This is a genomic window from Agrobacterium sp. LR_9 (assembly GCF_041954855.1).
Lineage (GTDB): Bacteria > Pseudomonadota > Alphaproteobacteria > Rhizobiales > Rhizobiaceae > Agrobacterium > Agrobacterium leguminum.
Window position 1 is genome coordinate 1 of sequence record NZ_JAVAYA010000004.1, and the last position, 55,135, is coordinate 55,135.

59 protein-coding genes (1 of these 59 cut by a window edge) are annotated in these 55,135 nt (G+C 61.2%); 18 read left to right on the top strand and 41 right to left on the bottom strand.

Going from position 1 to position 55,135, the window contains the following annotated elements:
- Nucleotides 1-140: 140 nt before the first annotated feature.
- The 4 genes from RAC79_RS06305 to RAC79_RS06320 all read right to left on the bottom strand — a co-directional run bounded on the left by RAC79_RS06305 (nt 141) and on the right by RAC79_RS06320 (nt 3,378).
- A complete protein-coding gene (locus RAC79_RS06305) occupies nt 141-449 on the bottom strand; it encodes a Dabb family protein (RefSeq protein ID WP_003522330.1) in 309 nt (102 codons plus the stop codon).
- Between the two features lie 58 nt (nt 450-507).
- Nucleotides 508-1,146, bottom strand: a complete 639-nt coding sequence (locus RAC79_RS06310; protein ID WP_174038944.1) for a hypothetical protein — start codon at nt 1,144-1,146, stop codon at nt 508-510.
- Between the two features lie 448 nt (nt 1,147-1,594).
- Entirely contained in the window at nt 1,595-2,854 is a 1,260-nt protein-coding gene (locus tag RAC79_RS06315; RefSeq protein WP_174038943.1) for a DNA-packaging protein, read from the bottom strand.
- A complete protein-coding gene (locus RAC79_RS06320) occupies nt 2,851-3,378 on the bottom strand; it encodes a hypothetical protein (protein WP_174038942.1) in 528 nt (175 codons plus the stop codon). Before RAC79_RS06320 ends, RAC79_RS06315 begins: the two co-directional genes overlap by 4 nt.
- 434 nt (nt 3,379-3,812) lie before the next feature.
- On the opposite strand from RAC79_RS06320, the gene RAC79_RS06325 reads away from it, so the two are divergent.
- A complete protein-coding gene (locus RAC79_RS06325) occupies nt 3,813-5,453 on the top strand; it encodes an alpha/beta-hydrolase family protein (RefSeq protein WP_174039007.1) in 1,641 nt (546 codons plus the stop codon).
- 23 nt (nt 5,454-5,476) lie between these two features.
- Here RAC79_RS06325 and RAC79_RS06330 read toward each other — a convergent pair whose 3' ends face one another.
- Nucleotides 5,477-6,316, bottom strand: coding sequence for an SDR family oxidoreductase (locus tag RAC79_RS06330; RefSeq protein ID WP_174038941.1), 840 nt, complete (start codon nt 6,314-6,316; stop codon nt 5,477-5,479).
- 142 nt (nt 6,317-6,458) lie between these two features.
- Between RAC79_RS06330 and RAC79_RS06335 the strand changes: the two genes are divergently transcribed.
- Nucleotides 6,459-6,827 carry a helix-turn-helix domain-containing protein gene (locus tag RAC79_RS06335; RefSeq protein ID WP_065654197.1) on the top strand — a complete coding sequence of 123 codons (369 nt, stop codon included), beginning with the start codon at nt 6,459-6,461 and terminating at the stop codon, nt 6,825-6,827.
- Between the two features lie 232 nt (nt 6,828-7,059).
- Here the strand turns inward: RAC79_RS06335 and RAC79_RS06340 are convergent, their stop codons facing one another.
- On the bottom strand, nt 7,060-7,491 hold the full coding sequence (locus tag RAC79_RS06340; RefSeq protein ID WP_003522324.1) for an Lrp/AsnC family transcriptional regulator: 432 nt from the start codon (nt 7,489-7,491) through the stop codon (nt 7,060-7,062).
- Nucleotides 7,492-7,634: 143 nt separating this feature from the next.
- Between RAC79_RS06340 and RAC79_RS06345 the strand changes: the two genes are divergently transcribed.
- Entirely contained in the window at nt 7,635-8,735 is a 1,101-nt protein-coding gene (locus RAC79_RS06345; protein ID WP_174038940.1) for a saccharopine dehydrogenase family protein, read from the top strand.
- Between the two features lie 173 nt (nt 8,736-8,908).
- Here the strand turns inward: RAC79_RS06345 and RAC79_RS06350 are convergent, their stop codons facing one another.
- The gene (locus tag RAC79_RS06350; protein ID WP_174039006.1) at nt 8,909-10,369 is read right to left on the bottom strand and encodes a YdiU family protein; all 1,461 of its coding nucleotides are present in this window, start codon (nt 10,367-10,369) and stop codon (nt 8,909-8,911) included.
- A gap of 168 nt (nt 10,370-10,537) precedes the next feature.
- Here RAC79_RS06350 and RAC79_RS06355 point away from each other — a divergent pair, with 168 nt between their 5' ends.
- Both RAC79_RS06355 and RAC79_RS06360 read left to right on the top strand, forming a co-directional pair.
- Nucleotides 10,538-12,253, top strand: coding sequence for a glycoside hydrolase family 32 protein (locus RAC79_RS06355; protein WP_174038939.1), 1,716 nt, complete (start codon nt 10,538-10,540; stop codon nt 12,251-12,253).
- Nucleotides 12,254-12,321: 68 nt separating this feature from the next.
- Nucleotides 12,322-12,495 carry a hypothetical protein gene (locus RAC79_RS06360; protein ID WP_078051557.1) on the top strand — a complete coding sequence of 58 codons (174 nt, stop codon included), beginning with the start codon at nt 12,322-12,324 and terminating at the stop codon, nt 12,493-12,495.
- Between the two features lie 76 nt (nt 12,496-12,571).
- On the opposite strand, the gene RAC79_RS06365 is transcribed toward RAC79_RS06360, so the two are convergent.
- Nucleotides 12,572-13,960, bottom strand: a complete 1,389-nt coding sequence (locus RAC79_RS06365) for an MFS transporter (RefSeq protein WP_174039005.1) — start codon at nt 13,958-13,960, stop codon at nt 12,572-12,574.
- A gap of 191 nt (nt 13,961-14,151) precedes the next feature.
- Between RAC79_RS06365 and RAC79_RS06370 the strand changes: the two genes are divergently transcribed.
- A complete protein-coding gene (locus RAC79_RS06370) occupies nt 14,152-14,400 on the top strand; it encodes a hypothetical protein (protein WP_078051558.1) in 249 nt (82 codons plus the stop codon).
- Here RAC79_RS06370 and RAC79_RS06375 read toward each other — a convergent pair.
- The 7 genes from RAC79_RS06375 to RAC79_RS06405 all read right to left on the bottom strand — a co-directional run bounded on the left by RAC79_RS06375 (nt 14,397) and on the right by RAC79_RS06405 (nt 20,176).
- Nucleotides 14,397-14,762, bottom strand: coding sequence for a type II toxin-antitoxin system RelE/ParE family toxin (locus tag RAC79_RS06375; RefSeq protein ID WP_174038938.1), 366 nt, complete (start codon nt 14,760-14,762; stop codon nt 14,397-14,399). The two genes, RAC79_RS06370 and RAC79_RS06375, sit on opposite strands and share 4 nt — an antisense overlap.
- The gene (locus RAC79_RS06380) at nt 14,752-15,021 is read right to left on the bottom strand and encodes a type II toxin-antitoxin system ParD family antitoxin (protein ID WP_174038937.1); all 270 of its coding nucleotides are present in this window, start codon (nt 15,019-15,021) and stop codon (nt 14,752-14,754) included. Before RAC79_RS06380 ends, RAC79_RS06375 begins: the two co-directional genes overlap by 11 nt.
- A gap of 76 nt (nt 15,022-15,097) precedes the next feature.
- A complete protein-coding gene (locus RAC79_RS06385; protein WP_080817386.1) occupies nt 15,098-15,298 on the bottom strand; it encodes a heavy-metal-associated domain-containing protein in 201 nt (66 codons plus the stop codon).
- A 53-nt stretch (nt 15,299-15,351) separates the two neighbouring features.
- Nucleotides 15,352-15,774, bottom strand: a complete 423-nt coding sequence (cueR, locus tag RAC79_RS06390; protein WP_078051560.1) for a Cu(I)-responsive transcriptional regulator — start codon at nt 15,772-15,774, stop codon at nt 15,352-15,354.
- On the bottom strand, nt 15,771-18,353 hold the full coding sequence (locus RAC79_RS06395; RefSeq protein WP_174038936.1) for a heavy metal translocating P-type ATPase: 2,583 nt from the start codon (nt 18,351-18,353) through the stop codon (nt 15,771-15,773). Before RAC79_RS06395 ends, cueR begins: the two co-directional genes overlap by 4 nt.
- A gap of 348 nt (nt 18,354-18,701) precedes the next feature.
- Entirely contained in the window at nt 18,702-19,526 is an 825-nt protein-coding gene (gene blaOXA / locus RAC79_RS06400) for a class D beta-lactamase (protein WP_020811374.1), read from the bottom strand.
- Nucleotides 19,527-19,696: 170 nt separating this feature from the next.
- On the bottom strand, nt 19,697-20,176 hold the full coding sequence (locus RAC79_RS06405) for a YcgN family cysteine cluster protein (RefSeq protein WP_065654208.1): 480 nt from the start codon (nt 20,174-20,176) through the stop codon (nt 19,697-19,699).
- A 267-nt stretch (nt 20,177-20,443) separates the two neighbouring features.
- On the opposite strand from RAC79_RS06405, the gene RAC79_RS06410 reads away from it, so the two are divergent.
- Entirely contained in the window at nt 20,444-22,636 is a 2,193-nt protein-coding gene (locus RAC79_RS06410) for a transglycosylase domain-containing protein (protein WP_065654209.1), read from the top strand.
- A gap of 240 nt (nt 22,637-22,876) precedes the next feature.
- Here RAC79_RS06410 and RAC79_RS06415 read toward each other — a convergent pair whose 3' ends face one another.
- Nucleotides 22,877-23,776: a LysR family transcriptional regulator ArgP gene (locus RAC79_RS06415; RefSeq protein WP_174038935.1), complete on the bottom strand. Its 900-nt coding sequence runs from the start codon at nt 23,774-23,776 to the stop codon at nt 22,877-22,879.
- Nucleotides 23,777-24,147: 371 nt separating this feature from the next.
- On the opposite strand from RAC79_RS06415, the gene RAC79_RS06420 reads away from it, so the two are divergent.
- Nucleotides 24,148-24,756: a LysE/ArgO family amino acid transporter gene (locus RAC79_RS06420; protein ID WP_059753851.1), complete on the top strand. Its 609-nt coding sequence runs from the start codon at nt 24,148-24,150 to the stop codon at nt 24,754-24,756.
- Here RAC79_RS06420 and RAC79_RS06425 read toward each other — a convergent pair.
- On the bottom strand, nt 24,753-26,141 hold the full coding sequence (locus RAC79_RS06425; RefSeq protein WP_174038934.1) for a M20 family metallopeptidase: 1,389 nt from the start codon (nt 26,139-26,141) through the stop codon (nt 24,753-24,755). The genes RAC79_RS06420 and RAC79_RS06425 overlap by 4 nt on opposite strands.
- Before the next feature lie 111 nt (nt 26,142-26,252).
- Between RAC79_RS06425 and RAC79_RS06430 the strand changes: the two genes are divergently transcribed.
- Both RAC79_RS06430 and RAC79_RS06435 read left to right on the top strand, forming a co-directional pair.
- Nucleotides 26,253-26,840, top strand: a complete 588-nt coding sequence (locus tag RAC79_RS06430; RefSeq protein WP_003522305.1) for a DUF1214 domain-containing protein — start codon at nt 26,253-26,255, stop codon at nt 26,838-26,840.
- On the top strand, nt 26,833-27,381 hold the full coding sequence (locus RAC79_RS06435) for a membrane protein (protein ID WP_035261158.1): 549 nt from the start codon (nt 26,833-26,835) through the stop codon (nt 27,379-27,381). Before RAC79_RS06430 ends, RAC79_RS06435 begins: the two co-directional genes overlap by 8 nt.
- Nucleotides 27,382-27,400: 19 nt before the next feature.
- Here RAC79_RS06435 and RAC79_RS06440 read toward each other — a convergent pair whose 3' ends face one another.
- Nucleotides 27,401-27,589: a hypothetical protein gene (locus tag RAC79_RS06440; RefSeq protein ID WP_035261156.1), complete on the bottom strand. Its 189-nt coding sequence runs from the start codon at nt 27,587-27,589 to the stop codon at nt 27,401-27,403.
- A gap of 561 nt (nt 27,590-28,150) precedes the next feature.
- Here RAC79_RS06440 and RAC79_RS06445 point away from each other — a divergent pair.
- Nucleotides 28,151-29,086: a DUF2336 domain-containing protein gene (locus RAC79_RS06445; RefSeq protein ID WP_236774803.1), complete on the top strand. Its 936-nt coding sequence runs from the start codon at nt 28,151-28,153 to the stop codon at nt 29,084-29,086.
- A 56-nt stretch (nt 29,087-29,142) separates the two neighbouring features.
- Here the strand turns inward: RAC79_RS06445 and RAC79_RS06450 are convergent, their stop codons facing one another.
- The 3 genes from RAC79_RS06450 to RAC79_RS06460 form a co-directional block, all read right to left on the bottom strand.
- Entirely contained in the window at nt 29,143-29,496 is a 354-nt protein-coding gene (locus RAC79_RS06450) for a DUF1491 family protein (RefSeq protein WP_174038933.1), read from the bottom strand.
- A gap of 256 nt (nt 29,497-29,752) precedes the next feature.
- Entirely contained in the window at nt 29,753-30,652 is a 900-nt protein-coding gene (locus RAC79_RS06455) for a peptidoglycan-binding protein (protein ID WP_174038932.1), read from the bottom strand.
- Nucleotides 30,624-32,156: a HAMP domain-containing sensor histidine kinase gene (locus RAC79_RS06460; protein ID WP_174038931.1), complete on the bottom strand. Its 1,533-nt coding sequence runs from the start codon at nt 32,154-32,156 to the stop codon at nt 30,624-30,626. The genes RAC79_RS06455 and RAC79_RS06460 overlap by 29 nt, the downstream gene beginning before the upstream one ends.
- Nucleotides 32,157-32,644: 488 nt before the next feature.
- Between RAC79_RS06460 and RAC79_RS06465 the strand changes: the two genes are divergently transcribed.
- A complete protein-coding gene (locus RAC79_RS06465) occupies nt 32,645-33,070 on the top strand; it encodes a DUF5330 domain-containing protein (RefSeq protein ID WP_003522299.1) in 426 nt (141 codons plus the stop codon).
- Between the two features lie 181 nt (nt 33,071-33,251).
- Nucleotides 33,252-33,668 (top strand): SufE family protein, encoded by a 417-nt coding sequence (locus RAC79_RS06470; RefSeq protein ID WP_080817400.1) that lies wholly within the window; start codon nt 33,252-33,254, stop codon nt 33,666-33,668.
- Between the two features lie 3 nt (nt 33,669-33,671).
- On the opposite strand, the gene RAC79_RS06475 is transcribed toward RAC79_RS06470, so the two are convergent.
- From RAC79_RS06475 to RAC79_RS06520, 10 genes are all read right to left on the bottom strand, one after another.
- Nucleotides 33,672-34,499 carry a DUF6456 domain-containing protein gene (locus RAC79_RS06475; protein ID WP_174038930.1) on the bottom strand — a complete coding sequence of 276 codons (828 nt, stop codon included), beginning with the start codon at nt 34,497-34,499 and terminating at the stop codon, nt 33,672-33,674.
- Nucleotides 34,492-34,914, bottom strand: a complete 423-nt coding sequence (locus tag RAC79_RS06480) for a helix-turn-helix domain-containing protein (RefSeq protein WP_142846494.1) — start codon at nt 34,912-34,914, stop codon at nt 34,492-34,494. Before RAC79_RS06480 ends, RAC79_RS06475 begins: the two co-directional genes overlap by 8 nt.
- A 391-nt stretch (nt 34,915-35,305) precedes the next feature.
- Entirely contained in the window at nt 35,306-35,734 is a 429-nt protein-coding gene (ros, locus tag RAC79_RS06485; protein ID WP_003509257.1) for a MucR family transcriptional regulator Ros, read from the bottom strand.
- Nucleotides 35,735-36,167: 433 nt separating this feature from the next.
- The gene (gene mnhG / locus RAC79_RS06490; protein WP_003522295.1) at nt 36,168-36,500 is read right to left on the bottom strand and encodes a monovalent cation/H(+) antiporter subunit G; all 333 of its coding nucleotides are present in this window, start codon (nt 36,498-36,500) and stop codon (nt 36,168-36,170) included.
- The gene (locus RAC79_RS06495; protein WP_125144653.1) at nt 36,497-36,883 is read right to left on the bottom strand and encodes a cation:proton antiporter; all 387 of its coding nucleotides are present in this window, start codon (nt 36,881-36,883) and stop codon (nt 36,497-36,499) included. Before RAC79_RS06495 ends, mnhG begins: the two co-directional genes overlap by 4 nt.
- Complete coding sequence (locus tag RAC79_RS06500; protein ID WP_080856101.1) at nt 36,880-37,359, bottom strand: Na+/H+ antiporter subunit E; 480 nt, start codon at nt 37,357-37,359, stop codon at nt 36,880-36,882. Before RAC79_RS06500 ends, RAC79_RS06495 begins: the two co-directional genes overlap by 4 nt.
- Nucleotides 37,356-38,933, bottom strand: coding sequence for a Na+/H+ antiporter subunit D (locus RAC79_RS06505; protein WP_065654221.1), 1,578 nt, complete (start codon nt 38,931-38,933; stop codon nt 37,356-37,358). The genes RAC79_RS06500 and RAC79_RS06505 overlap by 4 nt, the downstream gene beginning before the upstream one ends.
- 18 nt (nt 38,934-38,951) lie before the next feature.
- A complete protein-coding gene (locus tag RAC79_RS06510; protein WP_003512021.1) occupies nt 38,952-39,329 on the bottom strand; it encodes a Na+/H+ antiporter subunit C in 378 nt (125 codons plus the stop codon).
- Complete coding sequence (locus RAC79_RS06515) at nt 39,329-39,748, bottom strand: Na(+)/H(+) antiporter subunit B (protein WP_065654222.1); 420 nt, start codon at nt 39,746-39,748, stop codon at nt 39,329-39,331. The genes RAC79_RS06510 and RAC79_RS06515 overlap by 1 nt, the downstream gene beginning before the upstream one ends.
- Nucleotides 39,745-42,129 carry a putative monovalent cation/H+ antiporter subunit A gene (locus RAC79_RS06520; protein ID WP_174038929.1) on the bottom strand — a complete coding sequence of 795 codons (2,385 nt, stop codon included), beginning with the start codon at nt 42,127-42,129 and terminating at the stop codon, nt 39,745-39,747. Before RAC79_RS06520 ends, RAC79_RS06515 begins: the two co-directional genes overlap by 4 nt.
- A gap of 200 nt (nt 42,130-42,329) precedes the next feature.
- On the opposite strand from RAC79_RS06520, the gene msrB reads away from it, so the two are divergent.
- Complete coding sequence (gene msrB, locus RAC79_RS06525; protein ID WP_174038928.1) at nt 42,330-42,737, top strand: peptide-methionine (R)-S-oxide reductase MsrB; 408 nt, start codon at nt 42,330-42,332, stop codon at nt 42,735-42,737.
- Between the two features lie 211 nt (nt 42,738-42,948).
- Here the strand turns inward: msrB and RAC79_RS06530 are convergent, their stop codons facing one another.
- From RAC79_RS06530 to RAC79_RS06550, 5 genes are all read right to left on the bottom strand, one after another.
- A complete protein-coding gene (locus tag RAC79_RS06530; protein WP_174038927.1) occupies nt 42,949-43,446 on the bottom strand; it encodes a GNAT family N-acetyltransferase in 498 nt (165 codons plus the stop codon).
- Between the two features lie 117 nt (nt 43,447-43,563).
- Nucleotides 43,564-44,232: a hemolysin III family protein gene (locus RAC79_RS06535; protein WP_174038926.1), complete on the bottom strand. Its 669-nt coding sequence runs from the start codon at nt 44,230-44,232 to the stop codon at nt 43,564-43,566.
- A gap of 311 nt (nt 44,233-44,543) precedes the next feature.
- Complete coding sequence (locus RAC79_RS06540) at nt 44,544-44,864, bottom strand: TraR/DksA C4-type zinc finger protein (protein WP_035260908.1); 321 nt, start codon at nt 44,862-44,864, stop codon at nt 44,544-44,546.
- Between the two features lie 120 nt (nt 44,865-44,984).
- Nucleotides 44,985-45,395, bottom strand: coding sequence for a universal stress protein (locus RAC79_RS06545; RefSeq protein ID WP_003522284.1), 411 nt, complete (start codon nt 45,393-45,395; stop codon nt 44,985-44,987).
- 87 nt (nt 45,396-45,482) lie between these two features.
- The gene (locus RAC79_RS06550; RefSeq protein ID WP_223215700.1) at nt 45,483-45,692 is read right to left on the bottom strand and encodes a hypothetical protein; all 210 of its coding nucleotides are present in this window, start codon (nt 45,690-45,692) and stop codon (nt 45,483-45,485) included.
- Here RAC79_RS06550 and RAC79_RS06555 point away from each other — a divergent pair.
- Both RAC79_RS06555 and RAC79_RS06560 read left to right on the top strand, forming a co-directional pair.
- Nucleotides 45,675-46,535 carry a VOC family protein gene (locus RAC79_RS06555; RefSeq protein ID WP_174038925.1) on the top strand — a complete coding sequence of 287 codons (861 nt, stop codon included), beginning with the start codon at nt 45,675-45,677 and terminating at the stop codon, nt 46,533-46,535. The two genes, RAC79_RS06550 and RAC79_RS06555, sit on opposite strands and share 18 nt — an antisense overlap.
- Before the next feature lie 86 nt (nt 46,536-46,621).
- Nucleotides 46,622-47,797 (top strand): AI-2E family transporter, encoded by a 1,176-nt coding sequence (locus tag RAC79_RS06560; protein ID WP_065654226.1) that lies wholly within the window; start codon nt 46,622-46,624, stop codon nt 47,795-47,797.
- Between the two features lie 227 nt (nt 47,798-48,024).
- On the opposite strand, the gene RAC79_RS06565 is transcribed toward RAC79_RS06560, so the two are convergent.
- The 4 genes from RAC79_RS06565 to RAC79_RS06580 form a co-directional block, all read right to left on the bottom strand.
- Nucleotides 48,025-49,104, bottom strand: coding sequence for a bifunctional transcriptional activator/DNA repair enzyme AdaA (locus RAC79_RS06565; RefSeq protein ID WP_174038924.1), 1,080 nt, complete (start codon nt 49,102-49,104; stop codon nt 48,025-48,027).
- A 252-nt stretch (nt 49,105-49,356) separates the two neighbouring features.
- On the bottom strand, nt 49,357-50,082 hold the full coding sequence (locus tag RAC79_RS06570; RefSeq protein WP_174038923.1) for a polysaccharide deacetylase family protein: 726 nt from the start codon (nt 50,080-50,082) through the stop codon (nt 49,357-49,359).
- Nucleotides 50,083-50,133: 51 nt separating this feature from the next.
- Nucleotides 50,134-51,042, bottom strand: a complete 909-nt coding sequence (locus RAC79_RS06575) for a dihydrodipicolinate synthase family protein (RefSeq protein ID WP_174038922.1) — start codon at nt 51,040-51,042, stop codon at nt 50,134-50,136.
- 104 nt (nt 51,043-51,146) lie between these two features.
- The gene (locus RAC79_RS06580; RefSeq protein ID WP_174038921.1) at nt 51,147-51,548 is read right to left on the bottom strand and encodes a DUF930 domain-containing protein; all 402 of its coding nucleotides are present in this window, start codon (nt 51,546-51,548) and stop codon (nt 51,147-51,149) included.
- 224 nt (nt 51,549-51,772) lie between these two features.
- Between RAC79_RS06580 and RAC79_RS06585 the strand changes: the two genes are divergently transcribed.
- Entirely contained in the window at nt 51,773-53,872 is a 2,100-nt protein-coding gene (locus RAC79_RS06585; RefSeq protein ID WP_174038920.1) for a S9 family peptidase, read from the top strand.
- A gap of 279 nt (nt 53,873-54,151) precedes the next feature.
- On the opposite strand, the gene RAC79_RS06590 is transcribed toward RAC79_RS06585, so the two are convergent.
- Complete coding sequence (locus RAC79_RS06590) at nt 54,152-54,370, bottom strand: hypothetical protein (protein WP_162540018.1); 219 nt, start codon at nt 54,368-54,370, stop codon at nt 54,152-54,154.
- Between RAC79_RS06590 and RAC79_RS06595 the strand changes: the two genes are divergently transcribed.
- A protein-coding gene (locus tag RAC79_RS06595; protein WP_174038919.1) for an ABC transporter substrate-binding protein crosses the window boundary here: on the top strand, nt 54,369-55,135 show its 5' portion. 244 nt of this gene lie beyond the right edge of the window; the window shows 767 of its 1,011 coding nt (coding positions 1-767); its start codon is at nt 54,369-54,371; its stop codon lies off the right edge, out of view. The two genes, RAC79_RS06590 and RAC79_RS06595, sit on opposite strands and share 2 nt — an antisense overlap.

Here is a 55,135-nt window from a genome sequence, read left to right on the forward strand (position 1 = left end):
CCTGTCCCGAGCATCTGCAACGTCTCGATTTTATTGGACGTGATCAGATCCTTGGGACAAGCCCAAGGATGACGTCGCTCGTGAGACACCCTGTCCGCACAGCAGCAATATCTCGCGCCGACTTCGGTGAAACCGGACGTTTACCGGATCGGCGCTTTCACCGCCGTATCGCTGTCGAAATCGGCGGCAACGCGGGTTTCGCGCAGCGGCTTTACCGTGCGGGTCGAGAGGTCATAAGCGGGATCGGCCTTGTAAGCGGCGAGCGCCGCCTCGTTTTCGAACTCACCATAGACGATGAAATCGACCGAATTGCCCCATTGGTCCTTCTTCACGTTCTCGCCGATTTCCAGCTTCAGCGAATGCGGTATCGCGGTCAGGCCGGAAAGCCCCCTGCGCACGGCGTCGCGGTTTTCCTCGGGAACGGTGAAAAAGACGATATGGCGGATCACGGTGTCACCTGTCATGCAGAATTCGGAGGCAGCCTTTTCGGCACCGGGTAACGGGTTATCATCTGGCCCGCCCGGGTTCAATCCGCGCCGCGACAAGCGCGTGATGAAATGCGCGCCCGTAACCGCCCACCAGCCGCGCCCGGTCGCTGCCATTGATGATGGCGCGGGCGCCGTCCCAATCTTCGCACCTGTCGCTGAAGAAATCGGAGAGCCTGCGGCCGGTAAAACCGCCGCCCGCCATGCCGTGGATCAGGATCGCGGTGGCCACCTCCGCCTCCATGGCGCGCTCGGGCCGTTCGAGGAGATCGACGCCGGTCAGCGCCGACATGGCCTCGTAATTGCGCCGATGCGTCAGCTGCACGAAGCCGCGCCCCAGCCAGCTCTTACCCTCCGTGTCCGGCCGCCAATAGGGCTTGCGCACCATGGGCAGCCTGCCCGCCGCAAAGGCGCGGTCGAGCCTTGCCATCGCCTCGGCATCGCTCGCCGCCAATGTCTCGCGCACCGGCTGCATGGTCGCCGCCGTCTCGTGAAAGGCCGTCGCCAGCATATAGGCGAGCCAGCGCGGATCGCCGCCCGGCATCGAATTTTCAAATCCTGCCAGCATCGTTTTCGTGCCGGCAAGCTGGGCCGCGCGCAGGCGACCGCCGAAAATGGAAATCCGCGCCGACGCGAAGAATCGCGCCTCGTCATAGGCCATGATGGCTCCTGAAAATGATGGGCAATGCGACGCCCGGTTTTTCCACATGCAGGCCGCCGGAACTAAATCGATTTGAAAAAACCTTAATCGATTTTAATCCGCGCCCCGGGGTTTTGGGGTAAAAAATTCCTTGAATTTCGGAACCTTAGCGCGCTAACTCCATTCACCGCGCAATCCTGCAGCGTTAACCATTCAAGGAGGAATGCCACCATGACAGCGACAATCCCCCAGACCGTTTATGACCGTCTCGAAAACGAGTGGCGCCAGATGCGTGAAACCGGCTCCCAGCCGAAACCGGCGCAATCCCCGAAGAAATAATATCCGTCAGACGCCCGAAATGGGCGTTGACGGCGCCTCACTTTTCTTCTCCCCGGCGGGGAGAAGAAACCGCGGGCATCCGCTCGACGGGTAATTGGCTCTCCTTCGCTGGAGCCAATAATCGGCTACCTCACATCTCCCGCACTTTCGGTTCACTCACCACCATCGTCGTCAGCGCTGTGATCGCCCAGACGAGCGCATCCAGCCTGTCCGGCGAACGCCCGGAGGATAGGCCGTCTGGCCCGAAATCCGTCATCTGGTCCTCCAGCTTTTCAAACCGCGCGGCGTGGCGCACCCTGCCCTGTTCGTAGAGTGCCGCAACCGGCTCAGCGCGGGTGAACTTGCCGCGGCTCGCCCGCACCAGTGTCAGCGGCAGGTTGGCGTCGATGCTCTGCAGCATGGCGCGCACCATCTCGCCGCCCTGATTGACCTCCGCCACCACCCGGTCCGCCTCGTGGCGACGAAAGGCGGCGACCACGGCGCGGGCCCAGCCGGCCGGCGTTTCGCCTTCCACCGAACAATCCGCCAGCACGTTAAGACGCCCGGACATGCCAAGCCCCGCCACGACGATGCCGCAGCAGGAATGTTCACCGACGCCGACGGGCGGGTCTACCGCCACCACGATCCGCGTGAGCGGCTCATGAGCCTCTTCTATGATCGCTTCCAGATCGGCGCGTTTCCACAGCGCGCCCTCCCGCTCGTCGATCAATTCACCGCCGATTTCCTGACGCCCCAGCCGCGTGCCGCCGTAACGGTCCTGCATGGCTTTGAGAAAACCGGGCGAAAGATTGCGCGCATTCATGGCCGTCGGCATCCGCGCCACCTGTGTCGCGGGATCGGCGAGAAGCGCCTTCAGCAAAGGAATGGGCCGTGGCGTGGTGGTCACCAGTTGCCGGGGCGCTTCACCCAGACGCAGGCCGAATTGCAGCATGTCCCAGGTTTCCTGCGGATATTTCCATTTGCCCAGCTCATCCGCCCAGGCCATGTGGAATTGCGGGCCACGCAGGCTTTCGGGGTCTTCCGAGGAAAACACCTGCGCCATCGCGCCGTTCGGCCAGAGGAGCCGCCGGCGCGATACCTCGAAGGCGGGGCGATGGCGGCGGGCGATGCGGCAGATGCCGGAGATGCCGTCTATCATCACCTCACGGGCGTCACCCAGCGTTTCGGCCACGAGCGCGATGCGCAAATCCGACTGCTTGCCGGCGGAGGCGACACGATGCACCCATTCCGCCCCGGCGCGGGTCTTGCCGGAACCTCGCCCGCCGATCAGAAGCCATGTCCGCCAGTCGCCCTCCGGCGGCTGCTGCGGCAGGTTGCCGATGAAACGCCAGTCACGCAGGAGGTTGAAGACCTGCGCCGGCAGATGGGGTCCGGTTGGCATATCCGTCATGTGTCGGTTTCTGCGGAGGGGCTGCGGGCGGGATCGACCTCCATCTTCGCGCGGCATTTCTGTTCAGCCAGTTCGTCGATGCGGTTGAGGAAATGCGCCACCGCCGCTTCGTAGTCCCCGGCCTCGGTTTCGTCTTCGCTGAAAAGAGCTTCCCTCTCTTCCGCCAGCACCCGTTGCAAAGCGTCGATCCGCTCCAGCGTGCGGACGATCAGCGAAAGCTGGTCCGTCGCAGCCTTCACATCGGCGCGCGCCAGCTTGCCCGAAGCATCCTCCGCCGTCGCCAGAAAGGCGGCTTCGCTCGCCTGGCGGAGATTGCGGTACAGACAGAACTGCTCGCGCATCTCCTCCGTCAACTCGTTCAGCAATTGCCGCAGGCTGCCGTTGCGCGCCGCATCTTCGGCGGCCAGCCTGTCGGCCCGCGATTTCGTCTCCGGCGCGGCTTCAAGCGCGTCCTCAGCCGCATAGGCGGGCGTTTCGGGCCAGACGCCGTAGAGCGCCGGATCGCAATTGTGAGACATTGTCATGGAATTGGCCTGAGATGGGAAATGGGTACGGGATGCACGCGGTTCATTTGCGGGCGGCGCCTCTCCACAACCCTCATTCCTGTGCTTGTCACAGGAATCCAGTCGACGCGCGTCTGCGCGGCGGAAGGAGTCTTTTCAGCCCAAGGACCTGGGCTGGCTGGATTCCTGTGACAAGCACAGGAATGAGGGAAGAGAGCAAAGCCTTGTTATTTGTAAAATCCAGCGCTCTGATATTTTGAATTAACCCAGCCGCAAATCTCCGACCGTAGCCAAACACTATCAAACGACCGTCACGCTGTAAAGGATTATTTTCCTATTTTCATGATTTTTTTCCTGCCAGCAGGATTTGCACCCTCGTCCGTCACATATTACACTCAGCACCACGCGGTGAGTACAAGGGGCGAGTCAAGTTGGTGAAACAATGGGTTGAGCGGTTGTTTGCGGGTCTTTCGGCAACCGGCATCGTCTTCGGCACTATCCTGTTCTGTGCTTCGCTCACGCCCTCGCTCCTGCCGCGCACATGGCTGATGCAGGGGGTGCTGTGCGGCTTTTCCTTCGCCATCGGTTATCTGATCGGTGTCGCTCTGCACGCCATCTGGGCCTATCTGGAGCTGCCTGAACCTTCACGCCACAATGCGCGCGGCATTCGTTTTCTCATTGCGCTCGCCGCCGCCATCACGGCCATCGCGTTTTTATGGCAGGCGAAGGACTGGCAGAATTCCATCCGCGTCTTGATGGAGCTCGATCCGCTGCCGAGCGCCCACCCCACCAAGACCGGCGGCCTTGCGGTGCTGGTCGCCGCCATCCTCATCGGCGCCGGCCGGCTGTTCCAGCTTATCCGCCGGTTCTTTGCTGCGCGCAGCCGCCATTTCCTGCCGCGCCGCCTTGCCAATGTGCTCGGTATCGCGGTGGCGATCATCATCTCCTGGATGCTGCTCAATGGGCTGATCTTCGATATCGGCCTCAGATTTGCCGATTCCTCGCTGAAACAGGTGGATGCGCTGATCGAACCCGACGTCCCGCGCCCGTCAGATGCGCTCAAGACCGGCAGCAGCGCCTCGCTGATGACATGGGAATCGCTCGGCCGACGCGGGCGTGAATTCGTCGCCGAAGGTCCGGCGGCCACAGAAATATCCGCCTTCACCCATCGCCCGGCAAAGGAGCCGCTCAGGGTCTATGCGGGCCTCAACTCGGCTTCGACGCCGGAAGAAAGAGCGGCCTTCGCGCTGGAGGAGCTGAAACGGGTCGGCGGTTTCGAGCGAAAGGTGCTTCTGGTGGTCATTCCCACCGGCACCGGCTGGATCGACCCGGAAGCGCTCGATACGGTCGAATATCTGCATGACGGGGATATCGCCAGCGTCGCCGTGCAATATTCCTATCTCTCGAGCTGGATCGCGCTGCTGACGGAGCCGGATTACGGTGTCGAGACGGCGCGCGCTTTGTTCGAGGCCGTCTACGGTTACTGGACCACGCTGCCGAAGGAAACGCGGCCGAAGCTTTACCTGCATGGCCTCAGCCTCGGCTCGCTCAACTCGCAGAAATCCTCGGATCTTTACGATGTGCTCTCCGATCCGTTTCAGGGTGCGCTGTGGAGCGGCCCGCCCTTTTCCAGCCCGACATGGCGCATGGCCACCAATGGCCGGGTGAAGGGCACGCCGGAATGGCTGCCGCGCTTCCGCGATTCCTCCGTCATCCGCTTCGCCAACCAATATACCACCGCCCATATGCCCGATGCGAAATGGGGACCAATGCGGATCGTCTATCTGCAATATGCCAGCGACCCGATTACCTTCTTCGAGGCCGCCTCGCTTTACCGGCGGCCGCAATGGATGGCGCATCACGGGCCTGACGTTTCCACATCCTTCCGCTGGTTCCCGGTCGTCACCCTGCTGCAGCTCGGCCTCGATGTCGCCGCCGCAACCACCGCGCCCATCGGTTATGGCCATGTCTATGCGCCGGAACATTACATCGATGCATGGACGGAAGTAACCGCGCCAGACGGCTGGAACCCCGAGGAGATCCAGCGGCTGAAGATGTTCTTCAAGGCCCGCCGCGGCTCCACCGATCCGGCGTGAGCACGGCGGGCTCGCTTTGAGCCTCAGCCCTTCAGCCTGTCCAGATTGTCGGCGATATAGGTCTCCAGTGAACGCGGCGCATGGCCGGTCAGCGTTTCGACATCGCCGGTCACCACCGCTGTCCAGCCTTCACGCACGGGATAAAAGATCGAAGCGAGGAAGGAGGCGTAGTCCTGCGGCACGCCCGCACCGGTGAGGATGCCGATGAAGACCTCATCCGAAACGGCAGCGTAGGACACCGGCTTGCCGATCGCCTGCGATATCAGCGCGGCCGCTTCGCCGTAACCGAAGGCCTTCGGACCCGTCAGGTTGAAAGCCTTGCCGTTAAAGGCGTCAGAGGTCAGGGCGGCGGCGGCGCTGTCGGCAATATCGCGGACGTCGATGAAGCTCGACTTGCCCTCGCCGGCCGGCACGGCGATCTGGCCGTGGTCAATGCCGGCCTTCCAGTAGCTGTGAAAATTATCGGCAAACCAGTTGGGGCGCAGGATGACGTAAGGCGTACCCGAAGCGATGATCTTAAGCTCGATCTGGCGATAGGGAATGGAATCGTCGGCATCGACGCCGAGGACGCTGAGGAACACGATCTTCACCTTGCGCCGCGCCGCCTCCTCGACCACAGGCGTCAGCGCGTCGATGGCATCGAGACGCCCGCCGGAAAGAAGCAGGAACAGACGGTCAACGCCGTCGAAGGCATCCGCATAAGTCGATGCGTCGGTATAATCAAAACGCACACCTTCCGCGCCGTCCGTCGCATTGCCGCCGCGCGACGCGGCCTTTACGTTTTCCCCCTTGGCGACCAGCGCCTTGACCAGCGGCGTGCCGATGGTGCCAGTGGAACCGATTACGAGTATCTTGCCTGTCATCTCAAATCTCCGTAGTATCTAATGGAAACCATGTTTCGAAAACATAGGTACTGCGTTTGCGAAATCATGAAAAGAGAGCACTTTTCGGTTATCTGGTTTCCTTTCGGAAACCGGTATGGCCCTGAAACGACGGAACAAACCCATGGAACGTATCTATGACGTCTATGAAGACCGCTGCCCCACCCGCATGGTGCTGGACAGGATTGCCGACAAATGGGCGCTGCTGATCCTCGACCGGCTGCGGGTGGAAGCGGTGCGCTTCAATCTGCTGCGGCGGGAGATCAAAGGCATTTCGCAGAAAGTCCTGTCGCAGACGCTGAAGAAGCTCGAGCGTGACGGGCTGATTTCGAGGCAGGTGTTCCCGACCGTACCCGTGACGGTCGAATATTCGCTTACGCCGCTGGGGCGGACGCTGACCGACACGGTGGCGGCGCTTGCCCATTGGGCGGAGGGAAATATCGACGCGGTGATGGCGGCGCAGAAGGCTTATGATGAGCGGGCGGTGGTTTAGATGGTCTTCGCTCTTCCGTAGCGAGAGAAACATGGGAGCGGCAAGCTCCTTCGCTGTTTCGTTTTGCAGACCACCGCTTCCGTCATACCGGACTTGATCCGGTATCCAGCCAGCCCAAGTCCATGGGCTGAAAAGACTCTGTTCGCCGCGCAAACGCGCGTCGGCTGGATGCCGGATCAAATCCGGCATGACGGAAGTGGGTTTCGCGTATCTTCCACTCCCTCAAACGCTCCTACCGCGAAATTCGTGTCGACAGAATGATCGACGACAGCGTGCGCTCCACGCCGTCAAGTGCGCCGATCCGGTCGATCAACCGATCGAGATCGAGGATCGAAGGCGCAGCGAGAATGGCGATGAGGTCGAAGGTGCCGCTCACCGAATGCAGCGTCGTCACCTCCTTGATGGCGGCAAGGGCCGCCGTGACACCGGGCAGCGCCTTCGGCCCGATGGTAATAAGCACATGGGCGCGCACCAGCCCGGAAAGATAGCTTTCCGAAAGCCTGAGGCCATACCCCGCAATCACCCCGTCCGCCTCCAGCCGCTCGATACGGGCCTGCACCGTGGTGCGCGAAAGGCCGAGTTTTCGCGCCAGCTCCGCCACCGGCATGCGGGCATTTTCGGAAAGCAGGGCAAGCAGCGCCCGGTCCTTGTCGGCAATCGTCATAGTGACCAATCCTGTCGTCTTATTGCCTAATATTAACCCGCTATCCGCACATAGTGAAGCTGCGAATCGTCAATAAAAACTGGCATTCTGTTCTTGAAGCGCATCCGCGCTCACACATTTGCATTCACTGCGGGGAACAAAACATGAAAAACATTGTCGTCATCGGCGCGGGCAATATCGGTTCGGCCATCGCCTGGATGCTGGCGGCCACCGGCGATTATCGCATCACCGTCGCAGACCGTTCGGCCGATCAGCTGGCCAATGTGCCGGCGCATGAACGTGTCGATACCGAAATCGTCGACATCACCGACCGTCCCGCTCTGGAAGCACTGCTGAAAGGCAAATTCGCCGTGCTTTCCGCCGCCCCCTTTCACCTGACGGCAGGCATTGCCGAAGCGGCCGTTGCCGTCGGCACGCATTATCTCGATCTCACCGAAGACGTCGAATCCACCCGCAAGGTCAAGGCGCTGGCAGAAACGGCCGAGACGGCGCTCATTCCGCAATGCGGCCTCGCCCCCGGCTTCATCTCCATCGTCGCTGCCGATCTCGCCGCCAAGTTCGACAAGCTGGACAGCGTGAGGATGCGCGTCGGCGCTCTGCCGCAATATCCGTCCAATGCGCTCAACTACAACCTCACCTGGAGCACGGACGGGCTGATCAACGAATATATCGAGCCCTGCGAAGCGATCGTCGAAGGCCGCCTCACCGCCGTTCCGGCGCTGGAGGAACGTGAGGAATTCTCACTCGACGGCGTCACCTATGAGGCCTTCAACACCTCTGGCGGCCTCGGCACTTTGTGCGCCACGCTGGAAGGCAAGGTGCGGACGATGAATTACCGCACCATCCGGTACCCCGGCCATGTGGCGATCATGAAGGCGCTGTTGAACGACCTCAACCTGCGCAATCGCCGCGATGTGCTGAAGGACCTGTTCGAAAACGCCCTGCCCGGCACCATGCAGGATGTGGTCATCGTCTTCGTCACCGTCTGCGGCACCCGGAACGGCCGTTTCCTGCAGGAAACCTACGCCAACAAGGTCTATGCCGGCCCGGTTTCCGGCCGGATGATGAGCGCCATCCAGATCACCACCGCCGCCGGCATCTGCACGGTTCTCGATCTGCTCGCCGAAGGCGCCCTGCCGCAGAAGGGCTTCGTGCGACAGGAGGAAGTGGCGCTATCGAAATTCCTCGAAAACCGGTTCGGCCACTATTATGGCGCGCATGAGCCACTGGCCCGGGTTGGGTGAGAAAGAGAAAACGGTCGAGAGAACATCTCCTCCCATTCCTCCGTCATACCGGCCTCGAGCCGGTATCCAGCCAGCCCAAGTCCTTGGGCTGAAAAGGCTTCTCTCGCCGCGCAGACGCGCGGCGGCTGGATGCCGGATCAAGTCCGGCATGACGGCGAGGATTGACGAACCCGTTACGTCCCGCAAAACGTCCTGAACACCCGCTCATGGCTCATCGGCGGCTGCATATAGACGAAATTGTCCGGCCGCTCCTCGAAAGGCGTGGCGATTGCCCTCAGCATGGCGTGGAAGGGCTCGAAATCCCCCTCTTCCACCGCTGCCTCTATCAGTTCCTCGATGCGGTGGTTGCGCGGGATGATGGCGGGATTGACGGAGAGCATCGCCGCTGATCGTTCGGAATCGGAAATCCCCTCGCGACCGGCTCTTTCCCGCCAGCGCGCCAGAAATTCGTCCGCTCCGGCAATATCGATGAACATGCCGCGAAACGGCTCGGCATCGCCATTGGCCGCATGGGAAAGACGCCGGAAGGTCAGCGTATAATCCGCCTCCGATGCCTGCATCAGCGCCAGCAGCGCCTGCACCAGATCGATGTCGCCCTCTTCCTCCGTCGTCAGGCCAAGCTTTTCGCGCATGCCGGCAAGCCAGCGTTTGGGAAAGGCGGCGGCGAAATCGGCGAGAACGGCATTGGCGAGTTCGGCGGCTTTTTCCACCTGCGGATCGAGCAGCGGTAACAGGCATTCCGCCAGCCTTGCAATGTTCCATTGCGCAATGCCCGGCTGGTTGTTGAAGGCATAACGGCCCTGCACATCGATGGAGGAAAAGACCTTGTTGGGGTGATATTCATCGAGGAAGGCGCAGGGGCCGAAATCGATGGTTTCGCCGGAGACCGCCATATTGTCAGTATTCATCACGCCATGGATGAAACCCACCATCATCCAGCGGGCGATGAGGTCGCATTGCCGTTGCGCTATACCTTGCAGCAGGACGAGATAGGGATTGTCTGCCTCTTTCGCCTCGGGATAATGACGGTCGATCACATAGTCAGCGAGGTTTCTGATCCCTTCCTCATCCTCGCGCGCGGCGAAGAACTGGAACGTGCCGACACGGATATGGCTTGCCGCCACGCGGGTGAAAACACCGCCCGGCAGGCCGACTTCGCGCTGCACCCTTTCGCCGGAAAGGACAGCCGCCAGCGCCCGCGTGGCAGGAATGCCGAGCGCAAACATCGCCTCCGACACGATATATTCGCGCAGCACCGGGCCAAGGGCCGCGCGCCCGTCGCCCCGGCGCGAAAACGGCGTCGGGCCGGAGCCCTTGAGCTGGATATCGCGGCGCTTGCCGTTCCTGTCGATCACCTCACCCAGCAGAATGGCACGGCCATCGCCGAGCTGCGGCACGAAACCACCGAACTGGTGGCCGGCATAGACCATGGCCAGCGGTTCGGCCCCCTGCGGCACGACATTGCCGGAAAAGATCGCCGCCAGCCTTTCATCGTCAAGGCCGGCCACATCGAGAAGGAGTTCATCGGCCAGCCCACGATTGAAGGCGATGAGCCGCGGCGCCTTCACCGGCGTCGGCAGCACGGCGGCGCTGAACCGTTCCGGCAGGCGGGCATAGGAATTGTCGAATTTCATCACGGGTAAACTCCCTGCTTTGCCCCTATATGGGGCCGGAAGGCGGCGGATGCGAGCGATAAATGCCCAACCTGCGCGATCGCCTCATTCAATTTTGCGCAATGAACTTTCCCGCGCCATCATCGTTCCTATGCTTGACCCGCAGAATGCCCAAGGAAAGGAAAAGCAATGAGCGTCGTTGAAGCCGTAGCCGAGCCGGAAAGCGCCATCCGCACCATTCACACCGATCTGCCCGTCAACGCCACCTTCCATGTCTGGCTGAAAGCGAAGAAAGATGCCGAGCCGGGTGCAGTCTCCTTTTCCAATCAGAATGGAAAATTTGCTGAGGTTTCAAGCGTCAACACGGAAGAGTTCAGTTTTCGAATCTATCAGGTTTTCGGCGGCGGCCATGTGGAGCTGAGTTACGACACGGTCACGACCGCCGTTTCCGTCATCTACTGGTTCACGGCGTCGGATGTGCTGGAAACCGGCATCACCGTCGTCCATACCAAGCCGGACAATGCCGCACCGGAGCTTCCCGGCAGCTATCACTTCCGCCCGCCTTTCGGCTGGATGAACGACCCGAACGGTTTCGGTCGCTTCGAGGGGCGGCCGCATCTGTTTTATCAGCATTATTCGCACGGGCTGCGCTGGAACACCATGCATTGGGGCCATGCCGTCTCCTCGGATTATCTGCGCTGGCGGCACTTGCCGATCTTCCTTTTCCCTTCCGAGGATCTGACGACACGGCCAGACAAGCGCGGCGGCGCCTATTCCGGCTCCACCATTCCGCTGGTGGAAGGCACGGGCATCCGCGTCTTCTTCACCGAGCAGGTGCAGGACCGCATTCCCGAACAGCAGATACAGCTCACAGCCACCTCCTCCGATCTCATCATGGCCGGGCAGGCCGAAGTCATTCTTGGCACTCGTCCGGACGGACAGGGGCTGACGCCGGATTTCCGTGACCCCTATGTTTTCCGCGGCCCTGATGGTCTTTGGAAAATGGTGCTCGGCAGCCAGAGCGATGGCGGCGGCGTCATCCTGCTTTACGAGACGCTGGACCCCACCGCCGCATCGGGCTGGACCTATGTGGGCAAGCTGTGGGTGGAAACGCGTTATAAAACCACGGCCATCGAATGCCCCTGCCTGCTGCCGCTCGATGGACCTGCCAATGCCCGTTCCACCCGCTGGGTGCTGATCTATGGGCTGATGCATTCGGAAGACCCGGAAACCGGCCGCAAGAACCTGACCATGGCCGATGTCGGCTGGTTCGACGGCAAGGTCTTCACCAAGGAATCCGGGCAGGAGCTGGATTTCGGCACCGATAATTACGCCTTCCAGGCCTTTCTGGATGGCGACAGCATCATCGGCATGGGCTGGCTGGCCAATTGGGCGGATGCCAATCCGGAGATCGATTTCCCCACCTCCATGACGCTGCCGCGCCGGATTCACTATGCAAACGGCGAGCTTCTGACCCCGCCCATCGGTGCGGCGGAAAGCCTGCGCAGCCATATTCTCGACCGCACGCGGCTGGCCGCCGGCGAACGCGTTACCTTCATCAGCGGGGCGGTGGAAATATTGTTCGAGCTTGCCGCACCCGGCGCGCCCTTCGAACTGGTGCTCGATCATCCGGCGGTCAGACTGGGTGTCGTTTCCGATGAAACGGGCCTGTGGATCCGCCACGAGGACGGGCGTGACGGCCCCTCGCCGCATTATATCGCCAAAGGAGCGAGGGCATCCCGTATCCGCATCTTTCTCGATTACGGCTCCATCGAAGTTTTCGCCAATCGCGGCCGATATGTGGGCACCAAGCGCCTCGAAGGTTTCGAACCGGTACGCTCAGCGCTGCTGAAGGCCGCCCCCGGCGCGGTGGTGCATGCCACCAGCTGGGCGCTGAAACCGTGAGGAACCTTTTGGCTGATTGGGCGGTTGATAGACCGAAACCGCCCATTCCACGGATAAGGAGAAACGGCATGACCAAAATCCGCGACACCAGCGATCCGATCCTGTTTCCGACCGAAGCCAATGAAAACAAGGCCGAGAAAAAACGCGCCGGCAAGGGCATCGTCGTCATCATCGGCGCGATCGCGATCATGGCCTTCGTCGTCTATCTGGCGGCGATCACCATCGCCACCACTCAGTCCTGACGGCGGCGGAGGAGCCGCCTTTCGCTTGGTCGCATTTCCGGACGGAAAACCGGGGTCCACTTTTCCTGGAAATGCTCTAGTGCCGTTCGCCCCGCAACCCGCTGGCGGTCATGATCGCCAGCAGCGATACGACTACACCCAGCCCATAGAGGTAAACCATCGGCATCGTCACATCCGCCCGCTCGATCTGCCCCACCAGATCGGTCGCAGCGGCGACGGTGCCGCTGGCGCCCGCACCGGCGGCGGCGCCCAGCGTCGCGACCGTCGGCAGAAGCGCCCCCGTCATCTTGCGTTCCTCTTCCGGCGCGGCCTCCATGGCGGCCTGGCTGATGCCAGCCCATGACATGCCGAAGGCAGAGCCTATCAGAATTTGCCCGACAAGCATTTCTCCCCAGTTGCCGGTCGCAAGCCCGAGCCCCAGCAGCGCGCAGCCCGGCACCATCTGGTAAGGGCCGTAATGCAGGCAAATCTCCCGAATGCGGGCAGAACGCAGGCTGCCGATCAGCATCGCCACGAAGCTCCAGGCAAGCGGCATCGTCACCACGATGAAACCGGCAAAGGTCGGTTCATGCTGCCAGAGATTGATGGCGACATAAGCGAGATAGACGCTGCCCAGCGCATGGGCATAGGACATCAGGAACAGCACCCAGAAACCGCTGCCGAGCACCGTCTTCAGCCGAAAGGAATCCTTCGGGAAAAGACCGATTGAAGGCCGGATGCCCGCACGCAGCGAAGCCCACAGCATCGCCGCGCCCACCAGCAGCGAAAGGGCGCGCAGGCTCGCATCCTCGAAGGCGGAAGGCGCGGAGAACGCCAGGGCGCCGACAAGGCACAGAAACAGCGGCACCAGCGGTTTGCGCGTCGCCGCCACCGGCCGCTCGGCGGACACGGCAATGGTGGTATAGGCCAGAAGCAGCAGGATCAGCGGCGCCGACAGCAGGAAAGTAGCGCGCCAGGAGATATGTTCGGTGGCGAAACCACCGGTCAGCGGGCCGATGAAGGAGGCGACCGCCCAGATCGCCGCCTCGATGGCGAAGACCTTCGGCAGCAGGCCGGAGCGGAAACCGGCGGGAATGAGGCTGTAGCAAACGGCAACGATCAGCCCGTCCGCCAGTCCCTGCAGGGCACGTCCGACGACCACCCACAAAAAGTCACCGGCGATTGCCGAGAGGACCGAACCGAAAGAAAAAATCAGGCAGCAGAGAAGCAAAACGACGCGTGCGCCAAAACGCTCGCGAAACAGGACGGCGGTGACGCCGCCCGCGACGGAGCCGACGAAATAGAGACTATAGGCCCAGCTATAAAAGGCAGCGCCGCCAATTTCGTTGACGGCCACGGGCAAGGCCGTCACCACCGCGAACTGATTGAAAGCGTGCAGGCCGATACCGGAGGAAATGACGGTCAGAAGCGAGAGATTCGCCCCGCTCAGCAATTCGCTCCAGCCGTTTTTCTCCGTCATTTCCATACTCGACAAAGCCGTATCCTTTCCATTTTTTCGGTACGGCGGGCAAACTAGAACCTCAAGCGCCATTGAGGTCAAGACGGCTTTTTCACGCAATCCGGCCGGACGGAATTTAGTGACGGAATTCAAGGGCGGCAGGAACCCTTCGCGCCTCCGGACCGTTTGTCGAATGAACGGACAGAAAGGACACCGTCATGGACCGCGAGAAAATCCTGCCCCGCAACGAAGACGCCATGGATGAGGACCTCCTCGATCTCGATATCGACGCCCTTCCCGCCAAGGGAGAAATTCCGCAATCCATCGAACAGGAAATCGAGGAAGAAGAGGCGGAGAGCGAGGACGATCCCTATCAGGAAAGCGACGAGGCCCTGCCCGACGATGCCGAGGAACGGGTGATCGACCGCAACCCTTCGCGGGAGGGCGGGGCTTTCGACGAGGTTTAGGGAAGATTCGGCGCGCGACGGGACGAAAGGCGCGTGAGCATATGGCGCAGATGATCCTGCCCGCCGAAAAAAACCGCGAGAATACGCACGGTCTTTTCACCCTCATCGACATCGAAATAAAAGACAGCCTGATTTTTCGTTACCCGGCGAAGGCCGGGCAATATTTCAGGCAATAATGTCCCCTGAAAAGGCGCTTTGTGAAGCGCTTCCATATCCGCTTCAATTGACCCCACGCGTCGCGCAGCGCGCGCAAAAGCCCCCGGCAAGGCGTCGCCAAGGTCGAGATAGGACTGGATGAGATGATCGAGAATGAGGCCGAGGTCCTGATCCGTCTGTGTCGAGCGCAGGACCTTAAAGGCCATAACCGGCCTTCTTGGCTGCGATCATCGCTGCCGTTCTTTGCTTGCCCTCTTCCACGGAGACGAAGTCGCCCTGCCGTCGCTCGACCAGCAAATCACGAAGCGCGGCAAGTTCGGCGTCCTTCAGTTCCATTTCCTGCCGAAGCAGTTCCAGCCCTCGCTGGACGACGGCACTGAGGCTGGCATAACGCCCTTCCTCCACCAGCCTGCGGGCGAAGCTATCCTGTTGATCGGAGATGGAAACTGACGCCTTGACGGACATTGTGGCACTCCCTCGACAGGAAAGATGATGCTACTCAGTAGCACATCTTTCCTGCTCATTCCAGCAACGAGACGCTTCAGCCCGCCCGTTCCGGCGAATAACCGGCTTCGCGGATCGCCGCTTCCGCGGTTGCGGCATCGCCCGTCACGGTCAGCCTGTGGGCATCGAGGTCGATGCTGACGGATGCGCCGGGAAGAGCCTCCGTGAGAGCGCCGCGCAGCGTCTTTTCGCAATGGCCGCAGGTCATGTCCGGAATGAGGAAGGTGGTTGCACTCATGGTTTTCTCCTTCTGGCCGGTCGCGATGTTCTCGCACCGGCCGTCATTAAAGGTCAGTGGGTTCGCGCGCGTCTGGCGTCGGTCTTATCCGCGCCCGCGAGATCGTCGAGGATGGGACAATCGGGCCGGTGGTCGCCGCCGCAGCAATGGGCGAGATGGGAGAGCGTCTTCACCATGCTCTTCATCTCCGCGATTTTCTGTTCGAGATCGGCGATATGGACGAGCGCAATCTCCTTCACCGCCGAACTCTCGCGGGTCTTATCCTGCCAGAGTTTCAGCAGCGTCTCGGTTTCTTCCAGCGAAAAACCGAGCGTGCGCGCCCGCTTGATGAAGCGCAGATTGTGCACGTCCTGCTCGCCATAAACCCGGTAATTATTGCCGGTGCGGGCGGCCGGCGTGATGAGGCCGATCTGCTCATAATAACGGATCATCTTGGCGGAAACGCCCGATGCTTCCGATGCCTGGCCGATATTCATGACGTCACCTCCCGATGGGCCACCTTCGCCCGTTTCAACCGCAGCGCATTGGCGAGAACGAAGACGCTGGAGAGCGCCATGGCGCCCGCGCCGATCATCGGCGATAGCGTGATGCCGAAGGCCGGATAAAGTACGCCCGCCGCAACCGGTATCAGCGCCACATTGTAACCGAAAGCCCAGAACAGGTTTTCCTTGATGTTGCGGATGGTCGCCCGGCTCATCTCGATGGCGTTGACCGCACCGAGAAGATCGCCGCCGACCAGCACCACATCGGCGCTTTCGATGGCGACATCCGTGCCGGTGCCGACAGCGATGCCGATATCGGCCTCGGCCAGCGCCGGCGCATCGTTGATGCCGTCGCCCACGAAGGCCAGCACCTTGCCGCCTGCGCGCATCTCGTGGATCGCCTTCACCTTCCCCTCGGGCAGCACTTCGGCCACCACGCGGGAAATGCCGACCTGCCGGGCGATTGCATTCGCCGTGCGTTCATTGTCGCCCGTCACCATGGCCACTTCGATGCCCATCTCCTGCAACGCCCTGATGGCAGTCACACTCGAGGGTTTCAGCGGATCGGCAACCGCAATCGCGGCCGCCAGCCTGCCGTCGATGGCGGCATAAAGCGGCGTCTTGCCCTCGTCACCCAGCCTTGCGGCGGCCTCAGCGAAGATATCCACGGAATGGCCGAGTTTCGCCATGAACCGATCCGCGCCGACTTCGACCCTGCGGCCGTTGACGGTGGCGGCAATGCCATAACCCGTGACGCTTTCGAAGTTTTCGACGGTCATGGGTTCGAGTCCCTCCGGGGTCGCAACCTTCTTTTCTTCCGCAGCCCGGACGATGGCTTCGGCAATCGGATGTTCCGAGCGGCCCTCGACGGCGGCGACCAGCGCCAGAACCGCGTCATCGGCAAACCCTTCCGCAACCACCAGATCGGTCAGTTCCGGGCGGCCCTTGGTGACAGTCCCCGTCTTGTCGACCACGACGATCTCAGCCGAGCGCAGTTCCTGCAGCGCCTGTCCCTTGCGGAACAGCACACCCAGCTCCGCCGCCCGGCCGGTGCCGACCATGATGGATGTCGGCGTGGCGAGACCCATGGCGCAGGGGCAGGCAATGATGAGCACCGCGACCGCATTGACCAGCGCGAAAGTATAGGCGGGTTCGGGACCGAAGATCGCCCAGACGATGAAGGTCAGCACCGCGATAGCGATGACAACGGGCACGAAAAGCGCAGTGACGCGGTCCACCAGCAGCTGGATCGGCAGCTTTGACCCTTGCGCCTCCTCCACCATGCGGATGATCTGCGACAGCATGGTATCCGCGCCGACCTTGGTTGCCTTGAACTTGAAGGCGCCGGTCTTGTTGATGGTGCCGCCGACAACCGTTGCGCCGACCGTCTTTTCCACCGGCACCGGTTCGCCCGATATCATGGATTCATCGACATAGGAGGAGCCTTCGACGACTTCGCCATCCACCGCCAGCCTTTCGCCGGGGCGGATGACGACGATATCGCCGGCCACGAGGTCTTCGGGGGAAATATCGATGGTAGCGCCGTCGCGCTCCACCCGGGCGGTCTTCGCTTGCAGGCTCATCAGCTTGCGGATGGCGTCTCCCGTGCGGCCGCTGGCACGGGCTTCTAGAAGCCGTCCGGTCAGGATCAGCGTGACGATGACGGTTGCCGCTTCATAATAGACGAACTGCGCCTCTTCCGGCAGCAGGTCGGGCGCGAAGGTGACGACGACCGAATAGAGATAGGCCGCCGTCACACCCAGCGCCACCAGCGAGTTCATTTCCGGCGCGCCGCGCAGCAGAGCCGGGAAACCGGTCTTTAGGAAACGCAGGCCCGGTCCGAAAATCACCGCCGTCGCCAGCGCGAAATAGATGTAATAGAGGTTCTGCGTGTCGATGATGCCCATCAGCCAGTGATGCATCGGCTCATAAAGATGGCCGCCCATTTCCAGCACGAAAAGCGGCGCGGTCAGGATCGTGGCGATCGTCAGGTCGCGTTTCAGCGCGCCCTCTTCGCCGGCATGCTGCATATGGTCGTGGCCGCCGGCCTCGCCCGCCGCCATCTGGCCGTGGCCCTGATGATGTCCGTGGTGCTGGCCGTGACCGTTGTGGGCGGAATGGTCGTGCGGTGTCGGCGTCTTCAGCGCGAACCCGGCGAGCTTTGCCGTTTCCACAAGCGCATCCCGTTCACGCCGCCCGCCAATCGTTTCCACGGAGGCCTTGCCGGAGGCAGCGTCGACCTTGACGGCGATTGTGGTGGCGACCGCTTCCAGAACGGCCTTCAGCCGCTCGGCCTCAGCCTCGCCCCGCAAGCCTTCCACCGCAAATTCGTGACGTTCCGGCGCGATATCGTAACCGACCTTCTTGATGGCGGCGCCAAGCGTTCTGGCCGAAAAACCTTCGGCCGGCTCGACGGTGAGCTTCTTCGTGGCGAAGTTCACGGAACTCGACATGACACCCGGCACCTTGGCCGCGGCCGTTTCCACCCGCCGCACGCAGGAAGCGCAGGTCATGCCTTCCACGGGAATGGAAACTGGTTCATGTCGATGGGCGTGTTTGACTGTCTCGTTCATGGGAAATCCCCTTTCGAGACCCTATGTAGAGATTCCCATGATGGGAAGGTCAAGGGAAGCGGAAACTTTTTGTTGAACACACAATCGTGAGTGCAGCGGGCTTCTTGTTGCCGCCCGCTGACGGACACCTGATAACCACGCTATCTCGGCCCATAGCGTTCACATTTCCATGCGCCAAGATATCACCCTCATTCCTGTGCTTGTCACAGGAATCCAGTCGACGCGCGTCGGCGCGACGGGAAGAGTCCTTTCAGCCCAAGGACTTGGGCTGGCTGGATCCCTGTGACAAGCACAGGGATGAGGGAAGGAACACGTCGCAAAAACTACGCTTTTATGAGATGCGTGCAGCTACCGATGCACGGCCAGCCGGGGAATATCGCGCAGGAAGGCATCGCGCACGGCGGGGCCGAGCGGCTCGTCGGACGGTTTGTCGGAAACGCGCAGTCTTGCGAAGACGATGTGCTGGCCTTCGCGCTCCGCCCAGCCGACGAACCAGCCGAAGGGGCGGTTGCGGTCGGGATTGCCCTTTTCGTCACGCATGTAGCCGGTGCCGGTCTTGCCATGCACGCTCCAGCTTTCCGGCGCATCGAAGACCGGCACGATTGCCCTGGTCTTCGCCTGCGCATCGCGCGAGACCGGCAGATTGCCGGCCAGAAGGCGGCGGAGGAAGCCGACCTGTTCTACCGGCGAGACCGTCAGCGACGATCCGAGCCACGAATGGGTCAGGCCGTTGTTCTTGCCCGGCTCGCCGGAAACATCGGCATTGCCGTAACCGAGGCGCTTCACATAGGCGGCGAATTTTTCCGGGCCGAGGCGGCGGGTGATTTCACGCGAATACCACAGCACCGAATCCTGCTCCCATATCGAAGGATCGACCGTCTTGCGGTCGGAGGCGCGCGCCTCCGTGCCGGGTTTCCAGTCCCAGGCGGGCGTCTTTTCATCCTGAAGAATGCCGGCGTCGTAACCGATCAGCGCAAGCGGCACCTTGAAGGTGGAGGCCGGCGCCACGCGCTGATCGCAGGCGCCCTGCTGGTTGATGATGGCGCCGGTCTCGATGGAGGTGACCAGCGTGCATTCGAAGGCCTGGGGCTGTTGCTGGGCGTCAGCGGAAAACGGCAGGAGCCCCGGAAGGGCGAGGCATGAAAGAACGATGGCGGGCAGCCGATAGCGCATGCGTTTTGATGTCCCTCGTCCGCTTTTGCGGATCATTTGCCGGAATGGCCGGAAGCTGTCTTTGATTTCAGACAAGTCGTAACCCGAAACCGTGACACGCTTTCGGGCGACACTGCCTTAAGGGAACGATGGGGCAGGAATAGGACCAAAACGAAAATAGACGTTTTCCGTCACATCCGTTCCTTTTCGCCTGCCCTCTCACCCACTGTCAGGGGCCAGTCGACCACATAATCCTCGAAGTCGTCAACATCCACATCGGCCTCGCTGACGGTGCGGCCGCGGGCGGAAATGCCGGCCTGATGCACCGTTTCCGTATCGCCGGAAACGAGATAGTGCCACCAGTACAGATCCTTGCCGTCGCGCACCAGCGCATAGGCGCATGTGGGCGGCAGCCAGCCGATCTCATGCACCTTCTTCAGGTCGAGCTGGATGCAGTCCGGCACGGTGGCGCGGCGGTTTTCGTAATCGGAGCATCGACAGCTCTCGCCGTCGAGCAGCACACAGCGAACCGAAGTGAACACCACTTCGCCGGTGTCCCAGTCCTCCAGCTTGTTCAGACAGCACAGGCCGCAGCCGTCGCACAGGCTTTCCCATTCCTCACCGGTCATCTCCGTGAGTGATTTGGTTTTCCAGAACGGCGCGTCATTCATCGTTAACATTTCCGTTTCATTTTGATCTCTTGGACGGGAGTGTTTAACCGGTCCCTAATCCTTTATATCGTATCGCCAAGGGCTGGTTTGTACGATATTTTAGCATATTGGCAGGCGGCAGAGGGGTCATTGGCCCGCGAAAGGCCGCCGCGTCAAGCACTTCCGACATAACCATGCCACGGTTTTGCGTCGGGAATGGGTTGAAGCGTAGAATATCACGCAGACATATCGATGGCCGCGTTGCGTTGAACAGGAAAACATCGCCAGGTGCAGGAAGAAAAAGACGATAAAAAAGGCCGTAAAAAACGGCACATCCTGCTCCGGATCGATAGCTTCATCGACTCCGGCCTGTGGACGGCTGCCGCAAGGCTGGTGGATTTCTGGGAAGACGTCACCATCGCCTCGCGCAAGCTGCATGTGCGTGGCTGGAAGAAGCTCCTCGTCAACCTCACCTGCGACGCGCTGACCTTCGGAACGGCGGGGTCCGTCGTGCTTCTGGCGCTCGCCATGCCGGCCTTCGAGGAAACCAAGAAGGATTGGCGTTATCGCGGCGATTTCGCCGTCACCTTTCTTGATCGTTACGGCAACACCATCGGCCATCGCGGTATCATTCATGAGGATTCCGTTCCGATCGACCAGATGCCGGATCATTTCATCAAGGCGGTGCTGGCGACCGAGGACCGGCGCTTCTTCGACCATTTCGGCATCGATTTCATCGGCCTTGCCCGCGCCATGAGCGAAAACGCCCGCGCCGGCGGCGTGGTGCAGGGCGGCTCGACGCTGACGCAGCAGCTCGCCAAGAACCTGTTCCTGACCAATGAGCGCTCGCTGGAGCGCAAGATCAAGGAAGCCTTCCTCGCGCTGTGGCTCGAGACCAACATGTCGAAGAAGGAAATCCTCAGCCTTTATCTCGACCGCGCCTATATGGGCGGCGGCACCTTCGGGGCGGCGGCGGCGGCGCAATTTTATTTCGGCAAGAACCTGACCGATGTGACATTGGCCGAATCCGCCATTCTGGCCGGCCTGTTCAAGGCGCCGGCCAAATATGCGCCGCATGTCAACCTGCCGGCCGCGCGTGCCCGCGCCAACACCGTGCTTTCCAACCTGGTGCAGAGCGGGTTGATGACCGAGGGTCAGGTCATCGGCGCGCGGCGCAACCCGGCCACCGTCATCGACCGCGCCGATGTGAAGGCGCCGGATTATTTCCTCGACTGGGCTTTCGACGAAGTGCAGCGGCTGGCCGCCGAGGGCAAGTTCAAGGACCACACCGTGGTCGTGCGCACCACCATCGATACCGGCCTGCAGCAGGCGGCCGAACAGGCGATGGAAATGGGCCTGCGCGAATTTGGCGAAGGTTACCGCGTCAAGCAGGGCGCGATGGTGATGATCGAGAACGGCGGCGGCGTGCGCGCCATGGTCGGCGGACGCGACTATGGCGAAAGCCAGTTCAACCGCGCCACGGCGGCGCTGCGCCAGCCGGGCTCTTCCTTCAAGGTCTATACCTACTCGGCCGCCATGGAAAAGGGCATGAAGCCGGAGACGCTGATCTCCGACGCGCCGGTGACCTGGCGCGGCTGGTCGCCGCAGAATTACGGCCGCTCCTATGCCGGCAAGGTGACGCTGCAGATGGCGCTCGCCAAATCCTACAACACCGTGCCCGTGCGTCTTGCCAAGGACGTGCTCGGCACGCAGGTCATCGTCGATACAGCCAAGGCCATGGGTGTCGCCACGCCGCTGCGCAGCGACAAGACCATTCCGCTCGGCACATCTGAAGTGACGGTTCTCGATCAGGCCACCGCCTATGCCGTTTTCCCGGCCGACGGCATGCAGTCGCGCCGCCACGGCATCGAGCAGGTGCTGGATTACGAGGGCAATGTTCTCTACGATTTCAGCCACAACGAAGCGCCCGCCAAACGGGTGCTTTCCGAAGACGCCAATTCGAAGATGAACCAGATGCTGGTGACCATACCGGTCATGGGCACGGCCCGGCGCGGCGCGCTGGATAACGGCATCGTTTCCGGCGGCAAGACCGGCACGTCGCAGGCCTATCGCGACGCCTGGTATGTGGGTTTCACCGGCAATTACACCACGGCCGTCTGGTTCGGGAACGACGATTTCACGCCCATGAACAACATGACAGGCGGCGCGCTTCCGGCCATGGCCTTCAAGCGGCTGATGGACTACGCCCATCAGGGCATGGAGCTGCGACCGATCCCCGGCATCCAGAACCCGCTGCCGACAGGCGCACGCCCGCAGCCTTCTGCGGAAGTGGCGGCCGCTGCCACCAGCACCCCCGCCTTGCCGGCGCTCACCCGCCCGCGCTCGCTTTCGGCCGAGGCAACGCGTGTGATCCGCTCCATCGCCAAGAAGATGAAAGACGCTTCGGCATTGAGTGTGACGACGCAGAAGGTGGCGGATGCGTCGTTGCGGGAAGGCGCGGAGGATGCGGCGCGGCGGTGAGGTGTGGCGCATGCCTGATGATTCTGTCGGAGTGCGCGGCTTACCCCCCTCTGCCCTGCCGGGCATCTCCCCCTCAAGGGGGGAGATCGATCTGCGGCGAAGTTTCGCCCATCTCAAGGTTAGAGAATGAAGTGGCGGTAGGGCCACCAGCCGATCTCCCCCCTTGAGGGGGAGATGCCCGGCAGGGCAGAGGGGGGTGAGCCAAGCACTCCGCCGCCGCCGTGTCTCCAAATCCGCAACTTATCGCAACAACACCGCCCTCGCCGTCTCCACCACATGCGACGTCAACACCCCAAGCCGCTCCGCCGCGAGCCGGTTGACCTGCCAGTAAAGCGGAATATCGAGCGGTGTGCCGGGAACGACCTCCACCAGCCTGCCCGTCTTGAGATGATCCCCCACAAGCTGCACCGGGTTGAGCCCCCAGCCTATGCCGGAAAGGCTCGCCTTCACGAAACCGTCGGTCGAGGGCAGCCAGTGGGTGGGATAGGCGATATCCTCGCCCAGCACCTTCCTGACCCAGCTCGCCTGCAGCCTGTCCTTCTGGTTGAAGGTGAGCCCCGGCGCGCGGGCAAGGGCGGCGGGCGTGACGCCCCCGGCGAAATGGCGGGCCATGAAATCCGGGCTGGCGGTGGCGTGATAGCGCAGCACGCCGAGGGCCAGGACCCGGCAGCCCTGCACGGGCTTGGCATGGGCGGTGACGGCGGCGAGCACCCTGCCGCCGCGCAGCCATTCCACCGTGTGATCCTGATCGTCCACCGCAATATTGACGAGATAATCGCTGCCGCCGGTGAATTTCGAAACCGCATCCAGAAACCATGTGCCGAGGCTGTCGGCATTGGTGGCGATGTTGAGCGTCACGCGCTCCTGCGCTGCACCCGCTTCCGCCAGCGCCGGAAGCTGTCGGAACAATTCGCTTTCCAGCATGCCGACGTGATCCATGTGACGGCATAGCCATTCGCCCTTTTCCGTCGCCACGCACGGGTTGCCGCGCACGATCAGCACCACGCCCAGCCGCTCCTCCAGTTGCTTGATGCGCTGGGAGACGGCCGACGGCGTGACGCACAGCACCTGCGCCGCCTTTTCGAAACTGCCGGTCTGAGCCACGAGCGCCACGGCCCGCATGGAGGGATAATCGAGCATTACGGCACCTCATGCAGGGTTTGGAGGTGGCGTGAGGGCCCTGGAAGCCATAGGTGACGGCCTCTCTCTCCCTCATTCCTGTGCTTGTCACAGGAATCCAGTCGACGCACGTCTGTGCGGCGTAAGAGTCTTTTCAGCCCCACGACTTGGGCTGGCTGGATTCCTGTGACGAGCACAGGAATGAGGGTGGAGAGATGGCAACGTTGTGGAAAACCGAAAGGTTGAAGAGAGAAGTGCGCCATTAGCTCAGCTTATCCGGATTGAGTTAATTTAACTGGATTAAACTATCCGGCGGAAATATCCAAGCACTCGGTCCGGAAGCAACGCCTTCGGCCATTCCGCAATGGACAGAGGCAGGGGCCGCGACGCGCATGGACATCCAGATCTTCTTCACCGGCCTGACGATGGGCCTCAGCCTCATCGTCGCCATCGGCGCGCAGAATGCCTTCGTTCTGAAGCAGGGGCTGGCGCGCTCGCATGTGTTTGCCGTCTGCGCCACCTGCGCCATTGCCGATGCGCTGTTGATTACCGTCGGGGTTTTCGGTTTTCAGCGGATCAGCGCCATCATGCCGGCGCTCGATCCCATCATGCGTTATGCGGGGGCCGCCTTCCTCATCTGGTATGGCGCCAAAAGCCTGCATTCGGCGCTGCGCTCCTCCGAGGCGCTTTCGGTGGCGGAGCGGCAGGAGGCGAGCCTGTGGCAGACGCTGGCCATCTGCCTTGCGCTGACCTTTCTCAATCCGCACGTCTATCTCGATACCGTCGTGCTGCTCGGCACCATTTCCACGCAGTTTCCCGGCTTCGAGAAAACCTTCGCGGCGGGCGCGGCTACCGGTTCGCTGGTGTTCTTCTTTTCACTGGGTTACGGCGCGCGCTGGCTGCGGCCGATCTTCGAAAAACCCTCCGCCTGGCGCATTCTCGAAGGCGTCATCGCCGTCACCATGTGGGCCATCGCCTTCAAGCTCGTCATGGGCGCCTAAAGCGGCGGCGTATTCCCCTCTCCGATATCCCAATAGAGCCCGGCCATAAGGGTAAGCGCCTCGCGGGCGATCTGCTTCGGCAAATGTTCGTTCGGCGCATGCTGCGAGCAGCCGGGATAGGAATGCGGCACCCAGATGGTGCGCAGTTTGAGGATATCGGCAAAGATATCATTGGGCAGCGAACCGCCGAGATTGGGCAGAAGCGCCGGTTTTCTGCCCGTTGTGCGCGCAATGGAGCGCAGCGTGAAATCCACCCATGGATCCTGCGGATCGAGGCGGGTGGCGCGGAAAATCTCGTCGCCGGCAGGCGCGATTTCCACCATGGCGAAACCCTGCCGGTCGAGGTGACGCCGCACCGCGGGCAGAACCGCTTCTGGATCGATACCGACGACGAAGCGCAGTTGCAGCCGCGCCCATGCCCGTGGCGGAATGGCGTTGACCGGCGCACGCGGATTGCCGGTCTCGAAAGCCAGCACTTCCAGCGCACACCAGCCGAAAACCCGCTCGGCGGTGGAAAGGCCGGGCTCGCCCCAGTCCGGATCGATCTTCGGGCCGTCCGGCCCGCCATCGATTTCACAATCGGCAAGGGCCTCACGCACCGCTTTCGGCAATTCCTCCGGCACCAGTTCCGGCACGCGGATCTGGCCGGTCGGGCCGACAAGGCTTGCGACGGCATGGGCCAGCTGCACGCCGGGATTGGAGAGCGCGCCGCCCCAATTGCCGGAATGATGGCCGCCCTCACGCGCCTCGATCACCAGATCGAAGGTGATGCCGCCGCGCGTGCCGAGAAAAACCGTCGGCCGTTCCGCATTCAGGCGCGGGCCGTCGGAAGCGATCAGAAGATCGGCTTTCAGCCGCTCGCCATGGTTCCGGCAAATCTCTCTCAGGCCGGGGGATCCCCTCTCCTCGCCCATCTCGATCAGATATTTGGCGTTGAAACCAAGCCTGCCGCGTGTCTCGAGCACGGCCTTCAGCGCCGCCATATTGACCGAATGCTGCCCCTTGTTGTCGGCGGTGCCGCGCCCATACCACCTGCCATTGCGCTCAGACATCACAAAAGGCGAAAGCCCCTCGGCCCAGCCCTCGTCCTGCCCGCGCACGACATCCCCGTGGCCGTATCCCAGCACGGTCGGCAGCGTGCCGCCTTCGAAACGCTCGGCGATCAGAAACGGCAAATCCGCCGTCGGATCACGCAGGATGGTGCAGGAAAAACCCATGGCGGCGAAAGCGGGCAACATTTCCTGTTCCAGATAAAGCGTCAGCTCCTCGCCCTGCTCCTCATTCTGGCTTTCGGTCCGTCGCAAAACGCGTCGCGACAAATCCCGCTCGAAGCTGCCATCGTCGAAACAGGCGGCGGCACGGTCGATTGCGGATTGTCGCGACATGATGGAATATCCCCGGTTGTGATCATTTTCACGGAGACTAAACAAGCCGCGCCATTTTCCAAACAGGGAATCAGTGATAGTCCTCGACCTGTTCATAAACGGGAAAACAGCGTGTTCCGAGTTCCATTCCTTGTCGGCATCGCCCTTCTGATCGCCTTTGGCGGCGGTATTGCCGCGACGTTGGCAGCCCTTGAGGCGACATCGGGCTTTGGATCGATCCGCATCGGCTCCTGGGATGCCTTTCCCGAAGCGCAGACGATCGAGGCCGATCCTTACGCCAAATCGCATCGCGCCGACGCCGGCAAGCTGCTTTACGGAACCGCGGAAGGGCTGGCTTTTACCGCCTCCGTCGACAGCGATGGGCAACGCCTGAGCGGCGAGTGCCGATACCGGCTGGCGGGCGCCGTGCCGCCTGCACGTTTCTGGACGATCTACACCGCCGACCAGCAGGGCAATGTGCTGGCGGAGGATGCGGGGCGGCCCTTCGCGCTGAATTCCCGCACGCTTTTGCGCAGCGCCGATGGCGGCATCGACATTACCATCGCCGCTGACGCCCAGACCTATAACTGGCTGTCGGTGCCGCAGGGCCAGACTTTCAGGCTGGTCATGACCCTTCTCGACACGCCCGTCGCGGGCAGTTCCGGCCTGATCGACATCTCCATGCCGCAAATCCGCAAGTTGGGGTGTGGCAATGCTTAGGGTCCTGCTCGCCATCCTCACCGGTCTCGTCGGCGCAGCTGTGCTGCATGTCATCATTCTTCTGGCGATACCGCATTTCAGCAATCGCGACGCCTATACGCGCGCGGTGGCGGAAGGAAAGCCGCATCAGTTTCATCTGCTCGAAGAGACGACGGAGAAAAAGACGCTTGGCAGCGGCGATCCCTTCATGCGGGTCGCGGTCTGCACCTTCGATATCGAGGACAAGCCGGTCAGGCTCACCGCCATCGGGGCCGTGCCCTTCTGGTCGGTCGCGGTTTACGACAAGGCCTCGAATGAGGTGTTCAGCATGAATGACCGCACATCCGCCGGCGGGGTGATGGATATTCTGGTGGCGGATGCGGTGCAGATCGCCGCCATCCGCAAGGCGCAGCCACCTGCGCTTTCGCAGGCCATTCTGGCGGAATCGGATCAGACGGAAGGATATGTGGTGTTGCGGACCATGGTGCCGCAGCCGAGTTTCGGCGAAGAGGCGGAACGGTTCCTGAACGAGGCGAAATGCCAGCCGACGGCGTGGAAATAACGTCGGTTATTCTCTGCAGTCAGGATTTGAGGGCGGTTTCCGCTGCGGATTTGCCCTTGCGCGCGACTTTTCCGGTCGGCTCGGTATCGCGTTTTTCATAGCGCACGCCGGTAAACAGCACGACTTTCGCCGGGCCGATCACCGTTGCCACCGCGCCGGCGGGGCGCAGGCTTCGTCGGGCGTCGCCGATTGGAATAATCTCTGCCATGCTCATCTCCTCTTCGGGACATGATTGTCAATGTTGCCCATGGGAACCGCGCAAGCCTCGTCTTGCGTCGGGAATTTCATCACCATCACATTGCGCATAGGCCAGTCCACAGACTGGTTTTCGCACGATCCAAAAATCCAAAGCGATTCTTATAAGGGGATCGTGCGCAGATTCAGGCTTCGCATGCCATTTTTGCATTTATTCCGTCGATAAGAATAACATGGAATCCTAATACTGCCCATGAAATTACAAACAGACAGAGGTTAATGATCCGTTAACCTTAATTGCCGGACCCCAACTTATTCCGGCCGGAGCCGCACCCCTTGAAAACAAAGGCGATGCGGTAAAGTTCCACGACATTTCATCCGTCATCAAGGTTTTAAAATTTCCTTGTTGATAGAGGCGGATTCTCTCTTGCCACCCCCCATAGTTAACAGGACGTCAACGCATTTGCTCTAATTTGAGCCGATATTGTGTTTGCGTTTGTTGGGTAGTGCATTGACCGACCGGTTTCGAGAACTTGAGAGGCCAAGAGCCGTGAGGAAGAAAGATGTGGTGCTGATGGCCACCGTGACGAATTTCGAGAATGTCTCCCATCCGTCAAAAACGGACCTTCGGCAGTTCGCCGAACTTTTCATGCCGCTTTTCAACGCCTCCACCGACGAAGCCAAGCGGGAGGCCATTGCCGCGCTCTCCCAGCATCCGAGCGTGCCTTCGGCTGTCGCTTTCTTCATCGCCTGCCAGCCGATTTCGCTTGCGGCGCCCTTCCTCATCTCCTCCAAATGCCTCGATGACGACACGCTGATCACCATTGCCCGCACGCAAGGGGCGGCGCATGCGCGCGCCATCGTGCGCCGCGAGGACCTCTCCCCCACCGTCATCGATGCGCTTGTCGGGCTGCGTCACGCCGAAGATCTGAAGCGGCCGGACGGAGAAACGGCGGCTGCCGAACCGCAGGCGGCGGAAAGCCCTGAAGAGCCGAAAGCGGAAGAAAAGACGGACACCATCGCCGCCGCTTCCGCACTTGAAGAGGAAATGCGCCAGCGCATCAAGCAGATGGCGCATCACCTCAACCGCCCGGAAAGCGACGTGCTCGGCCTTCGCCGCCTGAGCGAGGTGCAGGAAGCGCTGCTGGTACGTTTCGCCCGCGAGCGCAATGCCCGGCAATTCGCCGTGGCGCTGGCGGATTCTCTCTCCTCCAGCTACTGGCTGTCGGAGCGCATCATGCTCGATATATCAGGCGCACAGCTGGCAACGACGCTGACCGGCCTTGGTATGGAGTTTTCCGAGGCGGCTTTCGTGCTGCAATGTTTCTATCCGCATCTTTCCGCCGCCGAAGGCGATATGAGCCGTGCCGAAGCCCTGCTCGACCGTCTCGACATCGTGGAATGCGAAGAGCGGCTGGAAAGCTGGCGGCGGGCCGACAGCTATACGCATGGCCGCGAACGGCCGGGCCGCAGCGCACCGGCTGCGCAGAGAACCGGGACACAAGGGTAAGCGCGGCTGGCCTTGCGTCTTCACGGGTTGAAGAAGCGGGCCATTGCCGGACAATTCTAGGCCCTGGGCTGATCCACCAGCGTCAGCAGGGTCCCGATCTCATCGGTTTCGATCTCCACTACCCACAGGTCGCTGTCGAAGCGTCGTTCCCTCTCAAGAAGAGCGGCGCTTTCCTCGCCATCCGCACCGGCAAGGCGCGTTTCGAAACGGCGCTCGGCGCGGACTTCCTCGTCATCGGCAAAGCTCTGCGGCGCGGGTCCGTAGAGATTTTCGCGGCCATCGCGCAGGCGCTGACGAATGAAAATCGCCCCCGCCTCCTCCTCCCCCTTTTTTTCGACAGCCGCAAATCCGCCGGCCGCGAAGACGCGGCGGATGAGGGCTGAGACGAACATTTCGGATTTGAGGCGCATGGGGTGCTTTCGATGGAAACGGTGGGGGGCTGTTGTTGATTTTGGGCGGTCGAAGGTGCTTGGGGCTTACCCCCCTCTGCCCTGCCGGGCATCTCCCCCTCAAGGGGGGAGATCGGCAGGAAGCGCTATCGCCACTTCATTCGCAAACGCTGCGATGGGCGAGACCCAACCGCGAGTCGATCTCCCCCCTTGAGGGGGAGATGCCCGGCAGGGCAGAGGGGGGTAAAGCCCCACGCACCGCAGCCGCTGTCAAAATCTAAAGCGCCCCGATCGACTTCAGCTTCTTCAACACGGCCTCGCTCGGCTCACCGGTTTCCGGCAGGCGATAGTGTTTCTCAAAGGCGCGGATGGCGTTGCGGGTCTGCTGGCCGGCCACGCCGTCCACCTTCACGTCGGCATAGGCGATATTGATCAGCCCCTGCTGGATCTTGGCGATCAGATCGCGGCTTGCCGGTTTGGCCGCGCTGTTGAGAGAGGCCGGTTCGGCCTTCGGGCGCGGCGCTTCCGCCTTGCGGATGGCGGCAGCCACGGGGTCGATCTCGACGCCGCCGCTGCTATCGGCAGGCCGGTCCCTGGGGATCGCCGCAACCGTCGCACCATCGATCCTGAGCGCCGCCAGCACGCGGGTCGTCGGTTCGCCGGTCTGTTCCATGCCGAGCGTTTCTTCGAAGAACATGATGGCGGCGGCGGTGCGTGGGCCCATGCGGCCATCCGCCTCGCCTTCGTAAAGCCCGCGTTTCTTCAGTTCGGCCTGAATATCGGCGACGATCTGCTGCGGCTTCTGGCTTTCGGCAACGGGTTGCGCCGGCGTTTCGGCCGCCGGCTGCTGCGCGTTTTGCGTCTCCGCCGGTCGTTCTATGCGGAAAGTGGTGACGTTGCCCTGTGTGCCGAGCGGTTCGGCCGGGCGATAACCGGCGATGCCGTTCGGGTTTTCCGCATCGCGCGTGCGCAGGAAAGGTGACGGGTGCACGCCCGGCTGATACCAGAGCGCATTGGCGGCGATAAAACCGAAGACGACCGCGAAGGCGCCGCAGCTGCCGACCAGTTTCGGATGGCGCAGGATTTCGCGCCCGATGGCCGAAACCACCAAGGAAACAATCCCGGCGCCAATCTGGGCCGTTGTTTTCTTAGGCGATTTTCGCTTTCGCGGGGCCATCGTCACCATCCTTTTTCATCATTGCGGCCATATCGCCGAGCTGCCGGATGCGCGGTGGAAATTCCACCATGCTTTCGGCTTCGGCGCTTTCGCCGCCACCCGCCATGCCGGAACCGTCGGCAGGCAGGGTGATCGTTACGACCGTTCCCTCGCCGGGCTTGCTGGCGATGGCGAAAGTGCCGCCATGCAGTGCCACAAGCCCCTTGACCAGGGACAATCCCAGACCCGTGCCCTCATAGCGACGGGTATATTCATTCTGAACCTGCATGAAAGGCTGGCCCAGAAGCTCGATCTTGTCGGAAGCGATGCCGATGCCGGTATCGCTCACCGTCAGCTTCAGCATCGCACCCTCACGCGCGGCGTCGATCGACACCACACCACCGGCATCGGTGAATTTTATGGCGTTGCCGGCAAGATTGATCAGAACCTGCCGTATGGCGCGCTGATCGGCCGAGATTTCGCCGATACCGCGCTGGATACGGCTGGTCAAAGTCAGGCCTTTTTCCTTCGCCTGCAGGCCCAGCATGGCCTCGCAGGACGAGATGGTCTCGGCAATCGGGAAGCTTTCCATCATCAGCTCGTAACGGCCGGCCTCCAGCTTGCTCATATCGAGCATGGTGTTCACGACAGAGAGAAGATGCGCGCCGGACTGGCGGATCAGGCCGACATATTCCCGCTGGCGGTCGTTCTCCAGCCGGCCAAAATATTCGCCCGCCAGAATATCGGAAAAACCGAGGACGGCGTTGAGCGGCGTGCGCAATTCGTGGCTGACGGCAGCGAGAAAGCGGGATTTCGCATCATTGGCCGATTCCGCCTCGGCTGCCTTGCGGGCGACATCGCGGCGCAGAAGCTCCATCTCCGTGACATCGGAAAGCTGGGCGACGATGCGGCGTAGCCGGCCGCTGGCGCTGCGGATTGCCGTCATCTCGATACGCGCATGCATGAACTGCGCCTGACGAGACTTTGCACCGGTCTCGAAGCGGAGTTTGGCGGTTGCCCTGTCCTCGCCCTGCCGCAGCAGGTCGAAGGCCTGCATCAGCTCGATACGGTCCGAGACATAGACATATTCAACGAGGGAATGGTCCTTGCTGGCCTGCAGAGCGGCCGGGAAGGTCGTAAGATCGCGGCCGGAGACGTGTTCGACGAAGCCGGTGTCACCGATCATGAGCACGAGGCCCGGCACCTGCGTAGCGGCGATCAGGTCGTTATCGCCAAACGCGGCGGAAAAGGAGGACGCACCGCGCGTGGGACGCGAAAAGGCAATCAGCAATGCTGCGGCGGCCAGAAACAGCGCCAGCACGAGGGCAGCGCCGATGGGCAGCGCGATGGCGGGGCTGAAAACGAGGCTGAAGAGGGCTGGTACCACCAGAAGTCCGACGACGCTGAAGGCGATAAGCCGGCGCAGGCGCGCAACGGTTCCGGCGCGCCTTTCGGCGTCCTCTTCCATGCGCGCAAGCCATCTGCCTGCGGCACGGTCGACCCATGCGACCGCTTTTTCTCTCATATTACGCAATACCAACACCGAATCCCTGAGGCGGTTCTAACGGCTCCGACAATAGAAGGCGGCGGCTTAAGGAATGGATAAAAAGAATGGCCTCGAAGGCCCGTCAAATGCCCCGCAGTCCCATTACGGGGCATTTCTTCGAAGCTTTGCCAATCATGGTTAATGACGGGTAAGCGACGGATTTCGCTTCATTTTTGCCATCGCGTTAACTTTTGTGGCAAAGCTTTCCATCGCTTTGCCCCGGAACGCGCGGCCTCTGTCGCAATTATGCTTAACATGGACTGTTAAAATGCGAATGAATTGATGGCAGGCGTCCCGATGCGAGGAGAATAGATACAATTTGAATTAAATTGCGTCGCTTTTTGCAATCGGCTGTTCGCCGGTCGCGTGTAGCTTCTTCACAAGCCCGAAAAACGGGACAAAGGCCGATGACCCGAAACCGGGCGGGGCTTTAGAAAACAAAGATCGTCTGGCAGGGTAGTCTGACAATGTGGTTTCTGATCAAGGGAACATTCTGGTTTTCGCTGGTGCTGGTGGCGCTGTCCTATTTCGGCAGCAGCAATGATCCGGCCAAGGAACCTTCGGCCTTCGATATTCCCAGCGCCGTTTCGGCCGCCGGTGAAGCCTATCGTTATGTCAGCGCCATCTGCATCGAAAAGCCCGATGTCTGCGTCAAGGGCGCCGAAACCTTCCATGCGCTCGGTGAGCGGGCAAAGGAAGGCGCAAAGGTGGCCTATGAGCTGCTGGACAAGCAGCTTGCTTCCGGTGACAAGCCCGCCCCCGCCGCTGAACTCGCGGCCGAGACCGAAAAACTGGCCGAAGCCCCGGTCGTCAGCGTCGAATTTCCGAAGGATGCCGACATGCTGAAGACCGGCACCGTCATTCCCCTGCCGCAGAAGCGCCCTGCTCCCTGATCTATGCCGGCCACCGCGCCGCACTTTTTTGCGAGCGGAGATTTCCGCCGCCGACTGCCTGCCTGACTTGCCTACGGAAACCTGTTTTCCGTGGGCTTTTTCATGGTCCATGGTTCAAAACCGGCCGCACTTCGCCTATATCCTAAGAAAGACCTGCAATAATGGATGATACGGCGCGCAAATGGCCTCTCTCGAAACGATCCTTGACGACTTTGCCTTCCTCGATGACTGGGAGGATCGCTATCGTTATGTCATCGAACTCGGCAAGGCGCTTCCCGATCTGCCGGAAGACAAGCGCACGGCCGAGAACAAGGTGCATGGCTGCGCAAGCCAGGTCTGGCTCGTCAGCCATAGCGATGGTGCGGAAGACCCTCTCCTGACCTTCGAAGGCGATTCGGATGCGCATATCGTGCGCGGCCTCGTCGCCATCGTGCTCGCCGTTTATTCCGGCAAGAGAGCCTCCGAAATCGCCGGTCTCGACGCCATCGAGGTATTCGACAGGATCGGGCTGGTGGAGCATCTGTCTTCGCAGCGCGCCAACGGCCTGCGCTCCATGATCAAGCGCATCCGCGAGGAAGCCCGGCTGCTGGCCGCCTGACCTTCACCTTGTCATCGGCGGGCGATAATCCGCATCGCCCCAATGGTGTTCCTTCCTGCCGGCGCGGGCCGCAGGCGGCGCATAATGGCGGGCAAGCGCCAGCAGTGCGGCGCGCAGCAGCAGTTTTGCCGACCGCGCCGGCCATTGCCTTTCGCGCTCCACCGTCTCCAGCCCCTTTTCGAAGCAGCAGATATCGATGGCGACGCCCGACAGTTCTGGCCCCATCGCATCGGCCGCGCGGGAAAACCGCGTTCTTGCGGCCATTGCCGCCTCGGTGAGATCGAGCGCGCCTCCCGCCTCCCCTTTCGTCCGGCTCGCTATTCTCGGCTCCCATGTCGCCGTTACCTTCGGGTTGAGATGGCCACGATGAAAATCGGCGGCGAGGCGCTCGCCCGCCTCCAGAGCATCCGCCGGGAAAAACGCCGCACCGTCCCGTTCCTTCAGCCTTGCAAGGCTGGTCAGGGGAGAGGTGTTGAGATTGCGCCGCGCCTGCTGCTTCGCATCGCCGACATCCACAATAACCGTCTGCATATGCCGGTGCTGTTCCTGAAAGACCTCGTCCCGGTCTTTCACTATTGCCCGTTTCAGGCAGGAGGCGAGCGGTGGCGCGGCGGAAAGGGTGTTTTCCCGCTGCTCGACCAGCCCGGAGGAAATGGCAAACCGCACCGTCGCGGCCGGAAACCGCAGCGCCGTGTGGCCTGCCCGCGCTCGGCGCAGGACGATATCGCCGCCCTCCTGCGACATCTCGGCCGCGCCCGCAGCGATGCAACGCAGCAGCCGCAGGAGATGAGGGTTCGGGGAGGCAACCGGGGTGCTTTTTTCCTTACTCATCCCGGGCGCCTTTCATCGCGTTGAAGATACTGCCGGTGAGCCGCTCCAGCGCGGCGACGAACTCATCGAATGCCGGTTCGTCACGCCGGTCCTCCACCACCTGGCAGGCATGGCCAACCGTCGTCCTGTCCCGGCCGAAACACGGCCCGACATCCGACATGGGAATGCCGAGCTGCACATGGCAAACATACATGGCGATCTGGCGGATGTGGCATTCCGTGCGCCGGCTGTCGCGGCGGACCAGCGTTCGGTCGCCCGTCAATTGCACCATCTCGCCGGTGAGCTGCCGTACCAGACGGCAAAGACGGGAAATCTCATCCCGCCCGGCCGCAGACGGCCAATGACGAAAGGGACGATCACCGACCCGCGCACAAGGCCGCGCGGCGGCAGGCAGAAACATTGTATCCGACGGCATATGCAACTCCTCTACGAATAGGAATTAATTCATACACCCTAGAGCAAGCATGGGGAAGCGCAAATTTGGCATGGGGGATTATGCGATTGATACGGCTTTATTTTTGCAGAATTGATATGCGCAATAAAGGATTTTTTTCCTCAATCGAAATTTTGAGCGACATAAAAAGTCGGTCGAGAACCGGTTCCCGGGTCTGGTGCGATGCAGTTCTCGATCGCGAAAAACCCCTCTCACGGCGCAGGCGCGCCAAAGCTGGATGCGGGATATGGGCCGGCAGAACGGCGGTGAGGTCTTCGAACCCCAGAAACGAAATCGGCCGGTCAAAAGACCGGCCGTATTGCCTTGCGACTTCCGGCTATCTGTCAGGACAGCAGCCGGACTGTCTTTAAAATCAACGGCTGGCCTTGCGGCGCTGACCGAGACCCATTTCCTTGGCGAGCCGCGAGCGGGCTTCGGCATAGGCGGGCGCAACCATCGGATAGTCGACCGGCAGGTCCCATTTTTCGCGATATTCTTCCGGCGTCATGCTGTGATGCGTCGTGAGATGCCGCTTGAGCGACTTGAAAGAGCCGCCACATTCCAAACAGACGATGTGGTCATCCTGAACCGACTTGCGGACAGAGACGGCAGGCTTCTGCTTTTCGACATTGACCGCCACCGATGCCGGTGCCGATGTTCCGCTGAGTGCCGTGTGAACATCCGAAATAAGGCCGGGAAGCTCAGTTACCGGAACGACGTGGTTGCTAACATAGGCAGCCACAATATCCGCAGTCAGTTCGACCAGCAGATCCTGGGCGTTACCGTATGCAGTTTCCGTCATTTAAGTATCTCCTGTTTATTAATCCCCTGACGCGGGCGAACGCCGCATCGAGCGATGTGAAGTTACCCGGTGCCCCACCTTCGCCTTGTTGAAACCAACATGAAACCTACCCCTAGATTTCGAGCGAAAACCGGAAACGAATTGGTCCGAGATTCAACTTATGGCCCGCGACATGGGCAGCAATGGTCCGATGGGCCATAGATTAGACATTAATAAAATGCCTATGCCGACTATGAAGAGGCTAGATGCAAATCGCGATTAGCAACTTTACACTTAATTTGGATAACAGCAAAACAGCAAAAGTCAAATTCCTATTGTGAATTTTTCAGTTCAAAACAGTCTAATCGGAATACAAAAAATTACGGGTAATAAAATACTATGCCAAGTAGCAATTGAAAATGAATACCCCCAATTATTGGGGGGATTTTCAACTTCAAATTTTCTTGATGTCATCAACTACCGATTTAACGGCAAGCGGATAACCTGCCTTGTGAGCGGCCATGGCAAGAAGATGTGCCGAGACCGGCGCGGTAAGGACAAAGAAGAAAAAACCGGCGAGCGCCCGCGCCAGCGTCGATATTTCCATGGAATGAATGCCGACAGCCAGAAGCAGAAGGCCGGACCCCACCGTTCCCGCCTTGGAAGCCGCATGCATGCGGGTATAGACATCCGGCAGCCGATTGAGGCCGATTGCCGCGATCAGCGAGAAGATGGCGCCTGAGACCAACAGCGCCGCAACCAGAATAGCCACGATCCAAGCCATCATCGCCTGCCCTTTCCTTTTCTGTTGGCGACACCTTTTTCCATATTTTTTTCAATGACTTCAGATGCCCTTTCGCCATCGAGAACCGCCGCCGGCCGGCGCCGGCCGTCCGGGCCGCGCGACAGCACGAAGCGGGCGAAGGCAACCGTTGCCAGAAAACCGACCAGCCCGAGCGCAATCGCAATATCGACGTAAAGATTGAAGCCGGTGCGGATGGCGATGACCGCGATGAAGCCGATGGCGATGCCCACCAGCATGTCGAGCGCAACGATACGGTCCGGCAAGGTGGGGCCGACGACGACGCGATATACTGTCAGCAAAAAGGCGGCCGACAGAACAACCGATGCAAGTATAGTTGCAAATGAAACTATTTGTTCCGGCGTCATATCTGAAACGCCTCCATGATCTTTCTTTCAAAGCCGTTGCGGATGTCGGTTTTCGTGGCTTCGATATCGCTGCAATCGATCGCGTGCACGTAAAGCGTTTTCCTGTCCGCCGAAACATCGACCGACAGCGTGCCTGGCGTGAGCGTGATGAGATTGGCGAGCAGCGTGATCTCGAAATCGGTCGTCACCGTCAGCGGATAGGCAAAAATGCCGGGCTGCACGTCGAGCTTCGGCCGCGTCACCAGCACGGCGACCTTCCATGCGGAAAGCGCCAGCTCCTTGAAGAACAGCAGCACCAGCGACAGCACGCGGACAAGCCTGAGCCAGTGGTTACGCCCGCCCGGAAGCTGGTGGCGGATGATGCCGAGCGCCAGCGTCGAAACGACAAGGGCGAAAATGATGTTCGCGAGCGTGACGCTGCCCGTCACGGCGAGCCATACGGCAACGAAAAGCAATTGTACGAGATAGAGGCTCATGGTTTGCCCCCTTCGGTAAAGACCGACTGGATATAGGTCTGCGGATTAGCGAGGCCTGCGGCCGCCTGCTGGCTGAGATTGAGCAGGCTTTCCGGAAACAGACCGAAAAATACCACCAGCAACGTCAGCCCCACCAGCGGCGCGAAAGACGGCGCTGCCGAGGGCGATGCCTGCGGCACGGAAGGCTGACCGGTGGATGCCGCAACGGGACGCCAGAAACACAAAAGGAATATCCGCCCGAAAGCGATGGTGGCGATGAAGCCGGAGGCGAGGATGGCGCCGGCCAGCCACCAGGCGCCGATATCGATCGCCGACTTGACCAGCACCGCCTTCGGCCAGAAGCCGGAAAAGGGCGGCAGACCGGAACCGGCGAAAAACAGCGCCAGCGCCAGTGCCGAAAACCACGGAGCCTGCTGGTAAAGGCCTCTAAGCGAGGTGAGGCTGAAACCGCCGCCCAGGCGGGCCGCATGGCCGGCGGCAAGATAAAGCGCCGTCATCAGCACCATCGAATGCAGCGCGTAAAAAATGGCGCCGGTGACACCGGAAGGCGTGCCGATGGCGATGCCGGCCATCATGTAGCCGATACCCGATATGACGATGTAGCCGAGCATGCGGCGGATATCGTTCTGGGCGAGCGCGCCCATGGCCCCGAGCACCATGGTCAACGCCGCCGAGATGGCGATGACGATGCTGAGTTCTTCCCGCTCGACCGGAAACAGCATGACCATGACGCGCAGCAGCGAATAGATGCCGACCTTGGTGAGCAAGCCGCCGAACAGGGCGGAAACGACGATGCGCGGCGTGTGATAGGAAGCGGGCAGCCAGAAGTTCACCGGGAAGGCGGCGGCTTTCATGGCGAAGGCGAGCGCGAACAGGCTCGCAAGCGTCATCAACGGCGCCGAGCCGCGCAGCCCGGTCGCCTTCTGTGCGATATCGGCCATGTTGAGCGTGCCGAAGATGGCGTAGAGATAACCGACCGTTATCAGGAACAGCGTTGTGCCGATGAGGTTCAGAATGGCGTATTTCAGCGCGCCATCGATCTGCTCGCGCGTCGAGCCGAGCACGATCAGGCCGAAGGACGAGATCAGCAGCACCTCGAACCAGACATAGAGGTTGAAGATGTCGCCGGTCAGGAAAGCGCCGGTGACACCGGCCATCAAAAGCATCAGGAAGGGATAAAAACCGTATCGCCTGCCGCTGGCGTCGATATCCGCGCCGGCATGGATGGCGCCCGCAAGTGCAACGATGGCCGCGGCAAGCGACAACAGCGCGCCCGTCAGATCGGCGGTAAAGGCAATGCCGAAGGGCGGCAGCCAGCGGCCCATGACCATGGTGAAGGGGCCATGAGTGGCAACCTTCCACAAAAGCGCGGCATTGAGCAGAACCAGCAGGAACAGCGCCGCGATGGCGACGGTCGCGTGGTGGCGGATAGCGTGGCGCATCATCATCAGCACCGCGCCTGCGCCAATGCAGAGCGCGATGGGGAGAATGATCAGCCAGTCGGTGAGCGGCACGGGCGTCGTGACGAGCGCTGCGGAAAGATCAGTGACTGCGGATGTGGTGGAGGATGCCATGTGTCTCAGCCTCGCCGCTCAATAACCGAGCGGCGGCAAGGGCTCGCCTGCGGGTTCTGCGGTGCGCATTTCGTCCGTATCGTCGGTCTGCAGTTCCTGAAACGCACGCCAGGTCAGCACCAGAAGGAAACAGAAGAAGGAAAAGGAAATGACGATTGCCGTGAGGATGAGCGCCTGCGGCAGCGGATTGGCCGCACCCGCGGGCAGCGCATCCATACCGGGCGGAATGATCGGCGGCACTTCGCGCGTCAGCCTTCCTGCCGTGAACAGCAGAAGGTTCACCGCATTGCCGAGAATGGCGATGCCGAGCAGCATGCGGATGCTGTGGCGCGACAGCATGAGATAAATCGCCACCGAAAAGAAGATGCCGACGAGAATGGAGAAGACCGCTTCCATCAGTCGCTTTCCCTTTCTTCCAGCGCCAGCGCAATGGAGGTGATGGCGCCGACCACGACGAGATAGACACCGATATCGAAGGACATGACGGTGGAGAGCGGTATTTCGACACCGAACAGGTTCGGATAGACCCACAGCCCGGTCATGAAGGGCACGCCGGCGGCCATGGAAACGAGGCCGGAAAGCATGGACAGCAACAGCCCCGCCCCGGCAATGGCGAGCGGATGAAACATGATGGCGCGCCTGACTGCGGCAACGCCATAAGCGATGCCATAGATCGCCAGCGCAGAGACCGCGATCAGGCCGCCGATGAAACCGCCGCCCGGCTCGTTATGGCCGCGCAGCAGCACGAAGATGGAAAACAGCACCATGAGGCTGGTGACGACAGGGGCGACGGTGCGCAGAATGAGCGTGTTCATGCGCGCGCTCCCTTCTTCTTTGCGGTCTTGGCCGGTCCCTTGACAGCGACTCCCTTAACGGCAGCAGCCGGGCGGATGCGGATCAGCGCGAGAATGGCAAGACCCGTTATCATCACGACAGCGATTTCACCGAGCGTATCCGTGCCGCGGAAGTCGACAATGATGACGTTGACCACATTGGCGCCGTGGGCGATGACCTTGGAATAGGTGTTGTAGAAATCCGTCAGGCGGTTGTCGAAGCTCGCCTCGGTCGCGCGCATCAGGAACAAAGCGAAGCCGGTTCCGCAGGCGATGGCGATGGTGCTGTCCAGCAGCTTCTGGCCAAGGCCGCGATGGTCTGACGGCGACAGGCGAAGCCGCGTCATCACCAGCGTCAGAATGACCACCGACAGCGTCTCGACCATGAATTGCGTGAAGGACAGATCGGGCGCGCCGAAGAGCAGGAAGATGACCGCCACGGCAAAGCCCTGAATGCCGAGCGCGATGATGGCGGTGAGCCGGCTCGACGCCGTCAGCACTGCGATGAGCCCCGCCACGGCAATGACGATGAAAGTCAGCTCATGGATGGGCATATCGCGCGGCCAGGACGGCATGGACGGCAATTCGCCATAGAGGAACAGCGGCACCAACAGCACGGCGGCGATGACGGCGAAGGTGGCGGTGACGTAGAACTCCAGCCGGCCGGGCTGAATGAGCCGGGTGATGTGGAACGAGACTTTCACCAGCATTTCGATGAAGACGTCGAAGCCCCTGTCCGGCCCTGCCCCCAGTGCCTTGAAAGTGCGGTCGATCAGTCCACGGACGACGGAAAGCTGCGTATAAAGGACGATGCCGAGCGCGATGGTGAACAGCGACAGGCCGAGCGGCACGCCGATATGGGGAATGAGCGAGATTTCCACCGGTCGCGCCTCGCCGGCAATGGCGCTTGCCATGGGTGTCGAGACATAGAAATGCGCGATGCCGGAGAACAGAGCAATCGTCAGCCCCTTCAGCGCCAGAAGCGCCGGGCCGAGCCAGAGCAGCAGCGGGCCTTCATGCGCGTGTTTCGGGGTCTTCACCGGCTTGCCGAGGAAGGGTTTCAGCGCCACCGCAAAGGCGACGGCGAACATCAGCCCGTTGCCGAGGATGGCGATGCCGGTGAATAGCACGGCACGCGGATTGCCGTGCGCCAGCGCGTAATAAATCTCTTCCTTGGCGAGAAAACCGAAGAAAGGCGGCAGGCCGGCCATGGAAATCGCAGCCGCCAGCGCCGCCGCAAAAGTGATCGGCATGGCTTTTCGCAGGCCGCCGAGCTTCGTCACGTCGCGGGTGCCGGTCTCGTGGTCGATAATGCCGGCGACCATGAAGAGCGCGCCCTTGAACAGCGAATGCGCCACCAGATAAAGCACCGCCGCCTCGATGGCATGGTCGGAGCCGAAACCCGTCAGCATGACCAGCAGGCCGAGCGACGACACCGTCGTATAGGCGAGCATCAGCTTGAGATCGGTCTGGCGCACGGCCAGCAGCGCGCCGGTGAGCATGGTCAGCCCACCGAAGAAGGGCAGCAGGATCTGCCAGGCGGCGGTATCGCCGAGAACCGGGTTGAGGCGCATCAGCAGATAGACGCCGGCCTTCACCATGGTTGCCGAATGCAGATAGGCGGAGACCGGTGTTGGCGCTTCCATGGCGTTGGGCAGCCAGAAATGGAACGGAAACTGCGCCGATTTGGTGAAGGCGCCGCCGAGAACAAGAAGCAGCGCGGCCAGATAAAACGGGCTGTCGCGCAGGACATCGCCGCCGCGCACCAGCATCGACAGCTGCGTCAAGCCGCTGATATCCCAGATGAAAATCAGCCCGGCGAGCAGCAGCAGACCGCCGCCGCCCGTCACCACCAGCGCCTGTAGCGCGGCGCGGCGCGAGGCGGCGCGCTCATGGTCGAAGCCGATCAGCAGGAAGGAGGTGATGGAGGTGAGTTCCCAGAAGACGAACAGCATCAGCAGGCTGTCGGAAACCACGACGCCCAGCATCGCCCCCATGAAGAGCAGCAGGAAGGACAGGAACCGGCCCTGCTGCGGATGGCCTTTCATATAACCGCCCGCATAAAGCACGATCAGCAGGCCGATGCCGGTGATCAGCAGCGCAAAGGTCAGCGACAGGCCATCGATGAACCAGGAGAAGCTGAGATTGAAGCTCGGCACCCAGGCATAACCGCCGGTCACCACCCCGCCTGCCGCGATTTCGGGCAGCATCAGCGCAAAATGCGCAAAAGCGAGAGCAGGCGCAATCGCCAGGACCCACGCCGCATTGTGACCGAACCTTTTAACCAGGACGGGTGCGGCAAGCGCTGCCAGGAACGGCAGAAACAGCGACAGGAATGTCAACGGCGTGACATCTGATGTCATTCACATCTCCCGGGATGCCCCCCACCCCTGCGCGCCAAGAATGGCGTTCTTTAAAATCGATTTTTCCAGTTAAGGCATAGACAAAGCCATCTCAACCCAAATCGACACTCCCGACCCATAACGAACGCGTTATGAGGCGTCGCCCCTTTCAATCCGCCTTCGCGATGACTATTTGAGGCGGGAACAGAAAGGATCATTCCATGAGCGATCTGACATCCCCAAAAATCAAAAAAAGCGATGCCGAATGGCGTGAGCAGCTGACGCCGGAGCAATATCGCATCCTGCGCGAACACGGCACCGAGCGCGCCTTCACCGGGCCCTATTGGGATACATTCCAGAAAGGCCTCTATCGCTGTGCGGCCTGCAACGAGCCGCTGTTCCTCTCCGATACGAAATTCGATGCCGGCTGCGGATGGCCGAGCTATTTCGAGCCGGTAAAGCCGGGCGCCGTGACGGAACATCGCGACGCCAGCTATGGCATGGTGCGCACGGAAATCCGCTGCGCCAATTGCGGCGGCCATCTCGGCCACGTCTTCCCCGACGGCCCGAAGCCCACCGGCCTGCGTTATTGCATCAACGGCCATTCGATGGTGTTCGAGCCGGTTTGATTGGGCAATGGGTAACGCCTATGCGGCATGCGACGTCGGTTTGCGGACGTCCACCCCAAGCACTCAGCGTCATCCTCGGGCTTGTCCCGAGGATGTGCAACCGGTTGATTTAATTCGACGTGGTTAGATCCTTGGGACAAGCCCAAGGATGACAGAGGAGAGGTTGAACGCCCGCGCCGGAGCCGCTTTCTCTAGGCAACCCGCCCGGGAACTAGTTCAGCTTCAGTTCCATACACGTCAAATCCAGCCAGCGGCCGAATTTGGTGCCGACTTCCGAAAACCGGCCGACGACCCTGAAGCCGAGGCTTTCATGCAGGCGGATGGAGGCGGTGTTTTCCGCCTCGATGGCGGCGATCAACACATGCACGTCGTTGCCCGAGGCATGATTGATCAATGCCTGCATCAGCTTCTTGCCGATGCCGTGGCCGCGCGCATCCTTATGCACATAGACCGAATGTTCGCGGGTGTGGCGATAACCGTCGAAAGCGCGCCAGTCGCCATAGGAAGCGTAGCCTGCGACCTTGCCGTCGAGGATTGCGACGATGACCGGAAAGCCGCGTGACTTGCGGGCGGCGAACCATTCCCTGCGGTTTTCCAGATCGACCAGCACGTCGTTCCAGATCGCGGTCGTATTCAGCACCGCATCATTGTAAATCTCCATGATGGCGGAGAGATCGTCCGCGGTCGCGTCGCGCAGTTGCACGCTCATTGTCGTTCACCCTTTTTCCTGCTTGCAGCGGCGGTATTTTCGGCCGCCATCTGCACGAGGATTAGGCGATGATGCGAATGGCTGTCCAGTACCCATCCCGCCATCGGGGCGCATTCTTCAGGATGCCAGCGGCACGAGACTGAAGGAGGTGACCACGGCGAAATAATGAACGGCGGCGGCGGCGACCACGAAAGCGTGCCAGATGGCATTCTGGAAGCGCAGCTTTTCCCAGACATGGAAGATGACGCCGAGCGAATAGATGACGCCGCCGGCGACGATCAGCCAGAGCGTGACGGGTGCCAGATGCGACGACAGCGGCCCGACCACCATGACGCCGCTCCAGCCCATGGCGAGATAAAGGCCGATGGCGACCCGGTCGTAACGGCCGGGAAACAGGCATTTGAGCAGGATGCCGCACAGCGCCGCAAGCCAGATCAGCCCCAGCATGACGGCGATCAGCGGATCGTGGATGCCGCGCATCAGAAAGGGCGTATAGGTGGCGGCGATGAGAATGAAGATCGCCGAATGATCCAGCCGGCGCAGGAACCATTTTACGTTCGAGTGCGGCCAGATATTGTAGGTGAAAGACACGGAAAGACAGGCGACGAGGCCGAGACCGTAAATCCATGCAGCGGCGATCGCGCTGAGCGTCCCCCAGGCGGTCGCGTAGAAAATCAGCGCCGTGGCGCCGATAAGCGCAAACACGATGCCGACACCATGGACGATGCCATCGGCGACAATCTCGTGAAAATCATACTGGCGCCCGAACCGCCACAAATCGCTCATAGTCCAATCCCGTCTGCGTGCTTTCCTCAAAGCATGGAGACAATATTAGACAGGAACAAGACAGCGCCCGGTTAACGGCAATCAAATTGCGTTCGAGGCTGTTGCGAAAGGAGAGGTTGGGGGCAGGCGACGTTCCCTGGCGATAAGGATGAGTTTTTCAGGTTGTCGTACCTACACACCGTCATACCGGCCCTGAGCCGGTATCCAGCCAGCCCAAGTCCTTGGGCTGAAAGAACTCTCTCGCCGCGCAGACGCGCGTCGGCTGGATGCCGGATCAGGTCCGGCATGACGGAGGAAAGGTCGTTCACCCCTCACAACGCCGCAGCGCATTCCTGGCAAAACGGCGTATAGGGCACCGCCTTCAGCCGATCCTCCGAAATCCGCTTGCCGCATTTGACACAGGTGCCGAAGGTGCCGCTGGCGATACGGTCGAGGGCTGCGTCGATGGCGCGCAGCTCGTCCTGCCCCACCTGCCCCAGCTCGTCCAGCACCTCGTCATTGCTGCGTTCGGTGGCGCGATCCTCGTCATCGGGATTGCGAGGCTCTTCGAAATCGGCTTCGATTTTGTGCAGGCGGCGATAAAGCTCGCGCTGGCGGTCACGCAGGATTTTCTCGTAACTTTCGACATTCATGTTTTTTCCTCCAGCCAATCTTCTTGTATCGTCGCATTTCCAGACGGAAAACCGGATTCCACTTTTCCTTGGAATGCTTGGGGGCGCAAAACCCGCCCACAACGCTAAAACGTCAGGCTTTTATCGGTCCACCAGCACCGAGCATTTGGCGTGGCGCACCACGCGGTCGGCGGTGGCGCCGATGAAATAATTGCTGAAATCCGGCGTGTGCGACGCGATGATGATGAGGTCGGCCTTGTGCTCCTCGGCGGCGGCGATGATTTCACGCGCGGGGGCGCCGCTTCTGATTTCCTGGCTGCCTTTGAAACCGGCTCTGGTCTTGATGTCCGAAAGCTTGGTCTTGGCGTCCTTGATGGCGTTTTCGATCAGGTCGACAGGCAGGTCGATCGCCATATAGCCCGGCAGTTCCTCGACAACATTGATGAGAACGATCTCGCCGTCCGGGTCCAGAAGCGCCTTGGCCTTTTCGAGAATCTTTTCCCCCTTGTCGGTGGCGCTGAGGTCTACCGGTACGATGATCTTCTTGTACATGGCTGTCTCCTTTGGCTTGATCCGCCGTTTAGCGTGTCGGGCTAGGCTTATATTTCCCCTTCGGCACAGCCTTCACCTTGATCGAAGTCAAAAGCCGGAGCCGGGCCGGAACGGGGCATTGTCAACGAATAGTGGACAGTCAATCGCCAGACGACGATCTTTGCTGAACGACGAAACCAGCCCATATTCGCCTTCGACAAACGCCGCAAAGCGGCGTCGGCCGATGGTTTCGGCGACCGATCCGCCCCAGGGCGCTTCGGATTCAATATGGAGATCATGATGAGTGAAATCAAACAATTCGCCCTGACGCGGCCGGCCTATGTCGGCCAGGCGCATCTCGTCGTTCACGATCTGCCGCGCGTTTCGGATTTCTACCAGAAGATCATCGGCCTTTCCGTTCTTGAAAAGAACCCGAGCGGTGAAGTGCTGGGTGTCGGCGGCCAACCGCTGCTCACGCTTTCCACCTCCAGCACGGCGGAACGCGCGCCGCGCAACGCCGCAGGCCTGTTCCACACCGCCTTCCTGATGCCGAGCCGGAACGATCTGGCCCATTGGCTGGCGCATGCCGCCCATAACAATGTCCAGTTTCAGGGCGCGTCCGACCATCTGGTCAGCGAGGCGATCTATCTTGCCGACCCGGAAGGCAACGGCATCGAGGTCTATCGCGACCGTTCGCCGGATGAATGGACCTACCAGCAGGACGGCACGGTGGAGATGGCCACCCTCGGCCTCAACCTTCAGGCGCTTTACGACGGCGCGCCGAAGACGGCCTTTACCGGGGCGGCGGAAGGAACAGCCATCGGCCATATCCATCTGCAGGTGGGCAATATTCCGCAGGCGGATGAATTTTATCAGGATGTGCTGGGGCTGAAGATCATGGCGCGTTATCCCGGCGCGAGCTTCTTCGGCTCCGGGGCCTATCACCACCATGTGGCCGCCAATATCTGGAACAGCCGTGGAGCCATGGCCCGCAAGGACAACATGACCGGCCTTTCCGGCTATTCGCTGACCTTCAACGAGCCGGCCGCGCTTGAGACGGCGATTGCCGCACTCGACCGGCTGGAAATCGCCACAGAGCGGCAAAGTGACGGCATTGTCCTCAAAGATCCGTGGGGCATCGGCCTAAAGCTTTCCGCCTAAACGCAAAAAAGGGGCGGCGGAAATTTTTGCCGCCCCGGAACCGCCACATTTTTCGAACGTTTGTCACCTTATTGGGGGACCGTTCGATGAATGAAAATGCCAGGCCGGACAAGACCGGCAGCTTGGTCAACACCGCGGCAACCGCTGCGGCAACAAGAGCGGACCCGCTGGAGGTGCCAGCTTCCGGCTCACGGCGTGACGATGTGCGCAGCCAGCAGCCGCTTGGCCGCGAAGCGCTGGATGTGGTCGTCGCCTGGTCGGTGATCGGCATCTTCCTCATCATGCTGATGGCGGTCATCCACGAATTGTCGCTCATCCTCATTCCGGTGGTGATGGCCATCGTGGTGGGCATGATTCTCGGCATCGCCGCCGAAAAGCTCGGTTCCTACGGCATTCCCGGCTTCGGCGTCGCGCTCATTCTATCGAGCCTCGTGGCGGCGGTGATGTTCTTCGTGGTCAATTCGCTGACCGAGCCGCTCTCGCTTCTCGCTTCGGAAGGGCCGGCGCTGGTGGAGCGCAGCATCGACCGTTTCCTGCCCTATCTGCAAAGCCTCAGATGGCTGAATATTTCGGCGGCGAGCTTCAGTCTGGGCTCGATGTCGATGGAATCTCTGATTTCGCGCAGCGGTGAAATCATCTCGCTGCTCGGCGCCAACATCACGCCCGCCGTCATTCAGGGCCTGATCTTTCTCGCCGCGCTGCTGATGTTCCTCTATAGTCGGCTGCGGCTGCGCAAGGCGATCATCATGGCCTTTCCGGCCCGCCACCAGCGGCTTCGCACCATCCGTATCATCGGTTCGGTGGAAGAGGTGCTCGGCACCTATTTCGCCACGGCGGCGCTGATCTATGCCGGGCTGGGCGTGACGATGGTGGTCATCGCCTATTTCGGCGGACTGGCCATGCCGCTTCTGTGGGGGCTCTTCGCCTTCCTCTCCAGCTTCGTGCCGTTTCTCGGCATCACCGCCATGACGATTTCGCTGACGGTGGCGGGCATCATCACCCATGACAACATCATTCTGGCGCTGCTGCCGGCGGCGATCTTCTTTACCATTCACCTGTTGATGGAAAACCTCGCCTTTCCGGCGGTGGTGGGCCGCAACATGGAGATAAACCCCTTCCTCGTCTTCGTGATGATCATCTTCTGGACGTGGATGTGGGGCGCGGCCGGGGCCATGCTGGCGCTGCCGCTGTCGCTGATCGTCATGACGGTGACGCGGGAACTCTTCCCCTCACGCCGGGTGGTGCCCAAACTGCCGGATTGACCGGCGGTTTTCCGGCGGCCGGCGCGTGGGGTTTACCCCCCTCTGCCCTGCCGGGCATCTCCCCCTCAAGGGGGGAGATCGACTCGCGGGTGCGTTTCGCCCATCTCAACGTTTGCGAATGAAGTGGCGGTAGCGCTTCCTGCCGATCTCCCCCCTTGAGGGGGAGATGCCCGGCAGGGCAGAGGGGGGTAAACCCCACGCGCCCCGCTCCCCAGCAGTCAGACCGCTCAGGAAGCGAGCGGCATTCCCTGCGCGCTCGCCATGCGGCGCTCGTGCTCGATCAGCCATTTCTTGCGCCACAGCCCGCCGCCATAGCCGGTCAGGCTGCCATCCGCGCCCAGCACACGGTGGCACGGCACGACAATCGCAATCTGATTCGCGCCATTGGCGCGGGCCACTGCGCGCACGGCAGATGACCTGTCCATGGCGGTTGCGAGGGAGGAATAGCTGACGATCTCACCCGCCGGTATTTCCCGCAGGTTGCGCCAGACGTCGCGCTCGAAGGGCGTGCCATGGCCGGCAAGACGCGTTTCGAAGGCGGCCGAACGCCCGGCGAAATAGGCCTTGAGTTCCGCTTCGATCTGGCCGATCACAACCGTCCGGCCAAGCACCATATCCGCGCCGGTGCGCGTCTTCAGCCGCCTCAGCTCGGCCGGAAGCGCCGGCCGGTCGGCGAATTCGAGGAGATGCAGGGCATGATCGTCGGCGACCGCGAGCATCGGGCCAATCGGCGTATCGATCCAGTCACCCTTCAAAAACCCCTTGCCTTTCATGGCGGCGGGCGATGAGCCGAAAAACTGGTTGATGGCGGAGCGGAAACCGCTGCCGGATTCGTAACCGGCGTCGATCTGCGCGCCGATCACCGCTTCGCCGGAAGCGAGGCTTTCCGCCGCACCGCCTACCCGCCGCAATCTGGCGATTTCCAAGAAGCTCATGCCAAAACGGCGCTTGAAGGTGCGGCGCACGGTGGAAGGATCATGGCCCATCGCCACCACATCCTCCTCGCGCCAGCGCCGCGCCGGTTCGTTTTCCAGCGCCGTCAGCAGCGATGTCACAGTCTCATCGGCCGTGCCATAGGCGAGCATCGGCTTGCAGCGCTTGCAGGGGCGGAAACCGGCTTCCAGACATTCGGCGATGGTCTCGCGGAACCGGCAGTTTTCGATCTTCGGCTTGCGCGCCGTGCAGGTGAAGCGGCAGAAAATCTTCGTCGACGTCACACACACATAGGCCACGCCCTCATAGGCGGGGTCCTTGTTCACAAGGGCGGAATAGAGCGTTTCGGTGTCGGGGCGTTTGAACAGCATCATGGGGAGGATGCTAGCGCAAAATTTTTACCCGCGCCGCCGAAAAACGGGCGTTGATGTATGGGATGTTGTCGGCTCGTGTCCGCGCCGTTTGCAAGCCGGTGCGGCATATTTCTTCTCCCCGCCGGGGAGAAGGTGGCGTGCAGCGCCGGATGAGGGGGCGACGGTGGAGAGATGCGGGGAGCTTGCCCCCTCATCTGCCCTTCGGGCATCTTCTCCCCGACGGGGAGAAGAAACGGGCGGCAACCTTGCGGATCAATTCCCCGGCGGTGCGAAGGACGGATCGTCCAGCCTTGTGAAAATCACGCCGCGCGCCTTCAGCGCCAGAAGGCCCTTCACCACGCCCTCGCCCGCTTCATGGGTGGGCTGGTTGATGTGGGAGATGATGACATCGCCATTTTTTGCCGCGGCGATGTGTTTTGCCGTCATGGCCGCACCCAGCAGCGAGCCGCCATCGCCATTGACGGAATAACCGGCTACCCGCATGCCGAGGTGGTTGATGGTGGCCATGGAGGAATTCGTATATTTGGCCGTCGCGCCACGGAACCATTGCGGCTGGAGGCCGGTGGCGGCGACGATGGCCTGACGGCCGCCCTCCACTTCCTGCTCGACCGCCGCTTCAGAGCCGGCGGCGGCGATGCCGTAGATGGAAACCGGCTTATCCACTGCCGGCACATGGTTTTCGCCATGGTTTTCGATTTCGAAGAGGTCCGGATGCGCCATGAGCGTGGCCAGCGCCTCGCTATTATGTTTCAGCCAGCGGGCGGTGACGAAGATCGTCGCCGGAATGCGCTCCTTCACCAGCGTATCGAGAATGCGGTGGTCGGTCTTGCCCATGCAGGCGTCCAGCGTCATCGCCACCCGCACCTTGCCGTCATGCTGCGGCGACATTTTCAGCGTCGGCTCGACAAGGCCGGTCCCCGCAAAGGCGGTGGAAGAGGCACAGAAAAACAGGGTGGCGATGAAGAGGCGACGCAGCATTTTATGTTCCGGAGTGTGAAGAGGTGGCAATCCGCCCGCAAAGCGCCCGAATTAAGGCGCGGTTTCCAGCCCGGACAGCGCCCCCAGCGCCTCTTCCACCCGCTGGCGTTCGGCGCTGGTGAGCGGCAGGATCGGGCGGGGCGGTTCGCTCACCGTCAGCGACAGGATGTTGGCGGCGGCATAAACCACGCGGATGCTGCCGAATTCCTTAAACAGCGCCCAGAGCGGCTGGAAGGCCGCATCGATCCGTTTGACCTCTTCCGCATTGGCGGCCTGAGCCGCCCGCATCAACCGCAGGGCCGGAACCGGCAGCAGGCCGGCGACGACGCTATACCATGTGTCGCCGCCGGCAAGCGTGGCGTCAGCGCAGCCCCAGTCACCGCTATAACCGATGGCGAAATCTTGCCCCAGCTTGGGCCTCAGCCGCGCAAGCTCGCCGGCATAATCGGAATCGGCCGGCAGCGGCATCTTGATGGCGCGGATATTGGGGATATAGGCAAGCCGCACCAGAAGCTCGTCGCTGAAGGAAAACCGCGTCGTCGTCGGGTTGTTGTAGATGGCGAGCGGCAGAGCCGTCGCACCCGCCACGGCGGCGAAATGGTGATAGGCCTCTTCCTGCGTCAGCGGCGTATAGGAGACGGGTGCGAGCAGCAGCGCATCCGCGCCGGCCGCTTCCACATCCCTGGCGAGCGCCACGGCGTCATCGGTGCGCAATGCGCCGACGCCGGCCATGAGTGTGCGCTTGCCCTTGAGGACCGCCGCGGCCGCTTCGATCGCCCGGCGTCTCTCCGCGCGCGACAAATACATATAGATGCCGGTGCTGCCGAGAATGCCGACGGAATCCACCTCGGCCGCATCAAGCCGCTCGATGAGGGCGGAAAAGGCCTGCGTGTCGACCTGCCCGGCCTCGTCGGCCGGCGTGATCGGAAAAGCCGAAAGTCCCTTGAATCGTGTCGCCATGCCCATCTCCCTCGCTTTGATCGAAAGTCAGGGTTACAGAGCCGTTGACGACGCGGCAACAAAGCGGCCGCTAAACGCCGATCTGAAATCGAAAAATTCCGTGCTCAGTCATAAAGATACAACTTCTTCCACTGCTCCTCGGGAATTTTATCGCCGACGCGGTAGTCGAAGGACTGGATGCTGAGACTGTCGCTCTTGAGCTGGCACTTGTATTTGAGCTTGTACCATTCGCCCGCGCTCCTGAAGACTGCGCCCGGCGCCTTGATGGAGTTCTTCCCCACTTCCGGATCGCCGAAAGTATAGGCGATGACCTTGTCCGGCCGCATGCCCTTTTGCTCGGTCGCTATCCTTTCCATCGCCTCGATATCGCAGCGCTGTTCCAGCCGCTCTTCGGGGGCAAGCGCGTTCAACTGCCGCATGACGCTGGCGTCGATCGCGAAGGCGGGGGTGAAGTTCTGCAAGCCAAGGAAAAAGGCAGAAAGGGCAGCGGGAAGAAGCTTTCGCATGGGATCCTGTCAGTTTTTTCGTTTGTTCTTGTGGTGGGCGGCAGGCCGGGCGGCCTGCATCCATCATCGCTGATTTGCCGGATATTGCTAAAATGTGATCGAAAGCTGACGAAATTGTGCCCAAGCCGCATTCCGCCTGTGGAGATTTGAAACTTGATCGGCCGCAAGGCCCGCTCTACATCTTGGTGCCGCCCAAGAATTCTTTATACGAAAGCGAGTTTCCCTTGCCGATTTTCAAGAACCTGCCCGCCGCCCCGACCGCCGAAAAAAGGCCCGTTCAGGACACGCATCACGGCATTACCCGCACCGATGATTACGCATGGTTCCGGGCCGATAACTGGCAGGCCATGTTCAAGGACCCTACCCTGCTCGACCCGTCGATCCGCGCCCATCTGGAAGCGGAAAACGCCTATATGGAAGCGGCCATGGGTGACACCAAGGCGCTTCAGGAAAAGCTGTTTACGGAAATGAAGGGCCGCATCAAGCAGGATGATTCCTCCGTGCCGGTCAATGACGGGCCTTATGCTTACGGGACATTGTTCGTGACCGGCGGCGAGCAGCCCCATTATTTCCGCACCCCGCGCGGCGGCGGCGAAAAACATGTGCTGCTGAACGGTGACAAAGAGGCCGAGGGCAAGGATTATTTCCGTCTCGCCGGTCTCGATCAGTCCTCCGATCACAGCCACGGCATCTGGGGTTATGACGACAAGGGCTCGGAATATTTCACCCTGCGCATCCGCAACCTCGAAACCGGCGAAGACCTTGCCGATATCGTGGAAAACACCGGCGGCGGCGGCGCATGGGCGCCCGATGGCAAGAGCTTCTTCTACACGCTGCAGGACGAGAACCACCGTCCCTCCAAGGTGTTCCACCATATCATCGGCGAGCCGCAATCGTCCGACCGGCTGGTCTATGAAGAAAAGGACCCCGGTTTCTTCATGGGCGTCGGCGCGTCGGTGCTCGACGATTTCATCTTCATCGACATTCACGACCATGAGACCAGCGAATATCGCATTCTCTCCACCAAAGACCTGACGGCCGAGCCTGCTATCGTGGCGGAGCGCGAAGAGGGCATCGAATATTCGATGTGCGAAGGCGGCGATGTCTTCTTCATCCTCACCAATGACGGCGACGCCAAGGATTTCCGCATCGTGGAAGCGCCGGTGACATCGCCCGGCAAGGAAAACTGGAAAGAAGTCGTGCCGCATGAGCCGGGCCGCCTCATTCTCTCCGTCGATGCCTATGCCCGCCACCTGATCTGGCTGGAACGCCGCGACGGCCTGCCGCGCATCGTCATCCGCGACCGCCGCACCGGCGAGGAACATTCCATCGCCTTTGCCGAAGAGGCCTATTCGCTCGGCCTGCATGGCGCGGCGGAATATGACACCGACGTCATCCGCTTCTCCTATTCCTCGATGACGACGCCGAGCCAGCTGTTCGATTACGACATGGTGACGCGCGAGCGCACACTGCTGAAGACGCAGGAAGTACCCTCCGGCCACAATCCGGATGATTACATCACCCGTCGCATCATGGCCCCTGCGCATGATGGCGAGCTGGTGCCGGTCTCCCTGCTCTATCGCAAGGATGTGGCGCTTGACGGTTCCGCCCCCTGCCTGCTTTATGGTTATGGCGCTTATGGCATCACCATTCCGGCCTCCTTCTCCACCACCACACTGTCGCTCGCCGACCGTGGTTTCATCTATGCCATCGCCCATATTCGCGGCGGCAAGGACAAGGGTTTCGAATGGTACGAAACCGGCAAGATGGAAGCCAAGCAGAACACCTTCAGGGATTTCATCGCCGCTGCCGATCATCTGGTTCAGGAAGGCTTCACCTCCTATCAGGGCATCATCGCCGAAGGCGGCTCGGCCGGGGGTATGCTGATGGGAGCCGTTGCCAATATGGCGCCGGAGAAATTCGCCGGCATCATCGCCGCCGTTCCCTTCGTGGATGTGCTCACCACCATGCTGGATGACACTTTGCCGCTCACCCCGCCGGAATGGCCGGAATGGGGCAATCCGCTGGAATCGGCAGAGGAATATGGCTGGATTGCTGCCTACAGCCCCTATGACAATGTGGGTGCGAAGCCTTACCCGCCGATTCTCGCGCTTTCCGGCCTCACCGATCCGCGCGTGACCTATTGGGAGCCGACCAAATGGGTGGCGAAGCTGCGTGAGAAGACGACGGGGGAAGCACCCATCCTGCTGAAAACCAACATGGCGGCCGGCCATGGCGGCAAATCGGGCCGTTTCCAGCGGCTGGAAGAAATCGCCTTCGAATATGCCTTTGCGCTGAAGGTGGCCGGCAAGGACGCGGCGTGACCCGCTGATGGCGGAACGGGCGGCTGAGAGCCGCCGCCCGTTCCGAAAACAGTATAAAAATACCCATCAAAAACCCGTTTTCGAATACTTTTTCCACAAAATCACGCCGGTATTTTTTCTTTAAATACCACGTTACGGCATAACGGATTTTTATTTCAAAATACTGAAATTCAAAATATACCTCAGCAAACTCAGAATATATTTTCAGTATTACGCCAGACGTAAAAATGTTCCGGGAATCGAACGCATGGCTGCGATGCACCATTTTGCGTTGCAATATCACTTTTTGGCCGTATTATGCCGGTCGTTGACATATTCATGCGCCTTTTCGCCGCGTTTCCTGCGGCAATGCCGCAGCGTGTTCTGCGGATATTCTTCTTGCCGTCTTTTTTCGGCTTTTCCATGCGCCATGTCAGTTCGCCCTTGGCAATCCGGGCTTTGCAGTGCTCCCGCTTTGCCAATTGAAAACACTGCATCAGACTTGGGGGTCTTACACATGAAGAAACTCCTGGCCTCGACCATTCTCGTAACGGGCTTTATCATCGCTGCCGGTGCAGCAAATTCCGCCAATGCCGCCGAAGAGTGCGGCAACATCACCATCGCCGAAATGAACTGGGCATCCGCCGGTGTCGCGGCTTACGTCGACAAGTTCATCATGGAAAACGGCTATGACTGCACGGTCAATGTCGTCAGCGGCGATACCATGCCGACCTTTGCCTCCATGAACGAAAAGGGCCAGCCGGACATGGCGCCCGAATTGTGGGTGAACGCCGTGCGCGAGCCGCTCGACGCCGCCGTCAAGGACGGCCGCATGATCGAGGCATCGAAAATTCTTTCCGAAGGCGGTATCGAAGGCTGGTGGATCCCGAAATTCATCGCCGACGCCCACCCCGACATCAAGACCGTCGAGGATGCGCTGAAACATCCCGAACTTTTCCCCGCCCCGGAGGACGCCAGCAAGGGCGCGGTGCATAATTGCCCCTCCGGCTGGAACTGCCAGGTGACCACCGCCAATCTCTACAAGGCGCGCGAGGGCGACAAGAAGGGCTTCACGCTGGTCGACACCGGCTCTGCCGCCGGCCTCGACGGCTCCATCGCCAATGCCTTTGAAAAGAAGCAGGGCTGGCTCGGCTATTACTGGTCGCCCACCGCCATTCTCGGCAAATACGAGATGGTGAAGCTGGATGACGGCGTCGAGCTCGACCGCGCCCATTTCGACGACTGCACGGCGAAGGTCGATTGCGCAGCGCCGAAGGTCAATGC

Bases quoted from the DNA above. Each gene is read 5' to 3' on its own strand.
- ros (WP_003509257.1), bottom strand. From the start codon at position 35,734: ATGACGGAAACTGCATACGGTAACGCCCAGGATCTGCTGGTCGAACTG.
- RAC79_RS06470 (WP_080817400.1), top strand. From the start codon at position 33,252: ATGGCCTCTCTCGAAACGATCCTTGACGACTTTGCCTTCCTCGATGAC.
- RAC79_RS06420 (WP_059753851.1), top strand. From the start codon at position 24,148: ATGGACATCCAGATCTTCTTCACCGGCCTGACGATGGGCCTCAGCCTC.
- RAC79_RS06350 (WP_174039006.1), bottom strand. From the start codon at position 10,369: ATGAAATTCGACAATTCCTATGCCCGCCTGCCGGAACGGTTCAGCGCC.
- RAC79_RS06395 (WP_174038936.1), bottom strand. From the start codon at position 18,353: ATGAACGAGACAGTCAAACACGCCCATCGACATGAACCAGTTTCCATT.
- RAC79_RS06340 (WP_003522324.1), bottom strand. From the start codon at position 7,491: ATGACGATTGCCGACAAGGACCGGGCGCTGCTTGCCCTGCTTTCCGAA.
- RAC79_RS06320 (WP_174038942.1), bottom strand. From the start codon at position 3,378: ATGACAATGTCTCACAATTGCGATCCGGCGCTCTACGGCGTCTGGCCC.
- RAC79_RS06510 (WP_003512021.1), bottom strand. From the start codon at position 39,329: ATGGAAGCGGTCTTCTCCATTCTCGTCGGCATCTTCTTTTCGGTGGCG.
- RAC79_RS06440 (WP_035261156.1), bottom strand. From the start codon at position 27,589: ATGGCAGAGATTATTCCAATCGGCGACGCCCGACGAAGCCTGCGCCCC.
- RAC79_RS06360 (WP_078051557.1), top strand. From the start codon at position 12,322: ATGACCAAAATCCGCGACACCAGCGATCCGATCCTGTTTCCGACCGAA.
- RAC79_RS06520 (WP_174038929.1), bottom strand. From the start codon at position 42,129: ATGACATCAGATGTCACGCCGTTGACATTCCTGTCGCTGTTTCTGCCG.
- RAC79_RS06345 (WP_174038940.1), top strand. From the start codon at position 7,635: ATGAAAAACATTGTCGTCATCGGCGCGGGCAATATCGGTTCGGCCATC.
- RAC79_RS06460 (WP_174038931.1), bottom strand. From the start codon at position 32,156: ATGAGAGAAAAAGCGGTCGCATGGGTCGACCGTGCCGCAGGCAGATGG.
- RAC79_RS06590 (WP_162540018.1), bottom strand. From the start codon at position 54,370: ATGTGTAAGACCCCCAAGTCTGATGCAGTGTTTTCAATTGGCAAAGCG.
- RAC79_RS06505 (WP_065654221.1), bottom strand. From the start codon at position 38,933: ATGGCATCCTCCACCACATCCGCAGTCACTGATCTTTCCGCAGCGCTC.
- msrB (WP_174038928.1), top strand. From the start codon at position 42,330: ATGAGCGATCTGACATCCCCAAAAATCAAAAAAAGCGATGCCGAATGG.
- RAC79_RS06335 (WP_065654197.1), top strand. From the start codon at position 6,459: ATGGAACGTATCTATGACGTCTATGAAGACCGCTGCCCCACCCGCATG.
- RAC79_RS06405 (WP_065654208.1), bottom strand. From the start codon at position 20,176: ATGAATGACGCGCCGTTCTGGAAAACCAAATCACTCACGGAGATGACC.
- RAC79_RS06570 (WP_174038923.1), bottom strand. From the start codon at position 50,082: ATGCTGCGTCGCCTCTTCATCGCCACCCTGTTTTTCTGTGCCTCTTCC.
- blaOXA (WP_020811374.1), bottom strand. From the start codon at position 19,526: ATGCGCTATCGGCTGCCCGCCATCGTTCTTTCATGCCTCGCCCTTCCG.
- RAC79_RS06385 (WP_080817386.1), bottom strand. From the start codon at position 15,298: ATGAGTGCAACCACCTTCCTCATTCCGGACATGACCTGCGGCCATTGC.
- RAC79_RS06425 (WP_174038934.1), bottom strand. From the start codon at position 26,141: ATGTCGCGACAATCCGCAATCGACCGTGCCGCCGCCTGTTTCGACGAT.
- RAC79_RS06455 (WP_174038932.1), bottom strand. From the start codon at position 30,652: ATGGCCCCGCGAAAGCGAAAATCGCCTAAGAAAACAACGGCCCAGATT.
- RAC79_RS06475 (WP_174038930.1), bottom strand. From the start codon at position 34,499: ATGAGTAAGGAAAAAAGCACCCCGGTTGCCTCCCCGAACCCTCATCTC.
- RAC79_RS06450 (WP_174038933.1), bottom strand. From the start codon at position 29,496: ATGCGCCTCAAATCCGAAATGTTCGTCTCAGCCCTCATCCGCCGCGTC.
- RAC79_RS06370 (WP_078051558.1), top strand. From the start codon at position 14,152: ATGGACCGCGAGAAAATCCTGCCCCGCAACGAAGACGCCATGGATGAG.
- RAC79_RS06530 (WP_174038927.1), bottom strand. From the start codon at position 43,446: ATGAGCGTGCAACTGCGCGACGCGACCGCGGACGATCTCTCCGCCATC.
- RAC79_RS06515 (WP_065654222.1), bottom strand. From the start codon at position 39,748: ATGAACACGCTCATTCTGCGCACCGTCGCCCCTGTCGTCACCAGCCTC.
- RAC79_RS06380 (WP_174038937.1), bottom strand. From the start codon at position 15,021: ATGTCCGTCAAGGCGTCAGTTTCCATCTCCGATCAACAGGATAGCTTC.
- RAC79_RS06435 (WP_035261158.1), top strand. From the start codon at position 26,833: ATGCTTAGGGTCCTGCTCGCCATCCTCACCGGTCTCGTCGGCGCAGCT.
- RAC79_RS06580 (WP_174038921.1), bottom strand. From the start codon at position 51,548: ATGCGAAAGCTTCTTCCCGCTGCCCTTTCTGCCTTTTTCCTTGGCTTG.
- RAC79_RS06365 (WP_174039005.1), bottom strand. From the start codon at position 13,960: ATGGAAATGACGGAGAAAAACGGCTGGAGCGAATTGCTGAGCGGGGCG.
- RAC79_RS06535 (WP_174038926.1), bottom strand. From the start codon at position 44,232: ATGAGCGATTTGTGGCGGTTCGGGCGCCAGTATGATTTTCACGAGATT.
- RAC79_RS06415 (WP_174038935.1), bottom strand. From the start codon at position 23,776: ATGCTCGATTATCCCTCCATGCGGGCCGTGGCGCTCGTGGCTCAGACC.
- RAC79_RS06330 (WP_174038941.1), bottom strand. From the start codon at position 6,316: ATGACAGGCAAGATACTCGTAATCGGTTCCACTGGCACCATCGGCACG.
- RAC79_RS06565 (WP_174038924.1), bottom strand. From the start codon at position 49,104: ATGATGCTGTTCAAACGCCCCGACACCGAAACGCTCTATTCCGCCCTT.
- RAC79_RS06575 (WP_174038922.1), bottom strand. From the start codon at position 51,042: ATGGCGACACGATTCAAGGGACTTTCGGCTTTTCCGATCACGCCGGCC.
- RAC79_RS06315 (WP_174038943.1), bottom strand. From the start codon at position 2,854: ATGACGGATATGCCAACCGGACCCCATCTGCCGGCGCAGGTCTTCAAC.
- RAC79_RS06545 (WP_003522284.1), bottom strand. From the start codon at position 45,395: ATGTACAAGAAGATCATCGTACCGGTAGACCTCAGCGCCACCGACAAG.
- RAC79_RS06310 (WP_174038944.1), bottom strand. From the start codon at position 1,146: ATGGCCTATGACGAGGCGCGATTCTTCGCGTCGGCGCGGATTTCCATT.
- RAC79_RS06355 (WP_174038939.1), top strand. From the start codon at position 10,538: ATGAGCGTCGTTGAAGCCGTAGCCGAGCCGGAAAGCGCCATCCGCACC.
- RAC79_RS06495 (WP_125144653.1), bottom strand. From the start codon at position 36,883: ATGACGCCGGAACAAATAGTTTCATTTGCAACTATACTTGCATCGGTT.
- RAC79_RS06445 (WP_236774803.1), top strand. From the start codon at position 28,151: ATGGCCACCGTGACGAATTTCGAGAATGTCTCCCATCCGTCAAAAACG.
- cueR (WP_078051560.1), bottom strand. From the start codon at position 15,774: ATGAATATCGGCCAGGCATCGGAAGCATCGGGCGTTTCCGCCAAGATG.
- RAC79_RS06500 (WP_080856101.1), bottom strand. From the start codon at position 37,359: ATGAGCCTCTATCTCGTACAATTGCTTTTCGTTGCCGTATGGCTCGCC.
- RAC79_RS06465 (WP_003522299.1), top strand. From the start codon at position 32,645: ATGTGGTTTCTGATCAAGGGAACATTCTGGTTTTCGCTGGTGCTGGTG.
- mnhG (WP_003522295.1), bottom strand. From the start codon at position 36,500: ATGATGGCTTGGATCGTGGCTATTCTGGTTGCGGCGCTGTTGGTCTCA.
- RAC79_RS06480 (WP_142846494.1), bottom strand. From the start codon at position 34,914: ATGCCGTCGGATACAATGTTTCTGCCTGCCGCCGCGCGGCCTTGTGCG.
- RAC79_RS06555 (WP_174038925.1), top strand. From the start codon at position 45,675: ATGAGTGAAATCAAACAATTCGCCCTGACGCGGCCGGCCTATGTCGGC.
- RAC79_RS06540 (WP_035260908.1), bottom strand. From the start codon at position 44,864: ATGAATGTCGAAAGTTACGAGAAAATCCTGCGTGACCGCCAGCGCGAG.
- RAC79_RS06560 (WP_065654226.1), top strand. From the start codon at position 46,622: ATGAATGAAAATGCCAGGCCGGACAAGACCGGCAGCTTGGTCAACACC.
- RAC79_RS06375 (WP_174038938.1), bottom strand. From the start codon at position 14,762: ATGGCCTTTAAGGTCCTGCGCTCGACACAGACGGATCAGGACCTCGGC.